The following is a 57,671-nucleotide window of genomic DNA, read 5'->3' as shown; positions in this document are numbered from 1 at the left end:
GGTTTGAAGAGGAGGTATTTCCGTTGCTAAAGAAAAATGGTACCAAAAAGATATTTGGTGTAGGCTTCTATGAATATCAAGGAGAGAATAATAAAAATGTAGATTGGAAAAGCATCGATGCAGATTTAAAGCGGAAATATCCAAAATATGCAAATGAGATTCTAAATGAATCAAAAATAATGTATTATCAGTGGGAAAGAGATTGGAATGGTTACAGTGAGGCGGTGAACGATTACCTTAAAATATCTGGAATAAATCTGGATTTAAACAAGCTGAATAGTTATGGACGAACAATATTGCTATTCTGTGAAGAACCATTATATTTCCCAGTAGCGCTTGAATGGTCAAAAAAGGTGCTTGAAACCGAGACTACTGAGAAGCCATGGTTTGTAAATACGTATAGTAACCTTCTTTTTAAAGTGGGTAAAAAACAAGAAGCAATAAAAGCTATGGAAAAAGCTATCAAGTTGAGTGGCGGTTCTAATCCACAATATGAAAAGGAATTGGAATCAATGAAATTGCCATAATCACCTTAACAATGATTTGGTCTATCAACAATTTCACATAAATTTTATAAATATCGAGTACAACTTGATATGCCCCTTCTAATTTAAAATTGAAAAAATTCACCTTTTACAAACAACCCGATCAAATGGACTGCGGCCCTACGTGCTTACGCATGGTCGCAAAACATTATGGCAAAAATTTCACTTTACAACGGTTAAGGGAAATTTCAGGCATAAACCGTGAGGGCGTTTCCTTATTGGGCATCAGCGAAGCCGCAGAAAAGATAGGTTTTAGAACCATCGGTAGTAAGGTGACTCTGAGGGAATTATCAGAAATGGAACTCCCGATGATTCTGCATTGGAACCAGAACCACTTTGTAGTGCTTTACAAGGTCCCTCCTAAATCCTCCCCAAAGGGGAGGATTTTTTATATTGCAGATCCTGCCAAAGGCTTAATCACATACACACACGACAAATTTATAAAAGGCTGGTTAAGTACGCATCAAAACGGCGAAAGTAAAGGCATTGTACTTACACTTTCGCCAACGCCAGAATTATATGCACAGGATGGCGATAAGGGCGATGGGCTAAACTGGAGCTACTTGTTACGTTATCTTTATCAATACAAGCGATTGGTGATCCAGTTGTTTGCGGGACTGGGTGTGGGCAGTCTGCTTCAACTAATTGTTCCCTTTCTTACCCAATCCATCGTGGATATCGGGATCAATACCCGAAACCTAAATTTTATCTACATCATTCTTATTGCACAAAGCATGTTATTTCTGGGCAGGATGAGCGTAGACTTCATTCGTTCATGGATCTTGCTGCACATCAGCACCCGGATAAACATTTCAATCTTGACCGATTTCCTAATCAAGATGATGAAACTGCCCATGAGCTTCTTCGATACCAAGATGACGGGAGATATTATGCAGCGGATGAGCGATCAGGGCAGGATCCAGAGCTTTTTGACGGGCTCTACATTGAATATTATCTTCTCGATGTTTAATCTGGTTCTTTTTGCAGGTGTTTTGGCGTATTATAATTTAAGCGTTTTTTTCATCTTCTTGGTAGCTAGTGTGCTTTATTCGCTTTGGGTAATTGCTTTCCTCAAAAAGAGAAGGGATTTAGACTTTAAAAGGTTTGATTTGTCTTCCAAGAACCAGAGTGCTATTGTACAGTTAATAGGTGGTATGCAGGAGATTAAGCTTAACAACTGTGAGCAGCAAAAACGTTGGGAGTGGGAACGTTTGCAGGCTGGACTATTTAAATTCAGTATTAAAAGTTTATCATTAGGACAACTACAGCAAAGTGGAGCATTCTTTATCAATGAGGGTAAAAATATCCTCATTACTTTCTTAGTGGCCAAATCAGTAATAGACGGCAATCTGACCTTGGGAGGGATGATGGCCATTCAGTATATTGTAGGCCAGGTAAACAGTCCAATTGAGCAATTGCTGGGCTTTATTCAATCGCTACAAGATGCCAAGATAAGTTTGGAGCGCCTAAACGAGATCCATCAGCTTGACGATGAAGAACCTTCAGATAAGATGTTTTTGAGAGAATTGCCGTCAAGCAAAGACATTTCGCTAAACAATTTAACTTTTACTTATCCCGGTGCAGGAAACGAGCCTGTCCTAAAGGGAATAGACCTAGCTATTCCAGAGGGCAAAACCACAGCTATTGTGGGTATGAGTGGCAGCGGAAAAACTACCATCTTAAAGCTGTTACTCCGTTTTTACATTCCGCAAAAAGGAGAAATTAAGGTCGGATCGACTCATATAGATCAGATTGGCTACCGTTTTTGGCGTGGGCAATGCGGCATCGTAATGCAAGATGGTTTTATATTCTCGGATAGCATTGCCAAGAACATTGCCGTGGGCGATGAGTACCCCGACATGGAAAAATTGAAGCATGCCGTAAAGATGGCCAACATCGGCGATTTGATCGAAGACCTACCATTGGGGCTGCATACTAAGATTGGAGCTGAGGGAAATGGAATAAGTGCAGGACAAAAGCAACGCATCTTGATTGCAAGGGCAGTTTATAAAAGCCCTGAATACATCTTTTTTGATGAAGCCACCAACTCACTTGATGCCAATAACGAATCGATCATTATGGAAAACCTCGAAAGCTTTTTTAAGGGAAAAACGGTGGTAGTTGTGGCACATCGACTCAGTACAGTAAAAAATGCTGATAACATCATCGTACTCGATAAAGGCGTAATTACAGAGCAGGGAACGCATGCCGAGCTTACAAGAGCCAAGGGAGAATATTATAATTTGGTTAAAAACCAACTAGAGCTTGGGGATTAATCCGAAAGGCAAAAAAGACTCAAGCGAATAGACTAAAGCCGTGATTCAAAGGTTAGGAGGGAACAAGTGCTGATAAAAATATTTAAAATATGCCAATAGAACAGGAAACCATATATCAAAATAGTGAAGAAGTTCACGAGATTATAACCGCCGTCCCATCGTGGATTCTACGCTGGGGCATTACATTAATTTTTGTGATATTAATTAGTATAATACTACTTTCAGCATTTATTGAATATCCCGATGTGGTAAAAACCAGCCTCAAGGTCAATAGCCTAAACTCTCCAAAAACTGTGCTTGCTAAACAGAACGGCAAACTAACTGCTCTTTTGGTGAAAAACGGAGAGACCGTTAAACAGAGCCAACCCTTGGCTTACTTCGAAACTACGGCTAATCCAGATGATGTTCTGCATATTAACAAGCACTTGAAAGTCTTTCAAGAGAACCTATTGAACAACACAAACAAGTTTTCTGACCTGCCAACAGGGCTAAATTTGGGGGAACTGCAAGCTGCCTATCAAAATTTTTATCAGCAATATTTGCGGTACCAATCTACTCAAAATAATGGCTACTATTTAAATCGAATGGCCTTTTTGGAGAAGGATCTAAAGGATATTATCGCGTTAAAAAATCAGATAATCAAGCAACAAAAAACTCAGAAACTGGAATATGCCAATCAAGAAGCCGAATACAAGGCTTATCAAAAACTATATAAGAACAAGGTAATATCCAGAAGTGAGTTTGCACAACAAGAGAATAAATATTTGGCAGCAAAGTACCCGTTACAGCAATCCGAAACCGCTTTGTTGAACAATGCGAGCAATTACTCGGCAAAGGAAAAGGAATTGCTTGATTTGAAGCATACCATTGCCGAGGAGCAATCGAAGTTTGTGCAAGCCCTCAACCAAGCCATCAACGAAAGCGATAACTGGATCATGCAATATATTTTGATAGCACCCGTGGGAGGCAAGTTGACGTTCGCTGGCATTATCCAAGAAAATCAGAACGTTACCGCAGGTCAAGAAGTCTTTATTGTGAACCCCGGCAATGCCGATTTTTTCGGCGAAATACAGATTCCTCAATACAATATGGGCAAGGTTAAATTGGGTGAGCGTACATTAGTGAAACTGAGGAGTTATCCATTTGAGCAATACGGTATGATTAGGGGAAAGCTGACCTACATATCTGATGTAGCCTATCGCGACAGTGTATTTATCGCGAAGGTAAGCTTTGAGGAATTTGAGAACAAAGATTCGAACAGAAAAATAGTACTCAAAAATGGGATGCAGGCGGATGCTGAGATTATCACCGAGGAAAGTTCTTTACTGCAAAGGTTTTTCAGAAACATGACCAAGATGCTTTACAGTCAGTAATTTTCAATTAAAAATCTAAAGAAATATAGCTTTTTCCTTGTTTCATGCCAAACAAAACGGTTTCTACGCTGTTTATTGTATATAAATATTTACTCATGGCACCATTAAAAATAAGTGAAGAAGAGAATGCTACGTTGAGCAACAAGAATGCTCAGGAAGAAACAAATCAACAACCTTTGGCGCTACATCCAGAAGCCTATAAGGTTAAAGGCCCATCACCGGAAAAAATGAGGACGGTTTCCTCATCATTGCGTACCTACGCAAACGGTTTGTATGGTTTGCTATAAGAGTTACAAGCGCAGCCAATATGGTTGAAGCTAACTCACAAAATCCCTGTTTGATGAAAAGTCAAATGGGGATTTTTTATTACTACGCAGTGAAGACCGCCAAGCAGCTACGTAGTAAATCTTTAAGCGATAGAATATTGGCTTCAAAAAAGCACAAGCCCAAATAGTGGTATGGCTAAATAAAGTCGTGGTGGTAGCATGGAAGGGATGCTTCGTGCCTCAGCATGACAGCATTCATCAAAGACTGCAGCATTTTACTGACGATATTGGCAATGACGTCATCAAATGTGAATAACCTGTTTTCGAACAGTGGAATCATTTTTATTATATTTACGGCTGCCAATTTTTGTAAATAGATGAGTGAAGAATTAGACCAAAACTTAAACGAAGAACACAAGCATACGGTAACCCCAATTAACGGTCTCTACGAAAACTGGTTCCTCGATTATGCGTCTTATGTAATTCTGGATCGTGCTGTTCCGCATATTCACGATGGTTTAAAGCCCGTTCAACGGCGTATTATGCATTCGCTTAAGGAAATGGATGATGGGCGTTTCAACAAAGCGGCAAACGTTATTGGTAATACCATGAAGTATCACCCGCACGGAGATGCTTCTATTGGCGATGCCATGATTCAAATTGGTCAGAAAGACCTGCTTATTGATATGCAGGGTAACTGGGGCGATCCGATTACGGGCGATAGCGCTGCGGCTCCCCGTTACATTGAAGCTCGTTTGTCGAAGTTTGCCAACGAGGTTGTTTTCAACCCTGATACCACCGAATGGCAACTGAGTTATGATGGACGTAATAACGAGCCAATCACCTTACCTGTTAAATTCCCGCTGTTATTGGCGCAGGGGGCGGAGGGTATTGCCGTTGGTTTGGCCACCAAAGTAATGCCGCACAACTTTATAGAGCTTCTCGATGCTTCAATTGAAGCGCTGAAAGGCGTTCGTCCGAATATTCTGCCCGATTTTTTTACCGGCGGTGCAGCCGATTTTTCGAATTATAACGAAGGACAACGTGGCGGAAAGATTCGCGTTCGGGCAAAAATCACCGAAAAAGACAAGAAAACGCTGGTGATAACTGAGGTTCCTTACAGCACCACAACCAGTTCGGTTATAGATAGTATTTTGGCTGCCAATGATAAGGGCAAGATCAAAATCAAAAAAATTGAAGACAGTACCGCCGCAAATGTGGAAATTATTGTGCATCTGGCCCCGGGAATTTCGCCCGATGTAACCATTGACGCACTTTACGCATTTACCGCCTGCGAAGTTTCTATTTCGCCGAACACGTGTATTATTCAGGGCGACAAACCGCACTTTTTGAGCGTCAATGATATCCTGATTGAAAATACAAAACACACCAAAAGTTTATTAAAAAAGGAACTGGAGATTCGTTTGCACGAGTTGCAGGAGAAGATTTTCTTCAGTTCGCTACTTAAAATATTTATTCAGGAAGGGATGTACAAAAATCCTGAATACGAGAACTCGGCCAATTTCGATACCGTTGTTGAAGTTTTACATTTGTTGTTTGAGCCGTTTAAGCCGTCGCTCTATCGTGAAATAGCGCCCGAGGATTTCAAAAAGCTGATTGATAAACCGATGAGCAGCATCACCCGTTTTGATGTGAAAAAGGCCGATGAGCAAATGAAAAATCTGGAAGATGAGATTAAAGTGGTTAAAAATCACCTGAAACACCTTACCGATTACGCAATTGCCTGGTTTCAAAAACTAAAGGATAAATATGGCAAAGGCAGGGAACGCAAAACTGAAATAAGACTTTTCGACAAGGTTGAGGCATCGAAAGTAGCATTGGCAAACGTGAAGTTGTACATGAACCGCGAAGATGGTTTTATTGGAAGTGGCTTACGAAAGGATGAATTTGTTGCCGATTGCTCGGATATTGACGAGGTAATTGTGTTCCGCGAGGATGGGAAGTGTATCATCACCAAGGTTGCCGATAAAACATTTGTTGGCAAAGGAATTATCCATGCTCAGGTTTTCAAGAAAAATGATGAGCGTACAATTTACAATATGATTTATAAGGATGGAGCCTCGGGAACATCGTACATTAAACGTTTTGCTGTTGTTGGTGTAACCCGCGATAAGGAGTACGACTTGACCAAGGGCACCAAAGGCTCGAAGGTGTTGTACTTTACCGCAAATCCGAATGGCGAGGCTGAGGTTGTAAACGTTGCCCTGAAGCCACACTCTAAACTGCGTAAACTCCAGTTCGACCAGGATTTTGCGGAGATTGCGATTAAGGGGCGTGGATCGCAGGGAAATATCATCTCGAAATATCCGGTCAAAAAGATTACCCTAAAAAGTAAGGGCGTATCAACGTTATCGGGACTTAAAATTTGGTATGATGATTTGTTGAAACGCTTAAATGTGGATGGCAGAGGGAAATACCTTGGCGAATTTGATGGCGATGATCGGATTTTGCTGGTTCATAAGGATGGGTATTACGAGTTGAGTTCGTTCGATTTAACCAATCACTTCGAGGACGGATTGATTTTGATTCAAAAATTCGATCCCGAAAAGGTTTTCGCTGCGGTTCACTTCGATGGGAAAGCACAGAATTACTACATAAAGCGTTTCATGTTTGAATTACAAAGCAATGGCAAGAAAACCGTTTTTATTAGCGAAGAACCGAAATCTAAGCTTTTGTTTGTAACCGCTCATCCCGAAGCTAAAATTATTGTCGACGTATTAAAAGGCAAAACGCAAATTCCGGAAACGTTGGATTTGGTCCTTGCTGAAATGATTGATGTGAAAGGCCTAAAAGCAAACGGTAATCGTTTGTCGCCGCACGACGTGCAGAAAGTGGTTTTAGAAGAACCGGAAAGTGGAGACGAAGAAGAAGTTGATGAAAACGAAAGCGAAGCGCCGAACGAAGAAACTGCTGTGGAAACACCTGCGGTTGACGAAAAGCCTGCAAAAGTAAAGGATAATCCAGTTGCTGAAGCGCCAAAACCAGATGCTAAAACCGAGCCAGTTGCCGAGGTGAAAAAGGTTGAGGAACCGAAGCCAATTACAGCCAAGCCAACGGAAACTGAAAAGCCTGCGGCTGCAAAGAAAGACGAGCCAAAACCAAAAGATAAAGCTGAAGAGGAAAAGCCAGCCAAAAAGGTCGATTTTGAAATCACTAATCCCGATGATATCGACATTGACGATAAAGGGCAGTTGGGTTTGTTTTAAGAACCTGAGTTCGATAATTAAAGTACATGTTTTGGGCTCGTATTGAACATTTAATATGAACGGTCGTCATCCTCAGCTTGGCTGGGGATCTTAATGCAAAAAAACAGCGCACCGCATTAAGATTCCCACCTGCGTGGGAATGACGTGGTGTCTTGGTAGTGTGATTAAGGCAGTTTTCGGATGAAATAATAATCGAAATGAGGTTAAGAGCTAGCGCCGCGGCATTTGCTGACTTTGTTGTCATTCAATCTTTTGCTGTCATTCCGAGGCACGAGGAATCCCTAAGCGATGAAATGCTGGCTTAAATAAAGCACAAGCCGAAATTGTGAATGTGTACGTTTTGTTTTGACTTCCCTTGTCGGAGCGTCTAGCTACGATTGCACAATGTTAGCAATACAAATTCGAATAAAAATCAAATTCTTTCAATTTAAAAACTATATTTGCGCTACTCAAAGGGGTGCTTTTTGATTTCGCATATTCGGTTGCAACAAGAGGCTGAGATTATACCCATTTAGGAGGCTTAAGGCGAAAGACTTAAGGTTTAGGGTTTCACCTTACACCTTATAACCCTAAACCTTATACCTTTTATGGTACCTGATTCGGATAATGCCGACGTAGGGAAGAGGTTACTTCACCATACTGTTTCGCCCTGAAAGCAGTTTTCAATTATTTTTTATTGGTCGAAAGACGTTAAAGGTATTGTTAATGAATTTTCAGGAATGGTTTAAGCTTTTTCAAGAGCAAATTTTACACACATCATTAATTGAGTGGTTGGCCGTGGGTTTCGGCGTTTCGGAGGTGTTACTGGCCAAGAAAAATAACATTTGGTTATACCCAACCGGAATTATTTCTATTCTACTTTCCATGTTCTTATTACTTAATGTAAAGCTTTATGCGGAAATGCTATTAAGTATTTATTATCTGGTAATGAGTGTTTACGGATGGATAATTTGGAAAAAGCGCAAGCTAGATGGAGAAAACCAAGTTTCTTGGAGCACTAATGCTGAATTGGCAATTGCCGTCTCAATTTCAACTATTGGGTTCTTTATTTTCTATTTTGTTTTAAAAAATCATACCGATTCCGATGTGCCATTACTCGATGCTTTTGTTTCATCAACCGCCTGGGCGGGGATGTGGCTTTTGGCCAAGAGAAAAATTGAAAACTGGATTTTCCTTAACATCTCGAACATCGTAGCCATTCCATTATTATTTCATAAAAAGCTACCGTTAATGGCTTGCTTAACAACATTTCTGTTCGTAGTCGCCATTTTTGGTTTTTTAGATTGGAAGAAAATTATCGGTAAGCGGAGATTAACAGTTAACGGTTAGCAGTTTTTAATTTACAGCTAGCTGTCGATTGAAAGCGCTTTAAAAGCAATTAACCAGTCAACCAATTTCCGCAATTACCAATATAACGATTAAACAAATTATGGATACCTTAACACAAACCTGGCAAGAAAAAGTACGTGAATTTTCGGCTAAGTCAGAGGAAATGGGTGAGTTGCACCCCGCGATTTTGGAACTCGCTTACCAGGAAAACTGGTTTAAGCTTTTCGTACCTGAGGTATATGGCGGCCCAGGAAAAAAACTTCCTAAAATACTAAGGCTAGAGGAAGAGCTGGCCGAGGCAGATGGCAGCTTAGGTTGGACGGTTACTTTGTGTGCAGGTGCCGCGTGGTTTGCAGGCTTTTTAAACCCGCAATTGGCAAGCGAAGTTTTTAGCGACAGACAAGTTTGCTTCGCTGGAAGCGGGGCTATTGGCGGCACGGCTACGAAAACCAACAACGGATATCGCATTAACGGCCATTGGAAATATGCCAGCGGTGCGCTGCATGCTACCATTTTTACCGCAAACTGCTTGCTTAAAAACGAAGACGGAACCGATATTTTAGATGAAGAGGGAAATCCAAAGATTATGTCCTTTATCCTTAAAAAAGATGAAGTAGAGATTCTTTCCGGCTGGTCGTATTTTGGATTAATTGCAACAGGAAGTCACGCTTTTGAGGTGCACAACCTCGAGGTTCCCGAAAATCGAACTTTTAAAATAAACAACACTATCGAAGTTGCCGATGAGGGCTTTAACTACCCTTTTTTACAGTTGGCAGAAACTACTTTGGCCGTAAACAGTTTGGGTATGGCCAATCATTTTATCCGTTTGGTAGAGCAGTCCTTTTTCGCTCGTTCAGGACAGAAAAGATATAACGAAAAGCAAATTGAATTTTTTGATTGTGAGCTGAACCGCTGCAAAAAGGAGGTTGACGATTTGAGAAATCAATTTTACAAGGCATTTGATCAATCCTGGGAACAATTAATAAACGATGGAGAAATAACTGAAGAAAAGTTGGCAGCAGTAAGTCTAATCAGTAGGAAGCTGGCGCATGCTTGCCGAAAGGCGGTTGATACGCTTTTCCCTTACTGTGGTTTGGAAGCTGCTAAAAAGGAATCAGAAATTAACCGGGTTTGGCGAGATATACACACCGCAAGTCAGCATTCGCTGTTAACATTTATTGAATAATCTGATTAGAGCTCAGAAAAGAAGCCAAGCTTCAAAAGCTTGACTTTTCCTCCCAAAGGAATGCCTTTGGTACAAGGGGATGCCTTTGGCATACATTTTTTTACCAAATCAAATCCGATAGCTATCGGATTCGCACTGCTTTCATAACCTCTTTCTATGAACGTTCGGGTTAAAAGCAATGCGGCGCCCTAAACCTCTCCCTTTTAATGTCGGTGGTTTTGCTCAGTCTGTACATCCCTCCCGAAAAGTCGGGACAGGTCCTCCTCGAGGAAAGGGAAAAATTTAACACTGCGCTTTGGCTTTCGTTTTGCTTTATGAGACAGCCTCTGCTTTCATTAAACGATAGTGACGAAAAAAGCCCGTAATTTTCTCACAGGCTTCCTTTTACTATCGATATCTATTAGTCATCGGATGAATAATTAGCACGGTTGCAAAATTCATCCGATGACTAAATAATTCTTCTTACTGATATTGAATGTATATCGGTTTCGGAGTAAGCTTTAATAACTCTTCCGGCGTCATCAATCTGTTAGGCGCTTTCTTTAAATCGTTCTTGTAAAAAAGCTTAAAACCTGTAAATTGAACTGGTTCGCTGTAAATGAAATGGCGGTAAGTGCCCTTTTTCAATTCTGGTTCGCCCCATCCATCCATGTGCATAACCACTTGTACCTCAGGACGCAGTTTAATATTTTGAGCATTCGTTACCATTTTTCTGGTAAAGCGATGTAAAACAAAAACTTTTGGAGGCAAGTTGTGCTTCTTAACAATGTCAGCTAAATAGCCAGTAACGTAATTAACATCTGCAGCATCGTAAGTTCCAATTTTTCTACCTGGTAACGACCCATCTTTCATTGAAAATTCAGGGTCTATTCCCAAATGAACATAAGGTAGCTCAAGATATTTTTCGATGTGTGGAAGCTCAGCTTTAATTGTGCTCAATGCCACCTGAAGATCGAGAAAGACAATCGTATTGGGTTGCATTTTAGCAATTTTTAAAACAGAATCGATTTGGCTGTTTGCCATTCGGTTAATGTATTTTCCATCCCTTCCAGGCGTACCGCTCGCCACAGCTGCAATGTAATGCAACCCGGGTTGTACTGGAGTTGATGGATCTGCTTTTTCCCAATGTTTAACTTCTGCATTTAGGCGACGCCACATTTCTTTAGGAGCATATTCGCCGAGAGCGCCCATTTTCTTTGAGTGAAGATTACCATAATATACCACAATACGTTTAAAGGGCAAAATGGCACCTGCCAAAGGTGTCGGTTGGTTTTTTACTGGCCATTTGCCAGTGGTATCGCCATTAGCTAGTTTTTTTGTTAGCGAATCATATAATTTAGGATCAACAGGTTTCATTACATTCTCTGTTGAGTCTGTTTTCTTTTTTGTAGTGTCAGAAGAAAAGATTTTGGTCACTCCGCTGGTGCTCTTCCCATCTGAGTTACAGTTGGCAAATAAGCTGATTGCGGCAAAACCAAGCATTAAAGTGCCCGCTAATTGAGGAAATTTCATAGATTTAGTATAGAAATGATTAAAGTGTTTTAGACAGTTTTGTCGAATCTGTTAAAGCGTGAAAGTAAGTGGGAAAACCGAGAGTTTAAAATAAAGTAATCAACATTTACACATTGCAAAATTTACCGAAAACGCCGAGTGGTAATTTAATACCTGCAGTTGCTTGCAGATATAGCTCACCGGTCTCCAGATTTTTAACCGTGGGGAACGAAGTGCGAATTAAATTCTCGACAATAACAGAAGAAAATCCAAGCGAGTAAGTATTCAAGATCAAGAAATGTTCTTTTTCGTCTAATAACTGAACAACATCTTGCATCATTTCCTGAATGTGATCTTCAAGCTTCCATTTTTCACCATTTGGTCCGTGGCCATACGCCGGGGGATCTAAAATGATTCCGTTATATTTTTTGCCTCGCTTAAGCTCTTTTTTCACAAATTTCAAGGCGTCTTCCACCATCCAACGCGTATCTTTCAGCCCCGAAAGCTCCTGATTTTCGTTTGCCCAGGTAACCACCTGTTTAATAGAATCGACATGAGTTGTTTCGGCGCCTGCTGCGTTTGCAATTAGCGATGCAGCGCCAGTATAGGCAAAAAGGTTTAAAACCTTGGGCCTGGGAGTAGTGAATTTCTTGATCGATGCAGAAATAAAATCCCAATTTACAGCTTGCTCAGGGAAAACGCCAACATGTTTAAATGAAGTTAAGCCTAAACGAAGTTTGATTGCTACATCATTGTTTTTGTATTCAACATGCCAACGATCGGGTAGCGATTGGTTTTTCTTAACCCATTCGCCAGAAGTTGCAGAGCGGCCTCTAAAGGTAATATTGGCCGTTTTTTTCCAGTCTTGCTCAGATAGCGTTTTTTTCCAAACGGCTTGCGGTTCTGGACGAATTAAAACCACATTACCAAAACGTTCCAATTTTTCAAAATCCCCACAATCAATCAGTTCATAATCTTTCCAGTGTGTTGGGGCAAGTAGTTGTATCATGTATTAAAATAACTTTAAATTTGGATAACTTCTGATGTATTGGTCATCGGTTATTAAGATAAGATCATTGGCCAGTGCCTGCGAAATAATTAGCCTATCAAACGGATCTCTATGTACCAAAGGCAATGTCAAATACTTATCCAGCTGGTGTTTTTGTATTTCTAAAATCGAAATGCCAAGGTTTTCAATCAAATCATACATTTCATTGAGGTTCCTCGTCACAGTCAATTTGCCGATATTCACCTTTATCACGATTTCCCAGAGACTGGCTATGCTAATAAATTTTTCATTGCTGGGATTTTCAATATCGCTAATTACTCGTTTGTCGATGTTTCGATCTTCATTAATTAAAGAGATGAATATATGGGTATCAATTAAATACCGCATTACATATAGTCTTTTAGGTCATCTAAAGGTTCGTTAAAATCCTCTGGAATAATAAACAATCCCTTCGCAGCACCGTACAAGCTTTTCGGCTCCTCAGCCATACTATCCGGCCCCTCATTTTTTTTGTAGAAACTTTTAGCATGTTTGGCTTTCAAAAAATCAATAAAATCTTCTACCTCGTTAACCAAGTTTTCGGGTAAAGAATCTAATTTATGCATGATGTTTTTTGTCGCCGTGGTCATAACCAAATGTACAAATTTTCTTAAAATTTTCCTTTTGCAGCTTTCATAAACCGACTCGCAAAAACAAAATCATTAAGCTCCTTGATATCGGTATGCGCAATTTCTTTGTTACTGCCTTCCCAAAACTTGTGGCCTTGGTGCAAAAATAAAATATAATCGCCAATACCCATTACCGAGTTCATATCGTGTGTTACTACAATGGTAGTGGTTTTGTACTCCTCGGTTATTTCCTTGATCAATTCATCAATAACGATCGATGTTTTAGGATCTAAACCCGAGTTTGGCTCATCGCAAAACAGATATTTGGGATTCATTGAAATAGCCCGGGCAATACCAACACGTTTCTTCATCCCGCCAGAAAGCTCAGCCGGGAACAGTTTATTTTTCCCGGCAAGGTTTACCCTTTCCAAACAAAAATTAACCCGTTCAATTTTTTCCTTACGAGATTGATCTGTAAACATATTCAATGGAAACATTACATTTTCTTCCACCGTCATGCTGTCAAAAAGTGCCGATCCCTGAAAAAGCATGCCGATTTCCTTACGAACCTCAATACGTTCTTCGTAGCTCATCGGTGTAAAATCGCGTCCATCGTACAATACGGCACCCGAATCTGGTTGATGCAGGCCAACCATACATTTTAAAAGCGTGGTTTTACCAGAACCCGAAGCCCCAATAATAAGATTAGTAACGCCTTCTTCAAACTTGCCCGAAATGCCTTTCAACACTTCATTGCCAGAGAATGATTTATATATGTCTTTAATCTCTATCATTACAATAATAATTGGGTTACGATATAATCGCAGGCTAAAATCGAAATACAACTAATTACAACGGCTCTGGTACTGGCTTGCGAAACCTCTAAAGCGCCACCACGAACGTAAAAACCCTCGTAAGCAGGAACTGATGTGATAATAAACCCGAACACAAACGCCTTTACCAAAGCAACAACAATGGTGTAAGGGTTAAAGTCGGTTGTAATACCTTGAATATATTCAGCAGGAGTTACAGCGCCAGAAATGGTGCCACCAAGGTAACCACCAGAAATACTTAACACCATTGAGATAATAACTAATACCGGAACCATTGTAATGCCTGATATAATTTTTGGTAAAATCAGGTATCCCGGTGCGTTTATTCCCATAATCTCAAGCGCATCAATTTGCTCAGTTACCCGCATCGAACCGATTTCTGATGAAATGGCCGAGCCAATTTTACCCGCTAATACAATTGCACTAATGGTTGGGCTCAGCTCTAAAATACTCGAATCGCGGTTTACGGAGCCAATAATCGTTTTCGGAATAAAGTCGCTCGTTAACTGGAAAGCAATTTGCAAAGTCATTACAGCACCGATAAAGGTAGAAATAATGGCGATAAGCCCTAAAGAGCCCACACCAACATAATCCATTTGCTTGGCTATTTCTTTCAGGTATATTTTTAGTTTTTCCGGTCTTCTAAATACAGACTTTAAAAGCAGTATGTATCTGCCAAAATTGGTAAAATTCATTCCGTATGGTTTGCTTAATTTAAATGATCATTAATATACTACAAAGAAACAATAAAAAAGTTGTCGCAATTGATTATTGTAAAAATATTCGTGGTTATGAATATAAATATTGTTTTTTGTTAACAAAAATTAAACCACAATCATGAAAGCGATAATAACAGGTGCAACAAAGGGGATAGGCAGAGCAATTGCGATTAAACTTTGGCAAAATGGATACGATTTGCTACTTACTGCCAGAAATATAAAGGACCTTGAAGAATTACGAAATGAGTTGCTTGTTGATGATAAAACAATTTCTATTTACGCGGTAGATTGTTCGATAAAAACAGAAATAAAGACTTTTCTCGACAGCGCTGGTCAAGAATTTGGCTTTGCCGATGTTTTGGTAAACAATGTGGGTACATTTTTGCCCGGCAGCTTGTTGGATGAAGATGACGAAACGTTCGAAAAGCAGCAAGACCTGAACGTGAATGCCTGCTATTACATCAGTAAATTTTTTGCTAAAAGAATGCGCCTGGAGCAAAAAGGGCACATATTTAACATTTGCTCAGTAGCCAGCAAAGCACCCGTAAAAAATGGCGGCAGTTATAGTGTAACAAAAGCAGCGATGTTAAGTCTTAATCATGTATTGCGGCAAGAATTAGCCCCACACAACGTTAAGGTAACGGCATTTTTGCCAGGCTCAACCAAAACATCATCATGGGAGGGAACAACGATTCCTGATGACAAATTTGTGCAGCCTGAAGACATTGCGGAAACTTTGTTTACCATTTTAAATTTAAGTAAAGGTGTAAACGTTGATGAGGTACTGATGACGCCGCTCGATTTTTAAACATGCCAAAGGCATCCCGTTGGGACTAAAAAAGACAATATCATGGAAAAGAAGCTTTTTAGAAACGAACACGATAAGATGATTGCCGGTGTAGCTTCTGGTCTTGCAGATTACATGCAGGTTGAAGTAACCATTATCAGATTATTGTTTGCGTTATCAACTATTTTTATGGCTGGTGGTGGCCTTGTGGCCTACATTATTATGTGGATTATTGTGCCGGTAAATAACGATCCAAATGCCAAATTCTCGAAGTTTAACGATTATTTCAACAAGAATAATCCAAATGCAGCACCGTTCGGTTCGTCCGATACATTTACCGGACCAGCCGGAGCGGGTAATACAAACTGGACTCAGCCGGTTGATGATAGCACGAAAAGACCTTTCGAAACCCAGCCCGATTTTAGTAAGTTCAATAAGCCGAATGATTCGGGCAGAACAATTGCCGGCTTGTTGATGCTGGCGATAGGCTGTTTCTTTTTAATGCATCAGTTGGATTTTATCCCGGAATGGTTCACCATCAGAAATTTTTTCAAGTTTATGTGGCCAATGGTATTTATTGCTTTAGGTATTAGCATTATTGCAAAATCCAGGCGCAAAAACGAATGGGCGAACTTTCAAAACCAGCAAGCGCAGGAAGAACAGAAAAAATCAGCCGATGTTTCGGACGCAGTAATTGTGGAAGAAAAGCCAGACAACGACAACAATTCAACATCTACAAACCCTCAAGCATAATTAACATGAAATTAGATAGATTAATCTGGGGTATTTTACTGCTCTTTATTGGTGGTGTACTCTTATTAGAAAACTTTGGTATAATAGAGTTTTACTGGCGTAATGTATGGCATTTTTGGCCGATATTTTTAATCATAGCGGGTGTTAATATTTTATTTAACAGAGGCAATTCTCAAACCGGGCATATTATTTCTCTCGGCATTTTGGTTATAGCGCTTTCTTTTTTATTTGTAAGAGGACAAGAACCATCCAATGGTCGTTGGTGGTCGAGCGGCGGTGAACATCATAGCATGGATATGGATATGGATGATGATGAGAGAGACCGAACTGACGAAAAAGTACTTGCAACTCCGCATTTGTTAGTGGAGCCTTTTGATGTTGCCGATACGGATAAAAAAACTGTTTTAAATATCTCTGGTGGGGGAGTTTCTTATAAATTTGGTGGTGAAACGCCTGCTTTGATTGAGGCCGTTGTTAGAAATAAAAGCAATCACTTCTATTTAAATAAAAAAGCTACCGATAGTGTAAATGTGCTAACATTTGGTATGAATGATAAAAAGAACAAATGGAATTTTAACGACGGGGACAACGATGTTAATTTCAAATTGAATAAGTTACCAAACTGGGATATTGTAATGAATTTAGGTGCTGGAGAAGCTGATTTTGACTTTGCTGATTTTAAAATACGCAGTTTCCGTTTTGATGGGGGTGCAGCCGATGTTGAGGTTAAAATTGGAGATTTATTGCCAATAACCGATGTGGTAGTAAAATCTGGCTTAGCGGACGTTAAAATTAAAATACCTGCCAATTCCGGTTGTAGAATTAAAACCAAAACAGGTTTATCTGCGAAAGACTTTGAAGGTTTTGAAAAACTTAGCGATGGTGTTTACGAAACTTCGAACTATAAAACATCAACAAAAAAAATATTCATCAATTTAGATGGCGGATTAAGTAACTTTGAAGTGAGTAGGTATTAGTCCGAAGTCTGGAGTTCGAAAGTCCGAGGTCTCGAGATTGAAGCGAATGGCCAGCAGTTTTGCACCATGTCTGGATACTCGATACTTCACTGCTCACTACTCACTACTCACTGCTCGCTACTCGCAACTCACTACTTGATACGATAAAAATGAATCCCGAACTTGAGTATACAGTTGTAATTAATGGAAAGCCGCAGGGCCCTTTTAATTTGGCTGAACTAAAAAACTTAAATATAACGCCAGGTACTTTCGTTCGCAAACCGGGCATGGACGATTATAAAGAAGCTCACGCGATGGAAGAATTGCGTGAGCTTTTCGGCTTTGACTATCAAAAAACAGCGCCGCAATATTTCGCAGCATTCGATCAGCGCCTGCTGGCCTCCGTAATTGACCATTTCATTATTTTCGGTTTTTACATCATCGCAATTTTAATCAGTTATATTTTTATTCAGGAAAAGAACGATAGAATAATGGCCTTTTTAATTCCCTTTCCGATCATATTTGCAATAAAACTGGTTTATGGAATTTTCGCCGAATCATCTGCAAAACAAGCAACCATCGGCAAGCGCATATTAAATATTAAAGTGACCGATTTGGAGGGGAGCAGAATTTCTATCGGCCGTTCGTTAGGTCGAAATTTGGCCAAACCATTTTCTGCGATACCATTCTTCTTTGGTTATTTATACAGTTTCCTGAATAAGAAAAATCAATGTTGGCATGATGTTGCCGCTGAAACCCTGGTGATAAAAGATAGGTTGATTTAGCAAGAGGGAGAACAATGTCCTCGTAGCTAAGCAGTTGGTGTCAGTCTGAGCGGAGTCGAAGACTCTTTTTCTAGGATAAATCTATAAACATCGGCCCTTCGACTCCGCTCAGGGTGACAATGTTAGTTTTAACCTTACTCAAATAACGTTAATCGAAAGCACAAAAACAATTAGCAATGACCAATGTGAACCAACTAGTCATCGGATGAATATAGCCACCACGCTAGGCATTCATCCGATGACTAAGACCAATAAACTAATGCCAATGACCAATGAACTAATGAACCAGTTTAGTAAAAAACCATCTGTCAATTTAAGCCAGCAACCCAAACAACCATAACGGAATTTTATTACCAATGCCTGCCTCAATATCATCTATAGCATAAAACGCATGTTCGATACCGTTTAATTGCTTCGTCGACTTATTTTTTCCGCCAATTTCGAAAGTGTACTTGTTGTCAACATAAAAATCTCCTTTCAACGGGGCGTTAACTTCATAACCTGCATTTTTCAGCTGGTTCATAAAAAATGCCTCACGTAAACTTCCCTTATCAGTGTTTGTAGGACTGATTGCGAACAATAAGTTGGTATTTTCTAAAAAAATTTTATCCGGCTTTTGTAAAGTGCTGATGCTTTTGCCCGCGGCGGTAAGCGAATTGATCAATCTTGCATTGTCTAAATAATGCAGGTATTCTATAATCATGTTTCTGCTGATGCCCGTTTTTTCGCTCAGATTTGTAATGTTGGGCTTAAACGGAACATTGGTTGATAAAATATACAGCAATTGATAGATTTTACGAGAGTGGTGAGGGTTGAATCCAGCAATAAATTGCAAATCCTGTTCAATGATAAGTCTAACCACCTTTTCTAAACGTAAATGATAAGTAGCCGTATTTTCGATAAAAAAGGGATAATATCCATGGATGAAATAATCGCTTAAGTATTGCAAGGGCCTAAAATTACCTGCAATACCATTTGCAATTTCGACATGATTAGCTAGTATATCAGCAAGTGAAAGCGCATTAAGATCAATAATCCCCCTAAAATTTAAGTATTCACGATAAGATAAACCCGTTAATTCATATTGTACTGCCCGACGGCTCAAGTCGACATTTTGCCGCGAGATATCGACAATTGACGAACCAGTAAACACAATTTTTAGATCTTTATAGAAATCGTAAATGTTTTTTATTTCCGTCGCCCAATTAGGATATTTATGTACCTCGTCTATAAAAAGTATTTCTCCACCGCTCTGTCTAAATTCCACTGCAAAATTCGCTAAACTCGTGGTCGTAAAATGTATATCGTCCATGGTGATGTATAAAGCCTTGTTACTTAACCCATATTTCGACTTTAATTGCTGAAGGATCAGCGTAGTCTTTCCTGTGCCACGGGCGCCAAGAATGCCGATTAATCTATCGTTCCAGTCGATTTTTTGGGCCAAAGGCCTTACAATATCCAACGTTTGCTGTTGAACGATGAGGTTGGATTTTATCTTTAAATTTTCCATTTTGTTTATTCGAACAAGCAAAAATACATAAAATTGCTATAAATTTATAGCAAAATACTTAAAAATTGCTACTTCTACAAAGCAATTTCTGTTTTGACAAAACGCTATCAATCCAGCAATTTAACAATAAAACAACCCAACAATTTTAACATTTAACTTATCTTTGCATCCACATGGAAAACATATCGGCAAAGCATAGATTGGACGGTAGCTATTGCAACAGTTTAACGCAGTATTCAAGATTTTTAACGAGAGAAGTGAAGATTGGCGATGTTGCCCTTGGTGGCCATAACCCAATCCGCATTCAATCGATGACAACCACCGACACGATGGACACATTGGGCACCGTAGAGCAAACCATTCGCATGGTAAAATCGGGTTGCGAATACGTGCGCATAACTGCCCCAAGTATCAAAGAAGCCGAAAATTTAGCCAATATTAAAAAGGAACTTCGCTACCGCGGTTGTGATGTACCTTTAATTGCCGATATTCACTTTACACCAAATGCCGCTGAAATGGCCGCCAGGATTGTAGAAAAAGTTCGCGTAAATCCGGGCAATTATGCCGATAAAAAAAGGTTCGAAGACCTCGAATATACACAAGATGCTTACAACGCTGAGCTGGAGCGGATCAATAAAAAGTTTGTACCCTTAATCAAAATTTGCAAGGAATATGGTACTGCAATGCGAATAGGCACCAATCATGGTTCCCTTTCCGATCGCATTATGAGTCATTACGGCGATACACCCCGCGGAATGGTAGAATCGGCGATGGAGTTTATCCGCATGTGCGAGGCTGAAAACTATTACAATCTCGTTATTTCAATGAAAGCCAGTAATACGCAGGTAATGGTTCAGGCGTACCGTTTACTGGTAGAAACCATGGTTAAAGAGGGCATGAATTACCCCTTGCACCTGGGCGTTACAGAGGCCGGGGATGGCGAAGACGGGCGGATTAAATCGGCCGTTGGAATCGGAACCCTGCTTGAAGATGGCCTGGGCGATACCATCCGTGTTTCACTAACCGAAGACCCTGAGTTTGAAGCGCCAGTAGCTAAAGCCCTGGCTGATCGATATAGCTCGAGAAGATCGGAGATTGGAAATCCGAGCTTGGAGTTTGGAATTAAAAATGAGAGCGCCGAAATTAATCTTGAGCATTTACACTTAGGACTGGACACTCCCAACTCCGAACTTCGAACTCCGAACTCCGAACTCCCAACTTACAGCCCATATTCCTATTCCCGTCGAATAACAGAAAGCGTTCAGCACATCGGTGGGCATCACCATCCCGTAGTACTGATCGATGTTTCAAACGAAAACCTGAAAGATCCATACTTTTTAAATTCAGTAGGATACAATTATAGCGCCGGATTGGATAAATACAATCTTGCCGATCAGGCTTGCGATTTGGCTTTTTTGGGCGATAATTTGCCGTCATTCTCATTTCCCGGCAATTTAAAGCAGATTTACAATTATCAAACCTGGTTGAGCTTAAACGATAAAAACAATTGTCACCCGCTATTTTCTCTCGAAGAATTTGGCAAGGCAGATCTTAAAGATGAGTCGCTGAATTTTGTTCGGGTTAATGCTCAGCTATTCGGGTCAACAATTGAGCAATTGAACAGTTTATCAGCTAACCTCCCGACAGCTGTCGGGATTACCAATGTTGTGCTCATCCTCGAAACTTCCGCTGAACACGGCATGGCCGAGCAAAGGTCGTTTTTTGTTGCCTTACAACAACAGAACATCCAGGTTCCGGTAATCATCAAAAGAAGTTACGAAAATTTAGATGCAGACACCTTAATGCTTTATGCCGCAACCGATTTGGGCGCATTATTGACCGATGGTTTTGGGGACGGTGTATGGATTGATGCGCAGGGGCAAAATCTGGCCTTGGTAAACTCAACCAGCTTTGGCATTTTACAGGCAACCCGAACGCGGATAAGTAAAACGGAATACATCTCGTGCCCCAGCTGCGGAAGAACGCTATTTGATCTGCAAGAAACTACGCAGCTCATCCGCTCTCGAACCGATCATTTAAAGGGAATCAAAATCGGGATTATGGGTTGCATCGTAAACGGCCCTGGCGAAATGGCCGACGCTGATTACGGTTATGTGGGCACCGGCCCCGATAAAATTACCCTCTATCGTGGCAAAGAAGTAGTAAAGAAAAACGTAGTTACTGCCTATGCTTTAGATGAACTGATTGACATTATCAAAAGCGACGGAAATTGGATTGAGAAAGCGTAATTAACGGTGGCAAAAAGATAGCACTTATTTAATTATATTTGACTAATATTCAGTTGCTTAGTGATGTGATGTTTTTTGTCTTTCCTTTGGCCGTTAAACCAAAGCTTGTTCAGTGACGCTTAAATTAACCTATAAACCCTATATTGCTTTTAATGAACATCCCTGAGTTTCAAACCCTATTTGGCGAACTTAGAAACTGGCTGGAGAGCATAGGTCTTACTGGCGCAACGTTAATTTACTCTTACTTTTTTACCGGCCTAATTAGCGTTATACTTTTTCTTTACCTCACCATATTTTTAACCCGACAACTTTTTATAGCCATTGTAAAAAGTGCTAAAACGCGGCCCGACTGGCAGAAAGCACTTTTCGAATTCAGGGTTTTTAGAGCGTTTGCCATAATTTTTGGTGCTTACATTGTTTACAATGTAGTGCCTTTTGTTTTTATCGATTTTAAGACCGGGCTTTTCTATGCGCTCATTGTTGCCAAAATTTACATCGTACTGGCTGTGATGTTTGCTGTAAATGCGTTTTTGAATGCGGTGGTTTCTATAATGGAATCTTTAAAGAAATATGCCGATAAACCCATCAGGAGTTATAAACAGGTTGCAAAAATCGTTTTTTACATCGTTGGCTTTGTATTAATTCTTTCCATCATCTTAAACCAATCGCCAGTATATATTTTTGGTGGTTTCGGTGCCGTAACGGCCGTATTTATCCTCGTTTTTCGCGATCCGATTTTAGGCTTTGTAGCCTCCGTACAAATGAGTGCAATAGATTTAGTGCGCATTGGCGATTGGATTACCGTAGAGAAATATGGTGCCGACGGCGAGGTAACGGAAATTAACCTCACAACTATTAAAGTTAGAAACTGGGATAAAACGGTAACCATTGTTCCCAGTTACGCAATCGTAAGCGAATCGTTTAAAAACTGGCGGGCAATGGAAGAAAGCGAGGGCAGAAGGATTAAGCGTCACATCAACATTAAGATTTCCAGTATTAAGTTTTGCGATGAGGAACTCATCAACCGGTTAAAAAGCATCGATTTTTTAAAGGAATACCTTAACCAAACTCAACAACAAATAGCCGAATTTAATGCCGAAAATACCGTTAACCCAAACAATTTGGTAAATGGCCGTCACATGACGAATATTGGTACTTTTAGAGTTTATGCAGAGAAATATTTAGAAAGCAATCCATACATCAACACCAGTTTAACCTTTATGGTTCGCCAGTTGCAGGCTACCGAAAACGGACTTCCGATCGAAGTTTATGTATTTTCAAAAGAAAAAGGGTTGAAAAAGTTTGAAGAAGTTGCCGCCGATATTTTTGATCATTTACTTGCGGCCGTTCCTTATTTCGATTTAGAAATCTTCCAAAGCCCAAGCGGCAGTGATATTCGCAGCTTTGTTGGCAGAGCGAACGATTGGGCTTAAAAGCCTGTTGTCATCCGGGAGCTACCCGGCGACAACAGTTCATGCTATTCTCCCAAAAAGGTTAAACATTTTTCGCAAACCTTAAAAAGCAGCGGCGGTAACGTTTCGTTATCATACGGATGAGTTGCGCCATAAACATGATTTGCACCTTCAATTTTTACCAACCTACTGTTGGCATTCGCATCCGCCAGCTTTTGCGCATTCTCAAAAGGTACGTTCACATCGTCATCGCCCTGAACAATTAACCAGGGAATATTAATGCGCTTAGCAGACCCCAAAATATTTAGCGTTTCTGTATTTTCTTCCAAATCTTCAAGCAATGAAACATTCAGCGGCATTTGCTCCTTTGTTCGGGCATTGGTAACAAATATAGTCCCATTCTTTTTCCACTCCGCTTCCTGTTCTTTTTTCCAAAGGCTATCAAAACTCGAGATAGCGCTCCACGTAATCAGCTTATTAACCCGCAAATCGTTGGCCGCCGCTATAATCGCCAGGCCACCGCCACGGCTATGACCAATGATGTTGACCGGAGTTTCTTTACCATAAGCTTTTTCGATAAAATTCAGTACCGCATTCACATCGAAAAGTTCTTTAGACACCGTATTATTTGCGAATGTTTCCATGTCGGTAACATCTTTAGGATCATCTGCCGGCACGCCCGAATGCGATAAATTAAATTTTATATACCGAAAACCGTTCGCAGCAAAATAGCGGGCCACAAGGTTATGTGCGCCCCAGTCTTTAAAGCCCTTAAAGCCATGTATAAAAAGCACAATCGGCGTACTCGGGTTCTTATCATCAAAAGTAATGTCGCCGACAATTAATTTTCCATCCGAACCGTGAAGGCTAAAATCATTTTGTGAAATCATAATTTAAGTATTGGTACGTTTTAATAAACCTGTGAATTTCGGATTTGTTGTATTTTTTTATAAGTGTAATTATTTGAAAGTTGGCGTTTTGTGTGTTTGGGAGCGTGCAAATATCATTTAATTAAGGATAGAACCAAGAAACATTGTCACCCTGAGTTGTAATTTTTTAGGAAAAAAATCCATATGAATGACGTTTACATTCTTGCCGTCTTTCCCGCGCAGGCGGCAATCTTAAAGCGAGGCGCTTTTTTTTGCATTAAGATTCCCTACCGATAGCTATCGGTACAAGCTGGGAATGACGACCGTCATGTAGTGTCTTATACATATTACGCAATCACGTCAATGATAGCGGAGTCAAAGGGCACATGTTAAGGTAACTGGAAACGTTTTTTCGCCGTTCTGTGGCATTACCATGCAGCTATTTAAAACCGTTCTAAATTAATGTAAATTACAGATTAATGACGTTCACATGCACGAACCGTATTACTTTTGTATCCCGACAGTAGTTAATAACGGAAACACTTGGAATATTTAAAAGTAATAGCTTTTACGCATCACCACATCGACCTGAAATCTTTAGGGAAATTAGTTATTTGTGATCAGAGTTTAGATAGCAGGTTGAAGAATATTCAAACGGAACTTCCCGTTAGTGAAATTTTTTACATCGGCACCTGTAATCGCGTAGAGTTTGTTTTTCTTACCAAAGAGAAAACCGATAAGGAATTTGTAACCAGATTTCTCACCGTTTTAGATATGGGCTTGCCTCCTGAGTTTATGGAGCGTTTTCTCGACACTGTTACCGTTTACGAAAACGAAGAAGCATTTAATCATTTATTAAGAACTTCCTGCTCGTTAGAGAGCCTGGTAGTTGGCGAGAAAGAAATCCTTGCTCAAATCCGCAAAGCCTACGAAAATAGTCGCGATGCTGGTTTCACCGGCGATTACATGCGCATGATTATGGACAGGGTGGTAAAAACTGCGAAAGAGGTTTATACACACACCAATATTTCCAAAAATCCTGTTTCAGTTGTTTCCTTGGCGTACCGTAAGCTAAAGGAGCTAAATATGTGTGGCAACTCACGCATTTTGATTATCGGCGCTGGCGAAACCAACCAAAATATTGCAAAATATCTTAACAAACATAAATACTCCAATTTCTCGATCTTTAACCGCACGCTTTCAAAGGCCGAATCGTTAGCCGAAGAGTTAAATGGCAAAGCCTACAACTTAGCCGAGCTCGAGAACTTTACTGCCGGATTTGATGTAATTATTACCTGCACCGGATCTACCGAGCCCATTATTACCGAAGCGCTATATGCTAAATTGCTCAACGGCGATACAGGCAAAAAAGTAATTGTTGATTTGGCCATTCCTAATGATGTTGCGCCTGCTGTTGTGCACAACAACCTGGTGCACTACATTGAGGTAGAATCGTTAAAAGAAGTGGCTCGCAAAAACATTCAGGAGCGTTATAACGAGCTTGTACACGCCGAAGACATCATTAGCAACAACATTACCGAGTTTTTTACCGTGTTAAAACAACGCCGCATTGAGCTCGCCATGCAGGAAGTTCCACGCAAAATCAAGGAAATCAAAAACACGGCCTTAAATGGCGTATTCGCCGACGAAATTAGCCAGATGGATGAAGCCTCTCGCGAAGTTTTAGAACGGGTGATGAACTACATGGAGAAGAAATGCATCAGCGTTCCCATGATTATGGCCAAAGAAATTCTGGTTAAACAATCTTAGTTTATTGGTTCATTGGTCATTGGTCAATAGTTCATCAGTTTATTTGTTCATTGGGTAATAAGTTCAGTTGTCAACTGAAAACTGCCAACTGAAAACTGCAACACAAAACCGGTTATTGTTTTTAATCGTTAAATACTTCGGACTTCCGACTTTCTGACTCCCGACTTCAGACTTTTTCTTAGGCTCCCGGACTATCGGACTCCCGACATCAGACTTAAACTGTAACCTCACTGTCTCATTTTAAAACAAAATATGGTATAAAGCACTATTTAGCTTAAATTTGCAGCTCATTTAACCTTTATAGTGAAAAAGTTAACCATTGGAACACGCGGTAGCGAACTGGCTTTATGGCAGGCAAATCATATCAAAAATGAACTTGCAGGCATTGGCCTCGAAGCAGAAATTAAGATTATTAAAACGCAGGGCGATAAGATCCTGAATTTAAGATTAGATAAGCTCGAAGGGAAAGGGTTTTTTACCAAAGAACTCGAAGAAGAACTTCTGGGCGGAACGATTGATTTAGCCGTTCATTGTCTTAAGGATTTACCAACCGCCCATCCTGCTGGCTTAACCATTGCAGCCATACCCGCTCGAGAAGAAGCAACAGAATATCTTTTGATTTTAAAAGATTGTGTAGACTTTTCGCAAAAGCTATCGTTAAAAAAGGGAGCAATGGTAGGCACTTCATCAAACAGGAGAAAAGCGCAGCTGTTGGGCTTACGTGCCGATCTTGAAATTGAAGATCTTCGTGGAAACGTTCCAACACGCATTCAAAAGCTTAGAGATGAAGATTTCGACGCCATTATGTTGGCTAAAGCCGGAATAAAACGCCTGGGCTTAGATGTGAGCGAATTTCATGTTGAAGAATTAGAACCAACCGAGTTTGTTCCTGCGCCCGCACAAGGTGCTCTCGCCATACAGATCAGGGAAAATGATACCGAACTATTTGCAGCACTCCAACAGTTGCACGATCCTTTGACAGCGGAAGAAGTAGGTGTTGAGCGTAAGGTGCTCGGTCTTTTCGAAGGCGGTTGCCACATGCCTTTGGGCTGTTATTGCAAAAAAGAAGATGGCGAATTTGAGGTTTGGACTTCAAAAGCCGAAACTGCAGACGATTTTCCTGAACGTTTATTTTTACGTGCCGAAACTACCGAAGGCTTAGCCGAAAAAATAGTTGCCAAGTTTGATAAGGAAAGAAAAAAGCCTGCAAAGGTTTTTATCTCCCGGGAAATTGGCGAACACAGTTATTTTCGTAGAGCGTTAGAAAGCAATAATATCGAAGTAGAAGGACGTTCGTTAATTCGCACTTTTCCGATTGTGACGGTTTTAGATCAGTTTATCTTAAAAAATATCGACTGGATTTTCTTCAGTAGCCGTAACAGCGTAGCGTATTTTTTCCAACTCAACCCATCGCTGCCTAAAAAGACCCAGTTTGGCGTTGTAGGCAGGGGTTCAGAAGATGCATTACGCAAATTTGGTCACCTTGCTAATTTTGTTGGCGCAAGTGGCGATATTATTGAAGTTGCTGAAGACTTTGCACAATTGGTTTCAGGCAAAAACGTATTGTTCCCACGGGCGCAGGATTCTTTGCAAACCATTCAAAAATCGTTACCGGCAGATGCAAAAATTATCGACCTGCCGATTTACGAAACTGTAACCGAAGAAAATATCGATCAAAGCTATGCCGATGTGCTAATTTTTACCAGCCCATCCAATGTAGATGCTTACTTCGCCGATAATTTGTTAGAGCCGGGCCAGCAGGTAATTGCCATCGGCAACTCCACAGGCAAGAAATTTGATGAAATGGGCGTAAAATATACGCTTCCTTATTCGCCGGATGAAATTGGCTTGTCGGAAGCTGTTTTTGGAATAGAGATAAGGTAGAAAGCTGAAAGACTAAAGCTGAAAGACCAAAGCGAAAAGGCTGAGCAATCTCGTTTTGCGAACTTTGAGGGATGTCCGTTGGAGACGGTTGGGGGAGTAATTTATTGCATACAAATCAACATGAGCAACGTTATTTTTGATAGAATACTCTAAGAGATGTCGTCATTTCGAGCGTAGCCGAGAAATCTCTATCCAAGGTTCAAAGATTTCTCCTCCACAGGAGCTCCTTTGGGGCACTTCGGTCGAATCCAATCGCTATCGGAGCACGATTTTGGATTGTTTTCGCGAACGTTAATGGCAGGTACGAAGCATGACAGATATTAAAAAAGAACGCAGCGAAAAGCTGGACTACAATGACCCAAGGCTTATTGAGTTGCTTTTCAAATTTCTAAAACGCGCTCTATTGACAATAAAAAATGTTTCGTGAAGACACGAACCATGGTGATTTGAGAAATAATACAACATCAAGTTTTGATACTTGATAATAAATACTTGATAATAATATGTTACATCGTCCGAGAAGATTAAGGAAGAACCCGTTGGTAAGGGAGATGGTAGCCGAAACCCGACTATCGAAAGATATGTTTGTATACCCGTATTTTGTGGTGCCAGGAAACAATGTTACACATGCCATTGATGCGATGCCAGGTGTAAACCATTATTCGGTTGATACACTGGTGAAAGATGTAGAAGCCGGGTTACAAAAGGGCTTAAACAAGATTATGCTTTTTGGGGTTGGCGACGAGAAATCGGCCGACGCAAAATCTGCCTATCACGATCATTCGTTAGTACCAACCGCGGTTCGCGAATTAAAGAAGCAATTCGGCGAAGATTTGTATGTAATTACCGATGTTTGCGTTTGTTCGTACACCACCCATGGCCATTGCGGTATTATGGAGAACGATTATGTTCAGAATGATAAAACGGTAGATGTAATTGCCAAAATGGCTTTAGCGCACGCACAAGCCGGAGCCGATATGTTTGCCCCATCAGATATGATGGACGGAAGAATTGAGGCCATGCGCAATTTATTGGATCAGAACGGTTTTGTAAATGCCGCCATTATGAGTCATGCTACCAAATTTGCCTCCGCATATTATGGGCCATTTAGAGAGGCTGCAGATTGTGCGCCGAGCAAAGGCGACAGAAAGGCTTACCAAATGGATTTCAGAAACCCGTTGGAAGCATTGCGTGAAGCGCAATTGGATGAGCAGGAGGGCGCCGATGTATTGATGGTAAAGCCCGGCCTGGCCTATCTCGATATTATTCAACGGTTAAAACAAGATACCAATTTACCCATCGCCGTTTACAATGTATCGGGCGAGTATGCAATGGTTAAAGCAGCCGCCGAGCGTGGCTGGATAGATGAACAAAAAGTAGTAATGGAAACTATGCATGCCTTTGCACGAGCAGGTGCAAGCATTATAACCACTTATCATATTAAAGATATTTTAAATAAAAACTGGATTTAAAAAGGTGAAAGGTAGAGGGTTTAAGGCATAGGGTTTTCTTGCCAATCCCGTATCTTCATCGTTGAAATATATAATTGGGTAATTAGCTTTTAGGTTTTTTACGTTTGCAATACCTTAAACCTTACGCCTTTTACCTTATACCTTAATAAAAATGTTAGATTCATTAAAAAAAATGTTTAGCGGCAACGAGGCCGAAATTCCGGTAAATACAGGCTCAAAGCCTGATATTTCCAGGGTAAAATCTGCCGAGCTGTACGAAAAATCGAAAACTTATTTCCCCGGAGGCGTAAACTCTCCCGTTAGGGCGTTTAAGTCGGTTTACGGAACGCCACTTTTTATTCAAAAAGGTGACGGTTGCTACATTTGGGATGCCGATGGAAATCAATTTATCGACTTTTGCGGAAGTTGGGGGCCACTGATTTTAGGACACAACAATCCTAAAATTCGTGAAAAAGTTACCGAAGTAATGCAAAACGGGATGAGCTTTGGCGCACCAACAGCCCTGGAAAACGAACTGGCAGAATTAATTATCAAAAACAATCGTTTCGTAGAGAAAATTCGATTTACCAGCTCCGGTACAGAAGCGGTAATGTCGGCTATTCGCTTAGCCAGAGGTTTTACCGGCAGAGATAAAATCGTGAAGTTCGAAGGTTGCTATCACGGTCACAGCGATTCGTTGTTGGTTAAAGCCGGTTCAGGCCTGGTTACTTTTGGCGAAACTTCTTCGGCCGGTGTACCAAAGGGCTTTGCAGACGAAACTATTGTAATTCCGTTGAACGATAAAACGGCGATTGAGCAGGCTTTTGCCCAATTTAAAGATCAAATTGCTGCGGTAATTATCGAAGGTGTGCCGGCAAACAATGGTTTGATTATTCAGGATGAAGAATACGTTCATTTTTTACGTCAAATTTGTACCGATAACGGTTCGTTACTCATTTTTGATGAGGTAATTACCGGCTTCCGTGTAGGTTTTGAGGGCGCTGCCGCACATTACGGCATTACACCCGATATTTTAACCTATGGAAAAATCATCGGTGGAGGGTTACCAGTGGGCATGTACGGCGCATCGGCAGCGATTATGGCCCATGTTTCTCCCGATGGAGGCGTTTACCAAGGTGGCACTTTATCCGGCAATCCTGTAGCGATGGCCGCCGGAATTGCAACGCTAACCGAACTGAATAAATCGGGTTTCTATAAAGAACTGAATACAAAAACGCAGGATTTTGTGGCAAGCATCCAACGGTTTGCTACCGCTCGAAACTACAAGTTCAAAGTATTTTCAATCGGCTCTATCTTCTGGTTTGCGTTTACTGACAAAGACAAGATCCAATCGGCTGATGACATTGAGACCAGCAGCATGGAAAAATTCAAAGTAATGCACCGCGAATTGCTGAACAGGGGAATTTATTTAGGCCCATCAGGATATGAAGTAGGTTTTGTATCTTCAGCACATACAAAAATAGAACTGGAAAAAGCGAAAAGAGCAATTTTTGAGGCATTGGACTTGGTGTTTAGTGCGTAACGTAATGGTGTATGCGTGACGTAGTTGCATCAGCCCTCGCGGCTGATAATGCTTGGTTTTTAAACACATGGATTAAACACATAGGCAATGGGAAGATATGAGTTCAACAAATCGTCATTGCGAGGCACGAAGCAATCTCTTGCCCAATAGATTGCTTCGTGCCTCGCAATGACGACAGGCCAGGAAGTGGCTTTTTGTTTTCTTGCATTTCCCCCAAGTTCTCTAAACCCGATTGTAGTGGAAATACTTTTTTAGCAGCAACCTTGATTTCGCTGTCATGCTGAGGCACGAAGTTACACAGCAATCCCTTTGGGACATCTGCAGCCTATGAAAAAGTTGCTTCGTGCCTCAGCATGACAGAAGTTTGAAAAAGATTGCAACGTAAAGCGGGACTGAACTAACCGATGCAAGCAGAAACTTGCTTTTCTAAAAAAAATAGTGATTAAGAAATAAACTTTAAAACACCTAACTCATAGCATGAAGAAATCCATTATTATATTTTACGCATTATTACTCTATGCCTTGATACAGCTCATCTCGTGGGGTACTTTGGTGGTGCGTTTGCAGCCCAGCCGCATGACGATGATTATGGGCGAGGGTTCGGTATTCTTGTTTCTGCTCTGCATTGGCGGTTATTTTTTACATCAATCGCTAAAAAGGGAAGACAAACTCAAAGAACAACAGCAAAATTTCTTAATGTCGATAACGCACGAGTTGAAATCGCCCCTGGCTGCAATAAAACTTTCTATCCAAACCATTGTTAAAAGAGATTTAGATAAAGCCCGTCAGGTTTCATTATTGAGTAATTCGTTAAAAGATATCGAGCGATTGGATGATTTGGTTGAGAACATGCTCCTGGCGACGAAAATCGAAAACCGTTCTTACACCTTTCCAAAAGAGGAGTTTAATTTTTCCGAACTGGTTTATAAGATCACCGATCGGTTACAAGTTCACTCTTGTGGCAACGAACAGCTCATCAATGCTCAAATTCAGCCAAATTTGCAGTTAGTGGGTGACAAATTTGCCTTATCGTCAGTCGTTACCAATTTGATTGAGAATGCGGTAAAGTATTCAAGCCCTTGCGACGAAATAAATGTGCTTTTAAATAAGGTGGAGGGAAATATTCGATTAAGTGTAATAGATAAGGGGCCGGGCATTTCAGATGCCGAAAAAATGTTGATATTTGATAAGTTTTATCGTGTTGGTAATGAGAATGTCAGAAAAGCGAAAGGAACAGGTTTAGGCTTGTTTATTGTGAAAGAGGTATTACAATACCATGATGCAGATATTACAGTAAAAGACAATTTGCCTCAGGGAAGTATTTTTGAAGTAACATTTAGTTAATCTCCATTATGTCACAAAAATTAAGAATTCTATTGGTTGAAGATGAGGATCACTTGTTGGATGCCATTAAATTAAACCTCGAACTTGAGGGTTATAAAGTTCACGCCGTTAAAGATGGCAAAACCGCTCTTAAAGTATTTAAGGAAGAACGCTTCAATTTAATTGTTTTAGATGTGATGCTGCCTGAAATGGATGGTTTTCAGGTTTGCGAAACCATTCGTTTAGAAAACGCTGAAGTGCCAATTATGTTTTTAACAGCAAAAAACACTTCTGAAGATCGTGTTTTAGGACTGAAAAAGGGTGCTGACGATTATTTGGTTAAGCCGTTCAATCTTGAAGAACTCATTCTTCGTGTAGGCATTTTGGTAAAACGCAGTTTAAAATCGGATGATTTAAAAGAATTAAACTCTTACAAAATCGGTGATAAAACGATCTATTTTAACTCATTTGAGTTGAAACACGACGATGGTACCATCACTCCGTTAACTAAAAAGGAAACCATGTTGTTAAAGCTTTTAATTGAGCGTAAAAACGAAGCGGTTTCCCGCGAACAAATTCTCGAAACGGTTTGGAACTATGATGTGTATCCATCGACAAGAACAATCGACAACTTTATCCTTACTTTCAGAAAATATTTCGAACCAGATCAAAAAAATCCGGTTTACTTTCACTCCATCCGCGGTGTAGGTTACAAATTTACTGATATTCATTAATGTACAACAACAAGGGCAGGTATGCTTTGATGGCCGTTTTTATAATGGCCGCCGGGGTTTGCCTGTATTACGAGCAAAATGAACTGGCTGCGCTGTCCGCACTTTTATTTGGTTTTGTAATTTGGAGCCACTTAAGGCATAGTTCTGTGTTAATGGCGTCAAAACATTTCAAAAATAACGAATTTGCCAGGGCAAAGGCGTTGCTTGATGAAGTTGCCAGCCCCGAAAGATTATCGAAGGGGCGTAGAGGTTATTATGAATTTATGCAGGGCAACATTGCTTTAAAAGAAGAAAACTGGCAAAAGGCTGAGCACCACTTTCAGTTGGCAAGCCGTTTTCCTGTGGGCGGAAAAAACCAAAAGTCTTTTGTGTTGATTCATCTTGCCAATCTCGCGCTACGAAGGAAAGACCGCGAAAAGGCAGAAGCATATACAAAACTAGCCAAAGAACTTGCAGAAACAGCACGTTCTAAAGACATCATCGTTAAACTCGAGAAAGAAATACAGAAACTATAATATTCATATTGTCATTTTGAAAGGCGAAGCACCCATTTGAAAATAAAAAGGTGTTTCGCTTTTTTTTATTTCATACCTTTGCGCAATTAAAATTTCCTGCACGTTATGCTGAACTTGTTTCAGCAACTTTTTTGCAATGAAGACCCTGAACTAAATTCAGAGTGACGTTGATTAAGGAACACCCAACTACAAATCATGAAGAATAATTTATTTTTAGACGCTGCATTTTCAAAACAAACAGAACGCCCGCCAGTGTGGATGATGCGTCAGGCTGGTCGTTTTATGCCACAATATTGGGAAATAAAAAACAAATACTCTTTTTTAGAGATGTGCAAAACGCCTGAAATTGCTGCCGACGTAACCATGTTACCTGTTGATTTGTTGGGAATTGATGCCGCGATTTTATTCTGCGATATTTTGGTAACTGGCGAAGCCATGGGTGGCGATTTGAGTTTTACTCAAGGCGTTGGTCCTAAGTTTGCCAACCCGGTGCGTACGCTGCAAGATGTTGAAAATCTAAATGTAGATTGTTTAGGTGAATTGCAATATGTTGCCGACGCTATTAAAGTGATACAACAACGATTAGATAATAATATTCCTTTAATTGGCTTCGCTGGTGCACCCTTTACCGTAATGAGCTATTTGGTTGAGGGCGGCTCTTCAAAAGATTTCAAACTGACCAAATTGATGTTGCATAACCAGCCGGAATTGGCACATCAGCTTTTGGCGAAAATTGCGAAAGTAACTGCCGATTATTTAAATCTGCAAATTGAAGCGGGCGTTAATGCCGTTCAAATCTTCGATAGTTGGGCACAGGCCCTATCGTGGAGCGATTATCAGGAGTTTTCGCACCGTTATATTCAGGAAATTATTTCAAATCTGAACAGAAAAGATATTCCGGTGATATCTTTCTGCAAGGGAAGCTCGGTTTTTGCACCGATTATGGCCGAGGCCAAGCCTGATGTAATCTCGGTAGACTGGAATGCTGATCTGTTGAACATTAAAAACGCTTTGCCCAAAGGAATTGCTGTTCAGGGAAATCTGGATCCACATATTTTATATGCTGATAAACGGGTAATCAAGGCACAGATTCATAAATTATTTGAACGCATGCGTGGAACCGAGGGTTTTATCTTTAACCTTGGGCATGGCATTATGCCCGATATTCCTTTCGATAACGTAAAATATGCGATTGAGGTGGTAAAGGAGTTTAGGTATTAAGCCTTCTAAATCTCCAAAGGGGACTTTGACTCACGATAGTAAATTGTTATATTTGACTATGGAAACATTAATTATTGATATTCCTGAAAACAAACGTTCATTAGTGAAAAGCTTATTGAAAGAACTGGGCGTTACTATTCATAAAAAAACGGCAAAGAAAGGCAATATTCCGAACAAAGTTACACGTAAAACGATTGAAGACGCATGTAATGGAATTGGCATCGGCGAGCCTATAAAAAATGTAAAGTCGTTTCTCGAGTCTTTATAATGTTTACTTTAAAACCTACTAATCAATTCAAGAAAGATGCGAAAAGAGCAATCAGAAGAGCATCTAAAAATTTCGACTTGATCGAGGGTTTCTTGGAAGAGCTGAAAGTTAAGGGTGCAATTGGTCTTGAAAAGCGATATCTTGCTCACAGACTCGCTGGGAATTACAGGGGTAATTGGGAAGCTCATATTAAACCTGATTTGTTGATTATTTGGTTTGAAGTCACAGAAGACAATGAGATTATTCTGTTAAGATTGGGAACTCATTCTGATTTGTTTTAAATAAAGACCTAATTCCTTCAGATACCAATGATCGAAGCCCTATTGCCCTATTATCGATATTTCCTTGCCGTACACATTGTGTTTGTGATTAGCTGGATGGCCGGTTTATTTTATATTTTAAGCTTGTTCATTTACCACACCGAGGCCAATGAGAAGCCTGAGCCAGAAAAAGGAGTTCTCTTAAAGCAGTTTGTTAAAATGGAGTCCACTTTATGGAAAATCATTTGCTTCCCAGCGATGGTTATTACCGTTTTGGCAGGCGCATCTATGTTGACTTTAAACCCTGCGCTACTTCAAGCCGATTGGATGCAGGTAAAGCTTGGTTTCGTAATCGGGCTGCTTATTTACCATTTCATTTGCCAAAACATTGTTAAGCAACTTAAAAACAATCGTTTCAAGTTAAGCAGCTTTCAACTTCGGCTGTGGCGAGAGCTTGCCACTATTTTTATGATCGCAATTGTTTTTGTTGTAATTCTTAAAAGCGCCATCAATTGGATTTACGGCTTAATCGGCATTATGGGCGTCGCAATGGCGATTATGATCGCTGTGAAACTGTACAAGAATTATCGGTTGAGAAAGTAAGGGGAAGAGAGTCCGAAGTAGGGAGTCCGAAGTCCAAAATCCTCAGTCGCATTTAAGGTCGAACGAAAATACAAAGTCTGTGTTTTTTGTGTTTATGGTAATAAGCAAAAAAGCAAACAGCTTGCAGGGGCTTGATACTAAACTTGGCTGGTTATTTGATTACAATATTTGGTGCTTTACCGAAAAACTATTCTAAATTTGGCCGATAAAAACTCAATCCCATGTTTGTAGCCCGGGCCTTTAAAAAGGCAGTATTTTTAATTTCTTTTCTGCTCATTTCCTGCTTTTCCTATGCCCAATTCGATCAATCTGCTTTTGAGAATCGAATCCGGCCCGATAGCAGCCTCACAAACGAAGTTCACCTTAATTTTTATAACTTCAACTACGTTCGTAATTACGAATACACCAACTATTTTCATGATGGCTACACGATGTATGGAACCCAGTTACAGCCGCAACTTGTGTTTTTCGCCAACCCGAGTTTAGCCATAACAGCTGGTGCATTTATTAGGAAAGATTTTGGCAGGAATGGAATCTCTGATGCAAAACCACTGTTCAGTTTGAAGTACCATAAACGGAACCTGACACTTGTTTTCGGTAGTTTAGAGGGTGGTATTCAGCATAAATATATCGAGCCGCTTTACGACTTTGAGCGGACCATTACTACCCCGATTGAGTATGGTACACAATTACTGATTGAGCGGGATAAATTTAATTTGGATGCATGGATTGCCTGGCAAAAAATGATTTACAAAGGTGACGAAGCCAAAGAAGAGATTATCGGCGGATTATCTTCTGAGGTGTTTTTGGTTAAAAACGATGCCTGGAAATTCAGTATTCCCGCTCAGTTTCTGGCCTTTCATCAGGGCGGTCAAATTGATCGGTTAAAATCGATTCCGATTAGTACCATTTTTAATGGCGCTACAGGTTTCAAATTGCATAAAGAACTCAACACCAAAATTAAACAGGTTTACACCGATAACTACATTGCGGTGTATAAAGACTTCTCGCCGGATAAACGACGTGCTTATCAGGGTGGATTTGGACTTTGGTTAAACGCAGGTATAGAAAGCAAATGGGGCAGTTTGGTGGCCTCTTACTGGAAAGGAAATCAGTTTATATCAATTAAGGGCATGCCATTGTACGAATCTGTGTCGAGCAATTTATATCACGACGGTTTTACTCAAGATCATCGGAACATTGTTTCATTGCGTTATGCTTATCAAAGAGAACTGATCCCAAATTTATATCTTGATGTGCGTTTTGAGCCCCATGTCGATCTCGATCATTCCGAAAAGAATTTGCAGTTTAGCCATTCATTCTTCTTGACTTATAAGCAAGATTTTAGATTATTTAAGGTGAAGAAAGACTAAGGGGAGTCCAAAGTGGGAAGATATTTTGCCACTATTGCCTGACTACCTCGTCGTAGCGTCCCCAATGCTATTAAGTTAAGGATAAAACAAAAAATATTTCCATCCTGAGCATTTCGACTGGAGTTTATCTTGAGCGTAGACGAAAGGCTCAATACAGGGTCAGTCGAAGGACAAATATTTTTTTCTTTATCCTATTAAAAAAGGTCTTCGACTCCGCTCAGACTGACAGTTGCTGAGCTTAACTTAATAGCATTGGTAGCGTCCCGCTACGACATGTTGTGAATTAATTGAACAATGAGCGTAAGGATAAATTGGCTTTAGCCACCAAAAAGCTCTGCGATTGCTTTTCGCCGCAAAAAACAATATCTTTCTAAAAGAAAATAATCACTTTTTATCTTGCTGATTATCAAATGATACAGATTAAATTAAACTTTTTATTATTGCCCATGCAACCATTGTTTGTAAGCTATCATCTTCTACATACAAACACACAATGAAATTGACCCGAAGCTATACGATAAACGACTTGATGGAAGGCTGCAAGGCTGGCGATCGGAAAATGCAGGAGCTGCTCTACAGGCAAACTGCATCGAAGATGTTGGCGATTTGTATGCGCTATGCCAAAGACAGAATGGAGGCTGAAGATGTATTGCAAATGGGATACATCAAGGTTTTTCAAAAAATTAAGGAGTATCGGGGCGATGGCTCGTTTGAGGGCTGGATGAGGCGAGTGATGGTAAACACAGCAATAGAAAGTTACCGCAAAAATTTACGCAGCTTAAACGTGGTTGAGATAGACGAAGCTTATGAGCAACCCTCAACAGGGTTCGATTTCGGTACCCTCGGCATGCAAGATTTAATGAAGGTAATACAAAAACTGGCCGACGGTTATAGAATGGTATTTAACATGTACGCAATTGAGGGCTATTCGCACAAGGAAATTGCAGATAAGCTCGGTATCTCTGAAGGGGCAAGTAAATCGCAACTATCCAGAGCCAGAGCAATATTAAAAGAAGAAATTATAAAAATGGAGGGATTTGGTTATGCAACCTATACGGGATAAGGATTTTGATCAATTATTTAAAAACGCTTTTGATGACGCAGAGATCTCACCATCGAAGGATTTGTGGAGCGGCATTGAGCAGGGAATTGAACCGAAGAAGAAAAAAACAATACTCATGTACTGGCTATCGGCGGCGGCAGTGCTGTTGGTTGCCGCGGTTAGTTTTTTAATCTACCAGCAAGGGGCGAGCACTGATAACAATAAGAAACTTGCAAGTAACAAGATTGAAAAAGCCTCGCCAATAGCACAGCAACAGCCCCTGAAAGATTCTGCGGCTACGGTTGCAACACCAATTGAGGATGTGCAAATTCCGCTGGTTGTGAAAGCTCAAACTGCTGTTGAGGTAGCAAAAGTCAAAGTTAAGCCAGTTACAAAGCCTGAAAACAAAAAAGTGATCACTGCACCTGAAATGTTGAAGCAAGAAACAGTTATCGCCAAAGTTGATGAAACGCCAAAAGATATCAAAACCAAAATAAAGGAAGCGATTTTGGAACAAACAGAGGAGCCAGTGCTTGCGTCGAATGCGAACGCGATAAAAGTCGACGAAGTAATTGGAGAGGGTAACGAAACTGAAAATAAAGGCATCCGCAATGTTGGCGATGTGGTTAACCTGATCGTAAATACTGTTGATAAGCGGAAGGATAAGTTTATTCAGTTCCGTACCGATGATGACGATTCTTCACTATCATCGATCAATATCGGGCCGTTTAAATTCGGGAAGAAGAAAAAATAGGCTTAAAAATTAAAGGTTGTTTTTACCAATGAACTAGTTAACCAATGAGCTAATTAACCAATGAACCACTGAACTAATAAACCAATGAACATTTCAAATAAACACACGCATAAAATGAAACATCTAATTTTTTCAACACTTTTGGTAAGCGGGCTTGCCAGTGTTATGGCTCCAGGTGCTTTTGCACAACAAGATAGTATTAAAAAGAAAACAGATTACAGTGAAGGGCATGGCATCATGATAAAAACCAACTCCGCTGATTCAGCCAAAAATGGACGTTTTGTTGGGGGAATTACTTTTACAAGGGTAGATCTTGGTTTCTCAAGATTAATCGATAACGGTGACTTCAATTTATCAGCTAATAACGATTTTCTAGATTATAAGGGCGGTAAAACCAGTACTTTTTCATTTGATGTATTACAATTCGGATACCGCTTCAACTCAAATTTCAAGGTGTATGTTGCCGGTGGGTTCGATTGGACGTTGATCAGATTAAGAGACAACATCACGATTCAGAAAAACCAGCCTACATTAACTTATGTGGACGAGCCTGTAGCGTTTTCGAAAAATCGATTCTCGAGCAGCTACGTGCATATTCCGTTGAATTTCGAATTCAGAACAGATGAAAGCAAAAAAGGAAAGCGGTTTTACTTTGTTTTAGGCCCTGAAGTAAGTTTTCTACTTGGCGGAAAGGTAAAGCAAATTAGCGAGGAGTTTGGTAAACAGAAGCAATATGATAATTATCACTTTCAGTCCATTCGTTATGGAGGTACATTCAGATTTGGTTACGGCGGCTTAGGCTTATTTACCAAGTACTACTTTAACGATATGTTTAATACAACTGCGCAAGCTGGCTTGAAAAATATGAGCTTCGGCATAACCTTTGGACTAAATTAAACACATACATACATACACACAAATATGATCCTGTTTCGGTTAGGCGGAACAGGATTTTTTATAAAATCATAGCAAGAGCTTGTTCAGGGTTCATGATTGGGATATCGCTTTGCTTAAAATCCTGGCTATTTCTGGTTACAATTGCTGTGATATTGCCCTGTGCTAAGGCTGAATAATATTGAAGGGCGTCTTCAAAATCATTAAAACTAGAATTAATTGATAAATTTATTACTTCTCCCGTTACATCAACTGTTGTAATTAATGATGATAGATCTTTCATTACTTTTATGCATTCTTGATGTGAGATTGTTTTTTTTGCAACATAATAAATAGTTGCAAAGGATAAAGATGACATGAAAAGATTTACAAAACCTTTGGCTCCATAATCAAAAATTTTTGCACTCTTTGTATAAAATGGCATTCTATAGTCTATAACATCGATGATAATATTTGTATCTAAGAATAAATTTTTCATTGGCTATATTTTTCATTAATAGCTTCAGATACTGCGTTTTTATAATCGAAGTTTTTGGGCAGGTTTAATGACCCAGTTAGTCGTTTTACAATAGGCGAAAATTCTTCGGTCGTTAATTTATCTCTTTCACTTCTAGAAACTGCTTTTACATAATTTTCAAAAATAGCCGATAAACTTCTGCCTTGTTCTTTTGCATATGCTTTGGCTTGCTCTATAACGGTTTCATCCATTGTTAAGGTTAACTTCGTTTTCATAACATAAAATTAAGCATAAAATTTAATACGTGCAACTTTAAATAAAACACACGTGTGCTTTGGCTTGAAGTAATAGGTTTAACATTATGGTTTTAATTAACAAATGCTCAAACAAAACTGAAATGCAGTTGCGACTGACGAAGCGTGTTTGTTTGTTATTGTGAATAAAGATTACTTTTTTTCAAAATAATAGCGATTTCGTTAGGTTTTTGTGTACCAATGAGTAGTTTGTCTCCATTTTTAAGAACGGAGCTGCAACCCAATATTTCCTGATTCATTAACGGCTTTGTTTTTAGCACTTCCTTTTAATCCCCAACCACCATATTCTGAGATTGGATTATAAGTTCGAACATAGCATTTTTCAATGCCTTCCCAAGGATAGAAATTAAAGCTGGGCTGAATTGGAAATAGTTCAACGTACACACCATCTTCTTTAATTTCAGTATACTGTTTCATTGTAATAATAATAAAAGTAGCCAAAAAGGCAATAATCAAACCTAGGCCAATTCCTATGTTATATAACATGCTTTTGGCTTTCCATTTTGTAAAAAGCAGGTAAAGCATCAAAATATCAATTAAAATCAATAAAATAATTAGCCCAACATTTCCGTCGCCTTGAATTTCTGAAAATAATATTTTTTGGTTCATTTGATTTTCAGTAAAATACTAAAGTGATTGCATATTTACATTAACATTTATATTTTTCCATTAAACGTTGTGTCCTTTCTTTTTTATAATCAAAATCTGCAGGCGACTTCGCAGCGCCAATTAGCGATTTTAAAGTGTCAGAGAATTCGTTTTCATTTAATAATTTCTTTTCTGTACTGCGAGCTTTAGTCGGTGTTAATGCCTCATATAGTTTTCCATCAAAGCAGATAAACTTCTACCGTGCTCTTCGGGATATACTTTCGCTTGTTCTATAGTCGATTTATCTACAGTTAATGTCAGCTTCGTATTCATAGTATAAGTTTACAAAAAGATGTCGCACGTTCAAATGTAAACGCAGATACACGTGTTCTTTTTGGTTTGGTTTTGGGCTTTGGTCTTTCTCCTTTATGCTTTATCTTTACCATGTGAGAAATCCCATCATAAGCGTTAAAAATTTAACCAAGCAGTATCAGGCTGAACAGGCAGGAGGCATCAAAAACATCAGTTTCGATATTAATAGAGGAGATGTTGTTGCCATTATAGGTGAAAGTGGAAGTGGAAAATCTACGCTGCTAAAATCCATTTATGGCTTATTAAAAATAGATGAAGGCGAAATTCAGTTTGAACAGGCAAGGGTAAAAGGCCCCGATGAGCAACTGATTCCGGGGCATAAGCAGATGAAGATGGTTACGCAGGATTTTTCGCTGAACATTTATGCCAAGGTTTACGATAACATTGCCTCGCAACTTTCGAACACCGATCTTAAAAGCAAGGCAGAGAAAACACTGGCCATAATGGAACATCTGCGCATTCTTCCGCTGCAAAATAAAAAGATTATTGAGTTAAGTGGGGGAGAGCAACAGCGTGTGGCCATTGCCAAGGCGATGGTTGCCGATACCAAAGTCCTTTTGCTCGATGAGCCCTTTAGTCAGGTAGATGCTTTGCTTAAAAATCAATTGCGGGCCGATATTAAGCGGGTAGCTGCCGAAACTGGAGTTACAGTGATCTTGGTGTCGCATGATCCTGCGGATGGTTTGTTTCTTGCCGATCAATTATTGATTATCCGCAACGGCGAACTTTTACAGACCGGGAAACCGTCGGAGATTTACCAACGCCCGAAGCACATGTACACCGCACAGATATTAGGTAATGCGGTGGTTCTGTCTCGTGTAGAAGCCGAAAAGCTGGGCTTAAAAACCGAAAAGGAATTTGTTGCTTTTTATCCCGAGTGGGCAGAATTATCCAATAGCTGGAACAGCAGAAGGTTTGAGGTAAAAGATGTTTTTTACAAAGGTTTTTATGACGAATTGCTATTGGAGCGAAACGGCGTAATCGTTCGGGCGTTACAGCTGAACAGGGGAGAGCATAAAAAAAACGACCATGTTCAATTGAACATTAGTCGTTTTTTAGAATTTTAATAGCGGTTATCCGATTAGACACCGCTTATACTAGCCTTTTAACTAGAACCGAACTACGAACAGCCCTAAAACTGTTCGTAATTTGGACTACTAATTAGTAGGATTTTGGGTCAGCTTACCCGGATATGAATTTATTGCACTTTGCGGAATATAATAAACAACCCTAAAATCGGTAGCTGGTATACTTGTTTTACTTTGTGGCCCCGGATATTGACGAACAAGCGGTTTCCCATTACGGAAGACATCAAAACTTCTTTCTGCCTGATAGGCCAGTTCCAGCTGTCTTTCTTTATCAATCAGGTCGCCGGCATTCGATGCGTTTAACGAAGTATAGGCCCCGTTTACAATAGAACGTGTTCTGATTTTATTTAAATCGATGAGTGCCATACCATAATTTCCAAGTTTTGCGTACGCTTCTGCCCGGTTTAGGTATACTTCGCCCAGCCTGCTTATTACCGGCGAGTGTAACTGCGAATCTTCCCCTTCTCTTGATGCCTTAACAATATAAAACTGAGGATAAGCACGGTTTAACGTAATAAAATAATCGATGAAACCCGTGTAGGTTTTTCCATCTTTATAATTGATGTTGTAAATCCCTTGTGCGGCGTCAACTGGTGTAAGGGTATATACATCGCCACGCTCTTTACAGGTAATTGTGGCGCCGGCACGTGTAATGGTATCCTGAGCATAATTTAAAGCATTATTGGCTTCTTCTTTAATAAACCTGAACACTTCTGTGTAACCGCCTGCCGTGGTTTTAGAATAGGTCGGCTCAATAAAAGCGGCCCGGGCATCCACTATCTTGTAATTATCCGGTCTCCAGTCATTTCTGCCTGTTTCGTTCAATAAGCTGATATACTTGGCGCTGGCATACATTTCGCCCCAGCCCATGCCCCCAATGTTCGAGTACATGCCGCCAATGCCATAGTAGTGGTCGTCGCCAGAAAACTCAGACGCAACACGTTTAATGGCGAAAATGGTTTCTCTGTTGTTTTCTGGTGTAAAAGTATTGTATTTCATGAATTGATCTCTCGGCAACAGGCTGTACTTCGTCGACATGTCGATTACTTTGTTAGCGTAGTCGACCGATAATTGCGCAAACTCTCTGTTTGGGTTTTCGTAAGTTCCGCTCATGTACAGATAAACCCGCGAAAGCATGGCCTGTGCCGCTTCTTTAGAGGCGAAGATAGGCCCTTTGTTTACGCTGATCATTTCCTCAGCCTTTTTTAAATCTGCAATCGCTTGCTCGTAGGTAGCCTTCACCGTTGCCCTATCCGGAAAACTGGCATTAATCACGTCGGTAGGCGTACCGTTAACGATCGGCACTCCCAGATTGGTTTCGGGGCTCTGATAGTAAGGACGTCCGAAGGCACGAACCAAATAAAAATACATCATTCCACGCACGTAGTAGCATTCGCCCAATTTGCTGTCGAGCTCTTCGTTTTTACCTTCCGGTACCAGATTAATGATATTAGAGGCCTGGGCAATTGCCTTATAACCACTATCCCAAAAAGTACCTAAGCGTCCGTTGTTTGGCGTTCGGGCAAAAGAAATAAATTCGTAAAAAGCATCGGTCGATGATCCCCTGATCATGATGTTATCGCCGGCATATTCGCCTAAGCGGTGCATAGGGTCAGACCAGGCCTTAAGTTGGGCGTAAACGCCATTTAACAAACCATCCATCGATGCTTCGGGATCTTCGTTTATCTTTTCAGATTGTAAAGATCCGAAAGGCTCCTTGTCTATTTTACAAGATGAGAAGGCGAGTGCAATAAAAACAATAGCTATTATCTTTTTCATTTTTAATACTTTAGAATGAAACATTAAGTCCTAATATAAATTTCCTGGTCATCGGGTAAACGGATGGACCTGTTGAGAATAGGATATTCCCGTCGCTTTCGTTAACTGGTATTTCCGGATCGACACCAGAATATTTCGTAATCACAAACAGATTTTCGCCTGATACAAACACCCTGAGGTTTTTTACTTTGTACTTTTTCAAATCGAAATTATATCCAAAAGCAAGCGAGCGCATTCTGAAAAAGTCGTTGCTTTCTAAATAACGCGACGACATCGAGTTGCCTTTGTCCTGATTATCGTAGCGTGCTACCGGATGCGTGGCAACATCGCCCGGTTTTTGCCACCTGCTCCAGCCATCTTGCAATTTCATTTGATTTCTGTCGGTATAAGTTCCATCAGAATCATATTCCTGACGAGAATAGTTGTAAACTTTACCACCGATGGAGTAGCCAAACACTGCGTTAAAATCGAGTTTTTTCCATCTTAAATAAGTCGTTATACCACCAAACAAATCTGGCGAAGCCTTGCCTAACTTTTCTTGTGTGGCTTGTGCATAATTCGATGTTGTTATCCGTTCAGTTTCGTTACCGTTTGCATCTCTGGTTACTTTGTACCACATCGGCAGTCCGTTATCAACATTTACACCCGCCCATTCAGGCATGTAATAAGTGTCTACAGGTAGGCCAATCTGCAAAATTCTGCTTGCTGAGCCTGCTATTCCAAGTCCGTCGCCGATAATAATAGGCTTGGCCGTATATGTGCCATCCACATTTCTTGTTTTATAGATATCGGTTAACTTATTGATGTTGTGGCTAAGATTTGCATCAAGGCTCCAAACAAAATCGTCGTTACGAACGATATCGCCGCCTACCGAAATTTCGATCCCCTTGTTTTTCATTTTACCTACGTTTTGCCAAATTCTGGTCACTCCCGAAAGGCCCGAAATCGGTACATTGTATAAAATGTTGTCGGTATTTTTGATGTAATAATCTACTGTTAACCTCGCCCTGTTGTCAAATGCAGCAACATCTAAACCGATTCCGGTGGTATACGTTTGCTCCCAGGTAAGGTTTTTATTGCCAATTTGATCGATTAAAAGGCCGGGGATGCCGTTGTAACTGGCTGCGGGATTCACCGCATACAGATCATATTGAGGGTACAACGCACTTGGCCGATTGCCTACCGTACCGTATGAGGCGCGAAGTTTTAGCGTGCTGAAATAGTTTGCTTTGAACCATTCTTCGCGGTTGATGTTCCAGCCCCCGCTAACAGAGAAGAAATTGCCATACTTCTTGCCAAAGTTCGATGCTCCATCTCGGCGAAGCGATACCTGCGCCAGGTATTTACCATCGTAAGAGTAGTTTGAGTTAAATAACAACGATTGTACCGCCCACTCGTTTATACCGCCTTTGGTTCTTTCAGGTGTCGATACTACATCCAACACCTCGAAGCCTGGGATCAATCCGGTTCCATAAACATCGAGTGTTTTGCTGCGATAATCGTTAAATTCATATCCACCCAAAGCACTTAAACTATGTTTCCCCCAGCTGTTGTTGTAACGTAGAATCTGGTTGGTATATCGGCGGGTATATTCCGATCGGTACTCTGTAATGCGGCCATTTGTGCTTAAACCAGCATCAGAACGTGGATCTTGGTAGCCGCTTGCGCTGTAATTATTGTATCTGTAATTGTTTACCGAAGCAAAGGTGAGGTTCTTCGTGATCTGAATATCAAAATCAAAATTACCCATAAACTCATAGTTCGTGTTTGCTGAATGGTTCCACTGCAAATCGTACAAATAGTTCGTGCCTACGCTGTTTACCCAGGTGCTTGAGCGATTGGGAACAATGTTTCCGTTGGCATCGTATGGACTATCCCATGGGAGGTTGGAGTACATCGACGTAACTGAATACTGATTGTCGGTAACACCACGGCGGGCCCCCACTAACGATGGCTTAAAAGTTAGCCATTTAAAAGGTTTGTAAACCGTATTTAACCTGAAATTATAGCGCTCGTAATCGTAACCCTTTATGGCACCCGTTTCATCGTAAAACCCAACTGAGAGCAGTGATTGAAGTTTTTCGCTTCCGCCTTGCAAAGTAACGTTGTGGTTTTGGTTAAAGCCTGTTTTGGTGGCCAAATCCCACCAATCGAAATTGCTGTTGCGCAACTCGGGGTTCCAACGCGGAAACTTGATGGTACTTGCATTGGCAAATGAAGCAAAATAATCGTACAGCTCTGCACCGTTCATTACTTCAAGATTTCCGTTGGTAAGTGTTGTAAAGCCCGCTTTCGATGATACATCGATAGACATTTGCCCTGATTTTGCCCGTTTAGTAGTTACGATCACTACGCCATTGGCTCCCTGCGAACCGTAAATTGCTGTCGAAGCAGCATCTTTTAAAACAGTAACATTTTCTATATCTTCGGGGTTTAAGTCTCCCGGGTTGCTGCCTATAATTACGCCATCTATTACCCAAAGCGGACTGGTTGTGCCACTTAGGGTTGCTTGCCCACGAATAATTACCGCACCTGCAGTTCCTGGTTTCCCCGAACCTGGAGCCACAAACAGCCCCGGAGCTTTACCCGCAAGTAAATTCTGTACATTTGGTGAGGTAACGTTTTTTAATTTTTCGGCACTAATGGTGCTTAAGGCGCCCGTTAAGCTCTCCTTTTTTTGCGTGCTATATCCAACAACAACCAGTTCATCTAAATTGGTTGGGTCTTCAATAAGCGTAATATTGCCCAACGAAGCTCCGGTTATGGTAATTTGTTGGGTAGTGAAGCCAATTGATGTAATTGTCAACACATCGCCAATTTTCGCTTCAATGGTAAAATTGCCTGCGCCATTGGTAGAGGTAACGCGGTTGGTGCCGTTCACCTTTATGCTAACCCCTGGGATAGCTTGTCCATTGGCATCTTTAACGGTACCCGAGATTATTTCCTCAGCACTGAGGCCCTTAATAGCCAAAGGCTTGATTAGTGTGATATTATCTGATTTTTTATTCAATGCTATCGTCTTTCCCTCAATATTGTATTCTAAGGGAAGATCTTTTAACACTTTTTGCAATGCATTATCGATGGTGTTCTCGTTGATATTGACATCAATCCGTTTTAGCCATTTTAAATCCTCTGTTTTGTAAAAGAAAGTGTAGTCGGATTGTTTTTCTATTGCCTTTAAAACTGCTGTAACCTGAGCGGCCTTAAGATTTAACCTGATGGTTTGAGAAAATGACTTTGCATTTGCGAAGGTTGAAATACAAACGCTGAGTATGGTTACAAACTTCATTGTTGCAAAAAAGGTGTTGAATGGTTTTTTACCCGTTATCCTTTTTGCTGGATCGGGGTTTTGTAGGTTAGTTTTTTGGTTCATTGAACTAAAAGTTTACGTTTAAATACTTTGTTCTTAACTGGTTTTAGAAGCCTCTCGGCTCATTGAGATTTCATAGTTAGCGGGTTGCCATCATATTGGTTTTGGTTTAGGTTGATTATTATTGGATAATTAATTTGTTGTTTTGCAGGAGTTCGTATTTAACACGTGTTGCGCCCAATATTTTGAGTGCTTGCCTTAAGGTTAGATTTTTATCGATTTTTCCGGTAAACGTACCTGATGGTTTGCTGCCCTGGTAGCTAACGTCGATACTATACCACCTTGCCAGTTCTTGCATTACATCGTCGATGCTCGCTTCGTTAAAATAAAACAGATCGTTTTTCCAGGCTACGATATCTTCCGGATTGATGTTTTCGATAATTTGAAACTGATCGGATTGGGGTTGAGTAATGGCTTGTTGATTGGGTTTTAACAGAAATTTGAGCTTGCCGGTATTCAGTTTGATGCTTCCCTCTAACAGCGTTGTCTTGTAGTTGCCGTTATCGGCATAGGTGTTAACGTTAAAATGGGTGCCCAAAACTTCGATGTTTGTTTTACTGTCGGCAATGTTCACCCTAAAAGGCTTTTTGGGATTTTTAACCACTTCGAAATAAGCCTCGCCAGATATGGTTACTTTTCTAGCGCCAGTGGTAAAAGCTACAGGATATTCGATGCTGCTTGCGGCGTTGAGCCATACTTTGGTTCCATCGGAAAGGGTAAGATGATATTGCCTGCCTTTCGGCGTCCGAACGGTGTTAATGTTGCTTGCTTTAGCGTTTTTATCCAGATAAACGATCTGCCCGTTATCAATCCTGATCTTTGATCCATCGCGGCCAACAATGACTTTGCCGTTGCTCACACTATCGAGCAAAACCTCGGTGCCATCCGACAACACCAGCACGGCTCCCTTATTGCCGGGCTGAACATCTATCGTTTTAGCTATATTATTGCTGTTGGCGGAGCCGATAAAGCTATTGCGACTGATTATATAAGTGCCCAACAAAATGATTAAAACAGCTGCGGCAGCTGCGACGCCATATTTTGACAGCTTAAATTTCGATTTGGCTGTGGCGGCTTTGATTTCAAGATGACTGTCGATCGCCAATATTTGACTTACCCGGTATTTTATTTCTGCTTCATCGAAGTCGGCGTTTTCGCTCTCCGGGTCGGGGGCAGCACTTATAATTTTCGAAAGCGCATTGATCACTTCTTCCTGATCAGTTTCGTTAATTAGTAGCGATAATTCTATGCTTTCATCGTGTGATAAGCTATTCTCGTAATACAGGTTTAATAAATAGAAGATTCGTTCTTTATGCACGTTTGTTTGTAGTTATGGCGCAGGGATTTACGTCCAACTTATCATATGAATGCACTTTTGCGAACGACTACTATTGCAAAGAAATTTTTTTCTAAAAAAGACGTAAAATTATCAATATTCCCAAATATACTCCATATCCTGCCGTAGTGAGCGCCTGGCGGATCGATTTTAGGGCTGAAGTGAGGGTATTGTAAACCGTATTTATAGAGATGTTTAATTTTTCGGCAATTTCAGAGGGGCTCAGGCCTTCTTCCCTGCTTAATATGTATATGGTTCTGCGTTGTTCGGGCAACTGTAAAACCGCTTGCTTAATTATTGATTTAATTTCGCCAAACTCAATGGGCTTTTGGATAAAAAAGGCCGTTTCATTGTGATCATGGTTCAGCTTTAACCGATCGGCTTTTGTTTTCTGGTGAAGTTCTTTTCTAATTAAAGTTAGCGCTTCTGTGCTCACAACCTTATAAATCCAGGCTTGAAAGTTTTCGATCTCCGTTAATTTGTCGCGGTTTAGCCACACCCTTAAAAAAGCTTCTTGTAAAATGTCAGAAGCAGTTTGTTGATGGTTTTGGGTTGTTTTTAATAAAAATTTATGCAGTTTCTTATGATAGGAAATATACAAAGTTTCGAACGCTTTCTCATTCCCGGCCGCGATGGCCTGGATCAGATCTTGCTCAATATCTTTATGCTTATTTACCAAAATAATGTGTTTTCAAACTTGTAATACCAAGTCCGATTATCAGCTTTTCACAGATCAATTTAAAATTATAAGACGCTATAGTAATTGTGTTTGCTGTGGTTTATCACGGCTGATATTTCAATACCTTTGTTACAAAGTAGTTAACCAGTGTTAGGTTACGAATATAGCAAATAAATGGATGGGAAAAGGAGGATAGGCTTAAACTAGTCAACAAAACAATCCTGTTTAAACAGTTTTAAGTATGATTATAATTAAGGCGGAAGTATATAAAAGTTATAAGTATAATTATAACTAAATGCATAAGACGTTAAACAAAAAAACGACCAGTGTTTGGTTGAACATTGGTCGTTTTTGTGAATTTCAGGCTATTTTTACCGATAAGTTGTCACAAAATCAACAACCGATGAAGGGGGAGCATTAGTGCTGTTTGTACACGTTATTATTACATCGTAGTTAATTATAGAATACTGGTAGTTGTTGTTTTGATATGTTCCAGGTAAGGGAATATTCTGCCTTTCTCCAGAACGAGTTGGTCGAGTTCCTCCAGTAGCTAGATCTCCAAGTAAATTTAGTGATGTCAGTTCAGCCAATTGAAAATTATCTATAAGAGAACTAAAGTAAATTGAATATCCGTTACCGTTTGAATTTGAAGTCCACTGGTTTGGATTTATCGATAGGGCTTTATAGGTGTCCCCTCTACTAGGGCGACTGCCAATTGGCCTGATATATGGAATATAGTATGCTGGGTTATTTCTTGTATTTTGCCCTAATGTTTCTCCAGAGGTATTGTAGTAAAAATGGGTTGAAGGTTGGTCTTCCTCATAAGGCATCTCAGTGATTTTGATGTTTTTTAATCTGAAAATGTTATCGATTACTAGGTTCGGATCATTGGGTGATGAGTCGAAAGTTATCTTTAAAGCATTTTTATTTTCCAGAGGAGAAAATTTCACGATATAATTTTTATTCTCAAAGGCGACACGAGGATCAGCAATTAACTTTGAATACCTATCGATTTTTTTCTCTACAGATGTGTATGATCCAGAACAAGGGTTTGAAACTGTTGTACTAATTTCGGGGTTGTTTTCCAATTTCACCCAAAAAACGCCATTATAATGATTTTCGGGAACTATCCAATTGTTCCAAGAGTGATCGTTAAGGCCATTTATTTCAATCTTATAAGTTTTGTTTGCTTGAAATGCATATTCAACCGAAATAACAACATTTTCACGTGGATTAGTCTCCATATTTGAAAAAGCGTATAAAGTTAAAGATTTTGGCTGACTCCAAGTCCATAACGAAGAGCCAACTGTTCGTACGTTATGTCCATTTACCGAGATAGGGTTTGGACCGAATCTGTTATAAGTTTTGCATCCGCCATTATCAAAGAAGTTTGGATTAAATGAAATAGTGCTGAAATCGATTACAGTTTGAGCATACGCGATCTCAGAAATAGATAACAGAAGCAATGCGATAAATATGTTTGTTTTTCTCATGTTAGTTCTTGTTAAAATAGACAATCTCAACTCTTTTTCCTGTGTCCTCGATGTTGATATCTTTCAAAATCAGCTGACTAGCGTTTAATTTTAAGATCTCGTAATCTTGTAGTACCCCATATCTCAAATATTCCAGTGTTTTGGTTTTTCCGAGTGTATTAACACTGTAATCCCAGCCATTGTGATCAACAATTACCTTGTCATAGGTAAACTTGTACGCAGGAATGTAAAATTTAACTTTTTCAGTACTGTCAATAATAGATACTTCCTGATTTTGTTTATCCGTAAATGTTGTTTCAATTTTGAAAGGAGTCCAAACCCCAATAAAATCAGCCTTTCGAATGTCTTTGCTAATCTCCTCTTGAATTGGGTTTTCTTGCTTTTTACAGGAGGCTCCTAAAAGTAGCAGCGGGATTAACCACGCCAATAAATATTTATTTGTCATTTAACAATATAACGAAAATAAACTAATAATACAACCTGTAGTTGTATTAACTATGTTTGATGCAAAAAAAAACGACCAGTGTCCGTTGAACACTGGTCGTTTTTATGAGATTTGAGAAATATATTAATCAGTAGACACAAGTACGATTTTTACTCTAACAGAAGAAGTTGGTTTGATGGGTGATCTGTCTTGCAAATCTGAACTCTCGATATCAATAGATACACCTCCATTATAAACCTCATAGCTGTATGCGTCAACATTATATACAAATGGCATCTGAATATAGCTTGTGCCGTTGTTATACGAAATATAAGCGAGTGTTCCTTCATTGTCAACGTGGTATTGGTCTATTTCTCCAATAGAAAGACTTGCTGTGTAAGTTTCGCCATTATTAATTAATGACCATTGGTTAGGAGAAATGTCTCGGACAATTACAATGTTTTGTGGACCTATAATTGTGTCTTTCTTGCATGAAGCCAAACCTAGTGTGGCAATGCAAAGCATTAAAATAGTAAGTTTTTTCATTTTGATTAGTTTTTATTTGTGTGTATATTCTGCTAACACAAAACAACTGCCAAAAAATCTGGAAAACGCATTTATGGTTCAATAATTGTTATTTTTGGTTTCACACGGCATTCGAAATTGAATTAAAACGCTTAATAATGAGAATATTTTTTAGAATACTGCCCTGGCTGATCTTGCTGGTCGCTGGTTATTTTTTTATTTCCAAAAAGTTCAGTATCAATACCTCTATCGAAAGCAAACATCAGCTTTTAGTAGAGAAAATAGAGGCAATTGGCAAACTAGAGTTGGTTCGCTATCAAATTAGCGATGTGCTTGAGCATACCCATAAAACAGATTTTTTACCTGATGCAAGCGTCTTGCTCATCGTAAAAGCAGAGGCGGTAGGCTGTATTGATCTCACAAAAATTACAAAAGATGATATTGAAATAGATGCGGATACTGCTGTAGTAAATTTGCCACAGCCTGAGATTTGTTACGTCAAAATTGATCACAAAAAGTCGAAAGTTTACGATACAAAAATGGCTTTCTTTCGCGAGGCTGGCTTGGTTGATGAGGCATACAAAGCTGCGGAAAGACAAGTAACGGCAGAAGTGAAGAAATCGGATATTTTAGCTCAAACTAAAACAAATGCAACTAATGTGCTTAAGCCAATTATAGAGGGATTAGGTTATAAAAATGTTCGCTTAACGTTTGAATAGGGTATGGAGGCATAAGGTTTAAGGTGTAAGGTCTAAGGTGTAGGGCGTTAGGTGTAAGGTTTGCTTGTACAACTAATTCCCGGATTTTTCCTCCCAAAGGGATGCCTTTGGCACGGCCCTCTGACTTCGGACTCTCGGAACTACTTCAAAAAATCTTCGCGGTGCGGGTTAAAAATATCTATGAGCAAACCAGCTTCTTTACAAACTACACCGTGGAAAACGTTCGACGAAGCAAAGAAAACGTCGCCTTCGTTAAGTACTTTCTTTTCATCGCCCATACTTACTTCAAAGCTTCCTTTGGCAACATAGCTCATTTGCAAATGCGGATGGTTATGAATTGACCCAATGGCATCTTTTTCGAATTCGACTTTAACCAGCATCAGGTTTTCATCGTATGCCATAATTTTGCGTTTAACGCCTGCTCCTAAATCTTCCCAATCGATGTCTGAATCGGTTATGAGGGTTTTATTTGTTAAATCTTTGAAATTCATTTTTGTGCTAAATTTAGTTAATTCATCGTCTTTTCGACCGTAGTTTACCGATTTTTCATTGGTAACGGAGCGGAGAAATCTTTCTTTTAGTGTTGCATTAAACCGCTTAACAGATTTCTCGGCTTTCTGTCCCTCCGTTCAGGCGGGTGCTTAGTGTCACTTATTTAAGGAATGAACAAAAAACATTGTCACCCTGAGCATTTCGACTGGAGTTTATCTTGAGCGTAGACGAAAGGCTCAATACAGGCTTAGTCGAAAGGCGATGTTTTTTGTTTGTTCCTATGGAAAAGGTCTTCGACTCCGCTCAGATCCGATAGCTATCGGATGACACCCTTCTTGCTTAACAGATTTCTCGGCTCCACTCGAAATGACGGCAAGCATTAAAGGCAAAAATTACACCAAATACTCAAACAAAGTCTGATCTTGATTCAACTCGATAATTTCAAATTTGAAATCTTTCATTCGTTGCAGCAAGCTGGCATAATCATTTTTGTCTGAAAGCTCGATTCCAACTAACGCAGGTCCGTTTTCTTTATTGGTTTTTTTAATAAACTCAAAGCGGGTAATATCGTCATGCGGACCTAAAACCTCGTTTACAAAAAGTTTCAATGCGCCGGGTCGCTGCGGGAAACGAACGATAAAATAATGCTTTAAGCCCTCAAAAAGTAAAGATTTCTCTTTGATCTCCTGCATGCGCTCAATATCGTTGTTGCCACCGCTGATTACGCAAACAACATTTTTGCCTACAATTTGGTCTTTAACCTGCTCTAGCGCCGCAACAGATAGTGCACCGGCAGGCTCAACCACAATGGCATCTTCATTGTAAAGTTTTAAAATAGTGGTACAAATCTGTCCTTCGGGAATTAAGTACGTTGAGCTCAAAAGTTCCTGGCAGTACTTATAAGTGATCCAGCCCATACGCTTTACTGCGGCTCCATCTACAAAACGTTCTATATTTTCGACAGTTACCGGACCGCCATTTTTCAGCGCTTCGCTTAATGATGGTGCGCCCATCGGTTCAACGCCAAATATTTTTACATCGGGTTTTACGGTTTGTAAATAAGCACTAACGCCCGAAGCGAGGCCGCCACCGCCCACAGGAACAACTATTGCATCCAACTCCGGCAAATCTTCAAAAATTTCCATCGCTACGGTGGCCTGACCTTCAATTACCTTTTCATCATCAAACGGAGGAATAAATGTAGACGATTTTTCCTCACAATAAATCAGTGCCTCTTTTAAACAATCGTCGAAAGTATCGCCAACTAAAACAATTTCGATATTATCGCCGCCGAACATGTTAACCTGCTTAATTTTCTGCTTGGGCGTTATTTCGGGCATAAAAATTACACCTTTAATGCCGAGTTTTTTGCACGAATAAGCAACGCCTTGGGCATGGTTACCCGCGCTGGCGCATACAATGCCATTTACCAAATCGCTTTGAGGCAGCTGACTAATTTTATTGTATGCCCCGCGAAGTTTATAAGAACGCACAATTTGCAGGTCTTCTCGCTTTAGATAAATATTAGCATTGTATTGAGATGAAAGTCCGGCGTTAAACTCCAGTGGCGTACGTTTTACTACGCCCTCGAGTCGTTGCAATGCAGCGTCAAAATCTAATGTATTCGGTGTTATTGTATTCATGTTTTATATCAAGTTGCGATTCAGCATCATAGTATTAATACCTACGCAATGTGTGTTGTTGAAGAGCAAATGCAGCACTTTTTGATTATTGTATTTTGGCGTCAAGGGCAGTCCTTCGGAGCTGCCGTTTCAACTTTGCCCTTTTAACAGTCATCCGATGAATATGAGCATGATGTTAATATTCATCGGACGAAAATGCGTTTTACCTTTCAGCCCTTAAGCAAGATGCAAAGCAACCAATTGGTTCAAATCGGTATCGTTAATGCCTTGTTTGCTATCTGCCAATACTAAAAATTGCTTGTAAACGATATCTAAATGTTCTTTTTCGAGCTTGTGGCCTAAGCGCTCCAAGTGATGGTTCAAGGCCGCACGGCCACTTCTTGCGGTAAGCACAATTGTGGCATCGGGGAAGCCTACATCTTCGGGCTTGATAATTTCGTAGTTTTCGCGATTTTTCAAGAAACCATCTTGATGAATGCCTGAACTGTGAGAAAAGGCGTTTCCACCAACAATTGCTTTATTGGGTTGAACAGGCATATTCATTTGGCTCCGCACCATATGGCTAATGGCGTAAAACTGAGTGGCATCAATTTGGGTGTTTAAACCCAATACTTTGTGCGTTTTCATAATCATTACTACTTCTTCCATAGAAGTATTGCCGGCACGTTCGCCAATGCCGTTAATGGTACATTCTACCTGACGGGCACCATTTTGCAAGCCGGCAATTGAGTTTGCGGTGGCGAGGCCCAAATCGTTGTGGCAATGCACCGAGATGATGGCGTTATCAATGTTTTTGACGTTTTCTTTTAAGTAAAGAATCTTCGAACCGTACTGGTCTGGCAAGCAATAGCCATTGGTATCGGGAATATTTACTACGGTTGCTCCGGCTGCAATAACGGCCTCGACCATTTTGGCCAAGAACTCAATATCGGCACGGCCAGCATCTTCGGCATAAAATTCGATATCCTCAACATATTTTTTAGCATATTTTACTGCATCAACGGCACGAGCCAAAATCTCTTCGCGGGTGCTGTTAAACTTGTGTTTGATATGGAAATCTGACGCACCAATTCCAGTGTGAATTCGTGGCCGTTTAGCAAAACGCAAGGCATCTGCAGCTACATCAATATCATTTTTATTGGCACGCGTTAAGGCGCAAATAATTGGATGATTAACGGCTTTTGAAAGCTCGATTACACTGTTAAAATCGCCGGGGCTGGATACCGGGAAGCCGGCTTCAATCACATCAACACCTAAAAGCTCAAGTGATTTAGCGATTTCTATTTTTTGGTTTGTATCTAATTGGCAGCCGGGAACCTGCTCGCCATCACGTAATGTCGTGTCGAAAATATAAACTTTGTTAGGGTCGTGAATCATAATCTTGTGTTTTTAGGAATTCATTAATTTTTGTGATAAGAACTTCAATACCAATTTGCCCATTTCGGCTGTGCCCAAAACTTTAAATCGGTTGGTGGTTTGGTCGGCAATGTCATGCGTTCTGAAGCCCTCTTTCAATACTTCGTCGATGCAGTCAACCAGGCACTTTGCTTCCTCTTTTAATCCGAAGCCTATTTCGAGCATCAATGCTGCCGATAGGATGGAGGCGAGTGGGTTGGCCAGGTCTTTGCCGGTAATATCGTGCGCTGAGCCGTGAATGGGCTCGAAAAAACCTGTGCTTTCGCCCACAGATGCCGACGCGAGCATGCCCATTGAGCCTGCAATTTGCGAAGCTTCATCGGTAAGGATATCGCCAAATAAGTTTGCGGTTAACACAACGTCGAATTTTTTGGGGTTCTTAATCAATTGCATTGCTGCATTATCGATAAACATGTGCTCAGTTTCAACATCAGGGTATTGTTTGGCAATTTCCTGAACAACTTCACGCCATAAACGAGAGCTTTCTAATACGTTTGCCTTATCTACCGAGCATAATTTTTTGCTCCGTTGTTGTGCAGCCTGATAAGCTTTATGGGCAATACGTTCCACTTCGTACCGGTGATAAATCATCAGGTCAGAAGCTGTATTTCTATCTTCTGAACGAGATTTTTCGCCAAAGTAAACGTCGCCTGTTAATTCGCGGAAGAACAAGATATCTGTGCCTCTTAATATTTCGGGTTTAATGCTGGATGCCTGAAGAAGTTCATCGAATAGTAATATTGGGCGGAGGTTTGCGAAAAGCCCCAATTCCTTACGGATTTTTAACAAACCCTGCTCAGGTCTAACTTTTAGGCTTGGATCGTTGTCGTATTTTGCATGGCCGATTGCACCAAAGAGAATTGCGTCGCTTTTTCTTGCTTTTTCGAGTGTTTCATCTGGCAGAGGTTCGCCGGTAACTTCTATTGCCGCGTGCCCCATCAACGCCTCATCGAACGTAAATTCGTGACCAAAAATTTCAGCGATTTTTTCTAAAGCTGCTTTACCCCAAGTGGTTACCTCAGGGCCGATACCGTCTCCAGGTATTACTAAAATGTTCTTCTTCATTGTATTATCTATTGTCGTCGTTGCGAGTACGGTTAACTTCAGCTAAGAAGTAGAGCGCATTATTTCGCTTTGTAGCTCAGCACGACGCGTTTT

54 protein-coding genes (2 of these 54 cut by a window edge) are annotated in these 57,671 nt (G+C 40.2%); 30 read left to right on the top strand and 24 right to left on the bottom strand.

Translation table 11 applies throughout. The features are described 5' to 3' along the window. The 7 genes from IZT61_RS08280 to IZT61_RS08250 all read left to right on the top strand — a co-directional run. Nucleotides 1-527 carry the final stretch of a thioredoxin family protein gene (locus IZT61_RS08280; RefSeq protein ID WP_196100689.1) on the top strand. Its footprint begins 754 nt before the window's first position, so only the last 527 of its 1,281 coding nucleotides appear in the window; the start codon falls outside the window, past its left edge; it ends in the stop codon at nucleotides 525-527. Between the two features lie 89 nt (nucleotides 528-616). Then, nucleotides 617-2,821: a peptidase domain-containing ABC transporter gene (locus tag IZT61_RS08275; protein WP_196100688.1), complete on the top strand. Its 2,205-nt coding sequence runs from the start codon at nucleotides 617-619 to the stop codon at nucleotides 2,819-2,821. A gap of 89 nt (nucleotides 2,822-2,910) precedes the next feature. Beyond that, on the top strand, nucleotides 2,911-4,194 hold the full coding sequence (locus tag IZT61_RS08270; RefSeq protein WP_196100687.1) for an HlyD family secretion protein: 1,284 nt from the start codon (nucleotides 2,911-2,913) through the stop codon (nucleotides 4,192-4,194). Nucleotides 4,195-4,238: 44 nt separating this feature from the next. Next, nucleotides 4,239-4,481 (top strand): hypothetical protein, encoded by a 243-nt coding sequence (locus IZT61_RS08265; protein ID WP_230383906.1) that lies wholly within the window; start codon nucleotides 4,239-4,241, stop codon nucleotides 4,479-4,481. Between the two features lie 356 nt (nucleotides 4,482-4,837). Continuing rightward, on the top strand, nucleotides 4,838-7,687 hold the full coding sequence (locus tag IZT61_RS08260; RefSeq protein ID WP_196100685.1) for a DNA gyrase/topoisomerase IV subunit A: 2,850 nt from the start codon (nucleotides 4,838-4,840) through the stop codon (nucleotides 7,685-7,687). Between the two features lie 705 nt (nucleotides 7,688-8,392). Further along, on the top strand, nucleotides 8,393-9,016 hold the full coding sequence (pnuC, locus tag IZT61_RS08255) for a nicotinamide riboside transporter PnuC (protein ID WP_196100684.1): 624 nt from the start codon (nucleotides 8,393-8,395) through the stop codon (nucleotides 9,014-9,016). A gap of 100 nt (nucleotides 9,017-9,116) precedes the next feature. Next, nucleotides 9,117-10,202 (top strand): acyl-CoA dehydrogenase family protein, encoded by a 1,086-nt coding sequence (locus tag IZT61_RS08250; RefSeq protein ID WP_230383905.1) that lies wholly within the window; start codon nucleotides 9,117-9,119, stop codon nucleotides 10,200-10,202. Between the two features lie 462 nt (nucleotides 10,203-10,664). On the opposite strand, the gene IZT61_RS08245 is transcribed toward IZT61_RS08250, so the two are convergent. From IZT61_RS08245 to IZT61_RS08220, 6 genes are all read right to left on the bottom strand, one after another. After that, nucleotides 10,665-11,714 (bottom strand): hypothetical protein, encoded by a 1,050-nt coding sequence (locus IZT61_RS08245; RefSeq protein ID WP_196100683.1) that lies wholly within the window; start codon nucleotides 11,712-11,714, stop codon nucleotides 10,665-10,667. Between the two features lie 106 nt (nucleotides 11,715-11,820). Next, entirely contained in the window at nucleotides 11,821-12,702 is an 882-nt protein-coding gene (locus IZT61_RS08240; protein ID WP_196100682.1) for a class I SAM-dependent methyltransferase, read from the bottom strand. Nucleotides 12,703-12,705: 3 nt separating this feature from the next. Beyond that, nucleotides 12,706-13,089, bottom strand: a complete 384-nt coding sequence (locus IZT61_RS08235) for a type II toxin-antitoxin system VapC family toxin (RefSeq protein WP_196100681.1) — start codon at nucleotides 13,087-13,089, stop codon at nucleotides 12,706-12,708. Continuing rightward, nucleotides 13,089-13,307 carry a type II toxin-antitoxin system VapB family antitoxin gene (gene vapB / locus IZT61_RS08230; protein WP_196100680.1) on the bottom strand — a complete coding sequence of 73 codons (219 nt, stop codon included), beginning with the start codon at nucleotides 13,305-13,307 and terminating at the stop codon, nucleotides 13,089-13,091. The genes IZT61_RS08235 and vapB overlap by 1 nt, the downstream gene beginning before the upstream one ends. A gap of 44 nt (nucleotides 13,308-13,351) precedes the next feature. After that, nucleotides 13,352-14,104: an ABC transporter ATP-binding protein gene (locus IZT61_RS08225; RefSeq protein WP_196100679.1), complete on the bottom strand. Its 753-nt coding sequence runs from the start codon at nucleotides 14,102-14,104 to the stop codon at nucleotides 13,352-13,354. Next, on the bottom strand, nucleotides 14,104-14,838 hold the full coding sequence (locus tag IZT61_RS08220) for an MlaE family ABC transporter permease (protein WP_196100678.1): 735 nt from the start codon (nucleotides 14,836-14,838) through the stop codon (nucleotides 14,104-14,106). Before IZT61_RS08220 ends, IZT61_RS08225 begins: the two co-directional genes overlap by 1 nt. 142 nt (nucleotides 14,839-14,980) lie before the next feature. Between IZT61_RS08220 and IZT61_RS08215 the strand changes: the two genes are divergently transcribed. From IZT61_RS08215 to IZT61_RS08200, 4 genes are all read left to right on the top strand, one after another. After that, complete coding sequence (locus tag IZT61_RS08215; protein WP_196100677.1) at nucleotides 14,981-15,670, top strand: SDR family oxidoreductase; 690 nt, start codon at nucleotides 14,981-14,983, stop codon at nucleotides 15,668-15,670. A 42-nt stretch (nucleotides 15,671-15,712) separates the two neighbouring features. Continuing rightward, nucleotides 15,713-16,402, top strand: a complete 690-nt coding sequence (locus IZT61_RS08210) for a PspC domain-containing protein (protein WP_196100676.1) — start codon at nucleotides 15,713-15,715, stop codon at nucleotides 16,400-16,402. A gap of 5 nt (nucleotides 16,403-16,407) precedes the next feature. Beyond that, nucleotides 16,408-17,379: a LiaF transmembrane domain-containing protein gene (locus IZT61_RS08205; protein WP_196100675.1), complete on the top strand. Its 972-nt coding sequence runs from the start codon at nucleotides 16,408-16,410 to the stop codon at nucleotides 17,377-17,379. Between the two features lie 149 nt (nucleotides 17,380-17,528). Beyond that, nucleotides 17,529-18,143 carry an RDD family protein gene (locus tag IZT61_RS08200; RefSeq protein ID WP_196100674.1) on the top strand — a complete coding sequence of 205 codons (615 nt, stop codon included), beginning with the start codon at nucleotides 17,529-17,531 and terminating at the stop codon, nucleotides 18,141-18,143. A gap of 313 nt (nucleotides 18,144-18,456) precedes the next feature. Here the strand turns inward: IZT61_RS08200 and IZT61_RS08195 are convergent, their stop codons facing one another. Beyond that, the gene (locus IZT61_RS08195; RefSeq protein WP_196100673.1) at nucleotides 18,457-19,653 is read right to left on the bottom strand and encodes an ATP-binding protein; all 1,197 of its coding nucleotides are present in this window, start codon (nucleotides 19,651-19,653) and stop codon (nucleotides 18,457-18,459) included. A 173-nt stretch (nucleotides 19,654-19,826) separates the two neighbouring features. Here IZT61_RS08195 and ispG point away from each other — a divergent pair, with 173 nt between their 5' ends. After that, entirely contained in the window at nucleotides 19,827-21,902 is a 2,076-nt protein-coding gene (gene ispG / locus IZT61_RS08190) for a (E)-4-hydroxy-3-methylbut-2-enyl-diphosphate synthase (protein WP_196100672.1), read from the top strand. 152 nt (nucleotides 21,903-22,054) lie between these two features. Next, nucleotides 22,055-23,335 carry a mechanosensitive ion channel family protein gene (locus IZT61_RS08185; RefSeq protein WP_196100671.1) on the top strand — a complete coding sequence of 427 codons (1,281 nt, stop codon included), beginning with the start codon at nucleotides 22,055-22,057 and terminating at the stop codon, nucleotides 23,333-23,335. A gap of 44 nt (nucleotides 23,336-23,379) precedes the next feature. Here the strand turns inward: IZT61_RS08185 and IZT61_RS08180 are convergent, their stop codons facing one another. Then, entirely contained in the window at nucleotides 23,380-24,204 is an 825-nt protein-coding gene (locus IZT61_RS08180) for an alpha/beta hydrolase family protein (protein ID WP_196100670.1), read from the bottom strand. 522 nt (nucleotides 24,205-24,726) lie between these two features. On the opposite strand from IZT61_RS08180, the gene hemA reads away from it, so the two are divergent. The 15 genes from hemA to IZT61_RS08105 all read left to right on the top strand — a co-directional run bounded on the left by hemA (nucleotide 24,727) and on the right by IZT61_RS08105 (nucleotide 39,821). Then, the gene (gene hemA / locus IZT61_RS08175; RefSeq protein WP_196100669.1) at nucleotides 24,727-25,953 is read left to right on the top strand and encodes a glutamyl-tRNA reductase; all 1,227 of its coding nucleotides are present in this window, start codon (nucleotides 24,727-24,729) and stop codon (nucleotides 25,951-25,953) included. Between the two features lie 303 nt (nucleotides 25,954-26,256). Further along, nucleotides 26,257-27,837: a hydroxymethylbilane synthase gene (gene hemC / locus IZT61_RS08170; RefSeq protein ID WP_196100668.1), complete on the top strand. Its 1,581-nt coding sequence runs from the start codon at nucleotides 26,257-26,259 to the stop codon at nucleotides 27,835-27,837. A gap of 503 nt (nucleotides 27,838-28,340) precedes the next feature. After that, nucleotides 28,341-29,309 carry a porphobilinogen synthase gene (gene hemB, locus IZT61_RS08165; protein WP_196100667.1) on the top strand — a complete coding sequence of 323 codons (969 nt, stop codon included), beginning with the start codon at nucleotides 28,341-28,343 and terminating at the stop codon, nucleotides 29,307-29,309. A gap of 151 nt (nucleotides 29,310-29,460) precedes the next feature. Further along, nucleotides 29,461-30,831, top strand: coding sequence for a glutamate-1-semialdehyde 2,1-aminomutase (gene hemL, locus IZT61_RS08160; protein ID WP_196100666.1), 1,371 nt, complete (start codon nucleotides 29,461-29,463; stop codon nucleotides 30,829-30,831). Nucleotides 30,832-31,308: 477 nt separating this feature from the next. Next, the gene (locus IZT61_RS08155) at nucleotides 31,309-32,175 is read left to right on the top strand and encodes a sensor histidine kinase (RefSeq protein ID WP_196100665.1); all 867 of its coding nucleotides are present in this window, start codon (nucleotides 31,309-31,311) and stop codon (nucleotides 32,173-32,175) included. A gap of 8 nt (nucleotides 32,176-32,183) precedes the next feature. Beyond that, on the top strand, nucleotides 32,184-32,888 hold the full coding sequence (locus IZT61_RS08150) for a response regulator transcription factor (protein WP_196100664.1): 705 nt from the start codon (nucleotides 32,184-32,186) through the stop codon (nucleotides 32,886-32,888). Further along, on the top strand, nucleotides 32,888-33,403 hold the full coding sequence (locus tag IZT61_RS08145) for a hypothetical protein (RefSeq protein WP_196100663.1): 516 nt from the start codon (nucleotides 32,888-32,890) through the stop codon (nucleotides 33,401-33,403). The genes IZT61_RS08150 and IZT61_RS08145 overlap by 1 nt, the downstream gene beginning before the upstream one ends. Nucleotides 33,404-33,598: 195 nt before the next feature. Beyond that, nucleotides 33,599-34,624: a uroporphyrinogen decarboxylase gene (hemE, locus tag IZT61_RS08140; protein ID WP_196100662.1), complete on the top strand. Its 1,026-nt coding sequence runs from the start codon at nucleotides 33,599-33,601 to the stop codon at nucleotides 34,622-34,624. Nucleotides 34,625-34,682: 58 nt separating this feature from the next. Next, complete coding sequence (locus tag IZT61_RS08135) at nucleotides 34,683-34,892, top strand: hypothetical protein (RefSeq protein WP_196100661.1); 210 nt, start codon at nucleotides 34,683-34,685, stop codon at nucleotides 34,890-34,892. Beyond that, the gene (locus tag IZT61_RS08130; protein WP_196100660.1) at nucleotides 34,892-35,173 is read left to right on the top strand and encodes a type II toxin-antitoxin system RelE/ParE family toxin; all 282 of its coding nucleotides are present in this window, start codon (nucleotides 34,892-34,894) and stop codon (nucleotides 35,171-35,173) included. The genes IZT61_RS08135 and IZT61_RS08130 overlap by 1 nt, the downstream gene beginning before the upstream one ends. A gap of 27 nt (nucleotides 35,174-35,200) precedes the next feature. Further along, complete coding sequence (locus IZT61_RS08125; RefSeq protein ID WP_196100659.1) at nucleotides 35,201-35,755, top strand: CopD family protein; 555 nt, start codon at nucleotides 35,201-35,203, stop codon at nucleotides 35,753-35,755. A 221-nt stretch (nucleotides 35,756-35,976) separates the two neighbouring features. Further along, nucleotides 35,977-37,128 carry a hypothetical protein gene (locus tag IZT61_RS08120; RefSeq protein WP_196100658.1) on the top strand — a complete coding sequence of 384 codons (1,152 nt, stop codon included), beginning with the start codon at nucleotides 35,977-35,979 and terminating at the stop codon, nucleotides 37,126-37,128. Between the two features lie 493 nt (nucleotides 37,129-37,621). Continuing rightward, nucleotides 37,622-38,191: an RNA polymerase sigma factor gene (locus IZT61_RS08115; RefSeq protein WP_196100657.1), complete on the top strand. Its 570-nt coding sequence runs from the start codon at nucleotides 37,622-37,624 to the stop codon at nucleotides 38,189-38,191. Next, nucleotides 38,172-38,924, top strand: coding sequence for a hypothetical protein (locus IZT61_RS08110; RefSeq protein ID WP_196100656.1), 753 nt, complete (start codon nucleotides 38,172-38,174; stop codon nucleotides 38,922-38,924). The genes IZT61_RS08115 and IZT61_RS08110 overlap by 20 nt, the downstream gene beginning before the upstream one ends. Before the next feature lie 114 nt (nucleotides 38,925-39,038). Further along, entirely contained in the window at nucleotides 39,039-39,821 is a 783-nt protein-coding gene (locus IZT61_RS08105; RefSeq protein WP_196100655.1) for an outer membrane beta-barrel protein, read from the top strand. Nucleotides 39,822-39,879: 58 nt separating this feature from the next. Here IZT61_RS08105 and IZT61_RS08100 read toward each other — a convergent pair whose 3' ends face one another. The 4 genes from IZT61_RS08100 to IZT61_RS22210 form a co-directional block, all read right to left on the bottom strand. Beyond that, entirely contained in the window at nucleotides 39,880-40,296 is a 417-nt protein-coding gene (locus IZT61_RS08100) for a type II toxin-antitoxin system VapC family toxin (protein WP_196100654.1), read from the bottom strand. Beyond that, nucleotides 40,293-40,550: a DUF6364 family protein gene (locus IZT61_RS08095; RefSeq protein ID WP_196100653.1), complete on the bottom strand. Its 258-nt coding sequence runs from the start codon at nucleotides 40,548-40,550 to the stop codon at nucleotides 40,293-40,295. Before IZT61_RS08095 ends, IZT61_RS08100 begins: the two co-directional genes overlap by 4 nt. 240 nt (nucleotides 40,551-40,790) lie before the next feature. Next, a complete protein-coding gene (locus IZT61_RS22215) occupies nucleotides 40,791-41,198 on the bottom strand; it encodes a DUF6141 family protein (RefSeq protein ID WP_230383904.1) in 408 nt (135 codons plus the stop codon). Between the two features lie 195 nt (nucleotides 41,199-41,393). Then, nucleotides 41,394-41,510, bottom strand: coding sequence for a DUF6364 family protein (locus IZT61_RS22210; protein ID WP_230383903.1), 117 nt, complete (start codon nucleotides 41,508-41,510; stop codon nucleotides 41,394-41,396). Between the two features lie 113 nt (nucleotides 41,511-41,623). On the opposite strand from IZT61_RS22210, the gene IZT61_RS08080 reads away from it, so the two are divergent. Continuing rightward, entirely contained in the window at nucleotides 41,624-42,616 is a 993-nt protein-coding gene (locus IZT61_RS08080) for an ABC transporter ATP-binding protein (RefSeq protein WP_196100652.1), read from the top strand. Between the two features lie 90 nt (nucleotides 42,617-42,706). On the opposite strand, the gene IZT61_RS08075 is transcribed toward IZT61_RS08080, so the two are convergent. The 7 genes from IZT61_RS08075 to IZT61_RS08045 all read right to left on the bottom strand — a co-directional run bounded on the left by IZT61_RS08075 (nucleotide 42,707) and on the right by IZT61_RS08045 (nucleotide 52,264). Next, entirely contained in the window at nucleotides 42,707-44,416 is a 1,710-nt protein-coding gene (locus tag IZT61_RS08075) for a RagB/SusD family nutrient uptake outer membrane protein (RefSeq protein ID WP_196100651.1), read from the bottom strand. A gap of 10 nt (nucleotides 44,417-44,426) precedes the next feature. Further along, on the bottom strand, nucleotides 44,427-47,789 hold the full coding sequence (locus IZT61_RS08070) for a TonB-dependent receptor (protein ID WP_230383902.1): 3,363 nt from the start codon (nucleotides 47,787-47,789) through the stop codon (nucleotides 44,427-44,429). A 118-nt stretch (nucleotides 47,790-47,907) separates the two neighbouring features. Then, the gene (locus tag IZT61_RS08065) at nucleotides 47,908-49,104 is read right to left on the bottom strand and encodes a FecR family protein (protein ID WP_196100650.1); all 1,197 of its coding nucleotides are present in this window, start codon (nucleotides 49,102-49,104) and stop codon (nucleotides 47,908-47,910) included. Between the two features lie 91 nt (nucleotides 49,105-49,195). Beyond that, nucleotides 49,196-49,801 carry an RNA polymerase sigma factor gene (locus IZT61_RS08060; protein ID WP_196100649.1) on the bottom strand — a complete coding sequence of 202 codons (606 nt, stop codon included), beginning with the start codon at nucleotides 49,799-49,801 and terminating at the stop codon, nucleotides 49,196-49,198. A 371-nt stretch (nucleotides 49,802-50,172) separates the two neighbouring features. Beyond that, nucleotides 50,173-51,294, bottom strand: coding sequence for a hypothetical protein (locus IZT61_RS08055; protein WP_196100648.1), 1,122 nt, complete (start codon nucleotides 51,292-51,294; stop codon nucleotides 50,173-50,175). A 1-nt stretch (nucleotide 51,295) separates the two neighbouring features. Next, nucleotides 51,296-51,739 carry a hypothetical protein gene (locus IZT61_RS08050; RefSeq protein ID WP_196100647.1) on the bottom strand — a complete coding sequence of 148 codons (444 nt, stop codon included), beginning with the start codon at nucleotides 51,737-51,739 and terminating at the stop codon, nucleotides 51,296-51,298. A gap of 123 nt (nucleotides 51,740-51,862) precedes the next feature. After that, nucleotides 51,863-52,264, bottom strand: a complete 402-nt coding sequence (locus IZT61_RS08045) for a hypothetical protein (protein ID WP_196100646.1) — start codon at nucleotides 52,262-52,264, stop codon at nucleotides 51,863-51,865. Nucleotides 52,265-52,401: 137 nt separating this feature from the next. On the opposite strand from IZT61_RS08045, the gene IZT61_RS08040 reads away from it, so the two are divergent. After that, entirely contained in the window at nucleotides 52,402-52,962 is a 561-nt protein-coding gene (locus IZT61_RS08040; protein ID WP_196100645.1) for a DUF4230 domain-containing protein, read from the top strand. Between the two features lie 140 nt (nucleotides 52,963-53,102). Here IZT61_RS08040 and IZT61_RS08035 read toward each other — a convergent pair whose 3' ends face one another. The 5 genes from IZT61_RS08035 to IZT61_RS08015 all read right to left on the bottom strand — a co-directional run. Then, a complete protein-coding gene (locus tag IZT61_RS08035; protein WP_196100644.1) occupies nucleotides 53,103-53,453 on the bottom strand; it encodes a cupin domain-containing protein in 351 nt (116 codons plus the stop codon). Between the two features lie 393 nt (nucleotides 53,454-53,846). Further along, nucleotides 53,847-55,097 (bottom strand): threonine ammonia-lyase IlvA, encoded by a 1,251-nt coding sequence (ilvA, locus tag IZT61_RS08030; RefSeq protein ID WP_196100643.1) that lies wholly within the window; start codon nucleotides 55,095-55,097, stop codon nucleotides 53,847-53,849. Between the two features lie 216 nt (nucleotides 55,098-55,313). Next, nucleotides 55,314-56,474, bottom strand: a complete 1,161-nt coding sequence (locus IZT61_RS08025) for a 2-isopropylmalate synthase (protein ID WP_196100642.1) — start codon at nucleotides 56,472-56,474, stop codon at nucleotides 55,314-55,316. 12 nt (nucleotides 56,475-56,486) lie between these two features. Then, nucleotides 56,487-57,578, bottom strand: a complete 1,092-nt coding sequence (gene leuB / locus IZT61_RS08020; RefSeq protein WP_196100641.1) for a 3-isopropylmalate dehydrogenase — start codon at nucleotides 57,576-57,578, stop codon at nucleotides 56,487-56,489. A gap of 42 nt (nucleotides 57,579-57,620) precedes the next feature. Then, nucleotides 57,621-57,671 carry the 3' portion of an ATP-binding cassette domain-containing protein gene (locus IZT61_RS08015; RefSeq protein ID WP_196100640.1) on the bottom strand. Its footprint extends 1,452 nt past the window's final position, so 51 of the gene's 1,503 nt are visible here — the last part of the coding sequence; its start codon lies off the right edge, out of view — the gene reads right to left on this strand; the stop codon is at nucleotides 57,621-57,623.

This window comes from Pedobacter endophyticus, assembly GCF_015679185.1.
Taxonomy (GTDB): Bacteria; Bacteroidota; Bacteroidia; order Sphingobacteriales; family Sphingobacteriaceae; genus Pedobacter; species Pedobacter endophyticus.
The sequence above is the reverse complement of the archived record's forward strand: the minus strand, read 5'-3'. Positions and strand labels throughout refer to the sequence as shown.

Bases quoted from the DNA above. Each gene is read 5' to 3' on its own strand.
- IZT61_RS08270 (WP_196100687.1), top strand. From the start codon at position 2,911: ATGCCAATAGAACAGGAAACCATATATCAAAATAGTGAAGAAGTTCAC.
- IZT61_RS08265 (WP_230383906.1), top strand. From the start codon at position 4,239: ATGCCAAACAAAACGGTTTCTACGCTGTTTATTGTATATAAATATTTA.
- IZT61_RS08260 (WP_196100685.1), top strand. From the start codon at position 4,838: ATGAGTGAAGAATTAGACCAAAACTTAAACGAAGAACACAAGCATACG.
- pnuC (WP_196100684.1), top strand. From the start codon at position 8,393: ATGAATTTTCAGGAATGGTTTAAGCTTTTTCAAGAGCAAATTTTACAC.
- IZT61_RS08250 (WP_230383905.1), top strand. From the start codon at position 9,117: ATGGATACCTTAACACAAACCTGGCAAGAAAAAGTACGTGAATTTTCG.
- IZT61_RS08245 (WP_196100683.1), bottom strand. From the start codon at position 11,714: ATGAAATTTCCTCAATTAGCGGGCACTTTAATGCTTGGTTTTGCCGCA.
- IZT61_RS08240 (WP_196100682.1), bottom strand. From the start codon at position 12,702: ATGATACAACTACTTGCCCCAACACACTGGAAAGATTATGAACTGATT.
- IZT61_RS08235 (WP_196100681.1), bottom strand. From the start codon at position 13,089: ATGCGGTATTTAATTGATACCCATATATTCATCTCTTTAATTAATGAA.
- vapB (WP_196100680.1), bottom strand. From the start codon at position 13,307: ATGCATAAATTAGATTCTTTACCCGAAAACTTGGTTAACGAGGTAGAA.
- IZT61_RS08225 (WP_196100679.1), bottom strand. From the start codon at position 14,104: ATGATAGAGATTAAAGACATATATAAATCATTCTCTGGCAATGAAGTG.
- IZT61_RS08220 (WP_196100678.1), bottom strand. From the start codon at position 14,838: ATGAATTTTACCAATTTTGGCAGATACATACTGCTTTTAAAGTCTGTA.
- IZT61_RS08215 (WP_196100677.1), top strand. From the start codon at position 14,981: ATGAAAGCGATAATAACAGGTGCAACAAAGGGGATAGGCAGAGCAATT.
- IZT61_RS08210 (WP_196100676.1), top strand. From the start codon at position 15,713: ATGGAAAAGAAGCTTTTTAGAAACGAACACGATAAGATGATTGCCGGT.
- IZT61_RS08205 (WP_196100675.1), top strand. From the start codon at position 16,408: ATGAAATTAGATAGATTAATCTGGGGTATTTTACTGCTCTTTATTGGT.
- IZT61_RS08200 (WP_196100674.1), top strand. From the start codon at position 17,529: ATGAATCCCGAACTTGAGTATACAGTTGTAATTAATGGAAAGCCGCAG.
- IZT61_RS08195 (WP_196100673.1), bottom strand. From the start codon at position 19,653: ATGGAAAATTTAAAGATAAAATCCAACCTCATCGTTCAACAGCAAACG.
- ispG (WP_196100672.1), top strand. From the start codon at position 19,827: ATGGAAAACATATCGGCAAAGCATAGATTGGACGGTAGCTATTGCAAC.
- IZT61_RS08185 (WP_196100671.1), top strand. From the start codon at position 22,055: ATGAACATCCCTGAGTTTCAAACCCTATTTGGCGAACTTAGAAACTGG.
- IZT61_RS08180 (WP_196100670.1), bottom strand. From the start codon at position 24,204: ATGATTTCACAAAATGATTTTAGCCTTCACGGTTCGGATGGAAAATTA.
- hemB (WP_196100667.1), top strand. From the start codon at position 28,341: ATGTTACATCGTCCGAGAAGATTAAGGAAGAACCCGTTGGTAAGGGAG.
- hemL (WP_196100666.1), top strand. From the start codon at position 29,461: ATGTTAGATTCATTAAAAAAAATGTTTAGCGGCAACGAGGCCGAAATT.
- IZT61_RS08155 (WP_196100665.1), top strand. From the start codon at position 31,309: ATGAAGAAATCCATTATTATATTTTACGCATTATTACTCTATGCCTTG.
- IZT61_RS08150 (WP_196100664.1), top strand. From the start codon at position 32,184: ATGTCACAAAAATTAAGAATTCTATTGGTTGAAGATGAGGATCACTTG.
- IZT61_RS08145 (WP_196100663.1), top strand. From the start codon at position 32,888: ATGTACAACAACAAGGGCAGGTATGCTTTGATGGCCGTTTTTATAATG.
- hemE (WP_196100662.1), top strand. From the start codon at position 33,599: ATGAAGAATAATTTATTTTTAGACGCTGCATTTTCAAAACAAACAGAA.
- IZT61_RS08135 (WP_196100661.1), top strand. From the start codon at position 34,683: ATGGAAACATTAATTATTGATATTCCTGAAAACAAACGTTCATTAGTG.
- IZT61_RS08130 (WP_196100660.1), top strand. From the start codon at position 34,892: ATGTTTACTTTAAAACCTACTAATCAATTCAAGAAAGATGCGAAAAGA.
- IZT61_RS08125 (WP_196100659.1), top strand. From the start codon at position 35,201: ATGATCGAAGCCCTATTGCCCTATTATCGATATTTCCTTGCCGTACAC.
- IZT61_RS08120 (WP_196100658.1), top strand. From the start codon at position 35,977: ATGTTTGTAGCCCGGGCCTTTAAAAAGGCAGTATTTTTAATTTCTTTT.
- IZT61_RS08115 (WP_196100657.1), top strand. From the start codon at position 37,622: ATGAAATTGACCCGAAGCTATACGATAAACGACTTGATGGAAGGCTGC.
- IZT61_RS08110 (WP_196100656.1), top strand. From the start codon at position 38,172: ATGCAACCTATACGGGATAAGGATTTTGATCAATTATTTAAAAACGCT.
- IZT61_RS08105 (WP_196100655.1), top strand. From the start codon at position 39,039: ATGAAACATCTAATTTTTTCAACACTTTTGGTAAGCGGGCTTGCCAGT.
- IZT61_RS08100 (WP_196100654.1), bottom strand. From the start codon at position 40,296: ATGAAAAATTTATTCTTAGATACAAATATTATCATCGATGTTATAGAC.
- IZT61_RS08095 (WP_196100653.1), bottom strand. From the start codon at position 40,550: ATGAAAACGAAGTTAACCTTAACAATGGATGAAACCGTTATAGAGCAA.
- IZT61_RS22215 (WP_230383904.1), bottom strand. From the start codon at position 41,198: ATGAACCAAAAAATATTATTTTCAGAAATTCAAGGCGACGGAAATGTT.
- IZT61_RS22210 (WP_230383903.1), bottom strand. From the start codon at position 41,510: ATGAATACGAAGCTGACATTAACTGTAGATAAATCGACTATAGAACAA.
- IZT61_RS08075 (WP_196100651.1), bottom strand. From the start codon at position 44,416: ATGAAAAAGATAATAGCTATTGTTTTTATTGCACTCGCCTTCTCATCT.
- IZT61_RS08070 (WP_230383902.1), bottom strand. From the start codon at position 47,789: ATGAACCAAAAAACTAACCTACAAAACCCCGATCCAGCAAAAAGGATA.
- IZT61_RS08055 (WP_196100648.1), bottom strand. From the start codon at position 51,294: ATGAGAAAAACAAACATATTTATCGCATTGCTTCTGTTATCTATTTCT.
- IZT61_RS08050 (WP_196100647.1), bottom strand. From the start codon at position 51,739: ATGACAAATAAATATTTATTGGCGTGGTTAATCCCGCTGCTACTTTTA.
- IZT61_RS08045 (WP_196100646.1), bottom strand. From the start codon at position 52,264: ATGAAAAAACTTACTATTTTAATGCTTTGCATTGCCACACTAGGTTTG.
- IZT61_RS08040 (WP_196100645.1), top strand. From the start codon at position 52,402: ATGAGAATATTTTTTAGAATACTGCCCTGGCTGATCTTGCTGGTCGCT.
- IZT61_RS08035 (WP_196100644.1), bottom strand. From the start codon at position 53,453: ATGAATTTCAAAGATTTAACAAATAAAACCCTCATAACCGATTCAGAC.
- ilvA (WP_196100643.1), bottom strand. From the start codon at position 55,097: ATGAATACAATAACACCGAATACATTAGATTTTGACGCTGCATTGCAA.
- IZT61_RS08025 (WP_196100642.1), bottom strand. From the start codon at position 56,474: ATGATTCACGACCCTAACAAAGTTTATATTTTCGACACGACATTACGT.
- leuB (WP_196100641.1), bottom strand. From the start codon at position 57,578: ATGAAGAAGAACATTTTAGTAATACCTGGAGACGGTATCGGCCCTGAG.